The organism is Photobacterium sp. NCIMB 13483 (genome assembly GCF_003025475.1).
Classification (GTDB): Bacteria; Pseudomonadota; Gammaproteobacteria; order Enterobacterales; family Vibrionaceae; genus Photobacterium; species Photobacterium piscicola.
In genome coordinates this window covers 230,686-281,988 of sequence record NZ_PYLV01000003.1, presented here as the reverse complement: position 1 = coordinate 281,988, position 51,303 = coordinate 230,686, and the positions used below count along the sequence as shown (strand labels likewise).

The 51,303-nt window shown below is 40.3% G+C and carries 40 protein-coding genes (1 of these 40 only partly in view); 22 read left to right on the top strand and 18 right to left on the bottom strand.

Going from position 1 to position 51,303, the window contains the following annotated elements:
* A partial coding sequence (locus C9I86_RS04810) for a transposase domain-containing protein (protein WP_199190741.1) occupies nucleotides 1-385 on the bottom strand: 385 nt, incomplete at its 3' end.
* A 584-nt stretch (nucleotides 386-969) separates the two neighbouring features.
* Complete coding sequence (cspD, locus tag C9I86_RS04805) at nucleotides 970-1,191, bottom strand: cold shock domain-containing protein CspD (protein ID WP_080157901.1); 222 nt, start codon at nucleotides 1,189-1,191, stop codon at nucleotides 970-972.
* Between the two features lie 220 nt (nucleotides 1,192-1,411).
* Between cspD and clpS the strand changes: the two genes are divergently transcribed.
* Both clpS and clpA read left to right on the top strand, forming a co-directional pair.
* On the top strand, nucleotides 1,412-1,732 hold the full coding sequence (gene clpS / locus C9I86_RS04800) for an ATP-dependent Clp protease adapter ClpS (protein WP_080157900.1): 321 nt from the start codon (nucleotides 1,412-1,414) through the stop codon (nucleotides 1,730-1,732).
* A 47-nt stretch (nucleotides 1,733-1,779) separates the two neighbouring features.
* Complete coding sequence (clpA, locus tag C9I86_RS04795) at nucleotides 1,780-4,050, top strand: ATP-dependent Clp protease ATP-binding subunit ClpA (RefSeq protein ID WP_107275775.1); 2,271 nt, start codon at nucleotides 1,780-1,782, stop codon at nucleotides 4,048-4,050.
* Between the two features lie 160 nt (nucleotides 4,051-4,210).
* Here clpA and infA read toward each other — a convergent pair whose 3' ends face one another.
* From infA to trxB, 6 genes are all read right to left on the bottom strand, one after another.
* The gene (infA, locus tag C9I86_RS04790; protein WP_005368778.1) at nucleotides 4,211-4,429 is read right to left on the bottom strand and encodes a translation initiation factor IF-1; all 219 of its coding nucleotides are present in this window, start codon (nucleotides 4,427-4,429) and stop codon (nucleotides 4,211-4,213) included.
* A 208-nt stretch (nucleotides 4,430-4,637) separates the two neighbouring features.
* Nucleotides 4,638-5,339, bottom strand: a complete 702-nt coding sequence (locus C9I86_RS04785) for an arginyltransferase (protein WP_080157898.1) — start codon at nucleotides 5,337-5,339, stop codon at nucleotides 4,638-4,640.
* Nucleotides 5,340-5,350: 11 nt separating this feature from the next.
* On the bottom strand, nucleotides 5,351-6,055 hold the full coding sequence (gene aat, locus C9I86_RS04780; protein ID WP_080157897.1) for a leucyl/phenylalanyl-tRNA--protein transferase: 705 nt from the start codon (nucleotides 6,053-6,055) through the stop codon (nucleotides 5,351-5,353).
* A gap of 127 nt (nucleotides 6,056-6,182) precedes the next feature.
* On the bottom strand, nucleotides 6,183-7,907 hold the full coding sequence (gene cydC / locus C9I86_RS04775; RefSeq protein WP_080157896.1) for a cysteine/glutathione ABC transporter ATP-binding protein/permease CydC: 1,725 nt from the start codon (nucleotides 7,905-7,907) through the stop codon (nucleotides 6,183-6,185).
* Nucleotides 7,900-9,672, bottom strand: a complete 1,773-nt coding sequence (gene cydD, locus C9I86_RS04770; RefSeq protein ID WP_107275774.1) for a cysteine/glutathione ABC transporter permease/ATP-binding protein CydD — start codon at nucleotides 9,670-9,672, stop codon at nucleotides 7,900-7,902. The genes cydC and cydD overlap by 8 nt, the downstream gene beginning before the upstream one ends.
* A 110-nt stretch (nucleotides 9,673-9,782) precedes the next feature.
* Nucleotides 9,783-10,748, bottom strand: coding sequence for a thioredoxin-disulfide reductase (gene trxB, locus C9I86_RS04765; RefSeq protein ID WP_107275773.1), 966 nt, complete (start codon nucleotides 10,746-10,748; stop codon nucleotides 9,783-9,785).
* A gap of 646 nt (nucleotides 10,749-11,394) precedes the next feature.
* On the opposite strand from trxB, the gene lrp reads away from it, so the two are divergent.
* From lrp to C9I86_RS04730, 7 genes are all read left to right on the top strand, one after another.
* Entirely contained in the window at nucleotides 11,395-11,889 is a 495-nt protein-coding gene (lrp, locus tag C9I86_RS04760; protein ID WP_005368765.1) for a leucine-responsive transcriptional regulator Lrp, read from the top strand.
* 479 nt (nucleotides 11,890-12,368) lie between these two features.
* Nucleotides 12,369-15,359, top strand: coding sequence for a DNA translocase FtsK 4TM domain-containing protein (locus C9I86_RS04755; RefSeq protein ID WP_107275787.1), 2,991 nt, complete (start codon nucleotides 12,369-12,371; stop codon nucleotides 15,357-15,359).
* Between the two features lie 104 nt (nucleotides 15,360-15,463).
* Nucleotides 15,464-16,084: an outer membrane lipoprotein chaperone LolA gene (gene lolA / locus C9I86_RS04750; protein ID WP_107275772.1), complete on the top strand. Its 621-nt coding sequence runs from the start codon at nucleotides 15,464-15,466 to the stop codon at nucleotides 16,082-16,084.
* A gap of 67 nt (nucleotides 16,085-16,151) precedes the next feature.
* Nucleotides 16,152-17,498, top strand: coding sequence for a replication-associated recombination protein A (locus C9I86_RS04745; RefSeq protein ID WP_304589990.1), 1,347 nt, complete (start codon nucleotides 16,152-16,154; stop codon nucleotides 17,496-17,498).
* Nucleotides 17,499-17,624: 126 nt separating this feature from the next.
* Nucleotides 17,625-18,932 (top strand): serine--tRNA ligase, encoded by a 1,308-nt coding sequence (serS, locus tag C9I86_RS04740; RefSeq protein ID WP_080157891.1) that lies wholly within the window; start codon nucleotides 17,625-17,627, stop codon nucleotides 18,930-18,932.
* 474 nt (nucleotides 18,933-19,406) lie between these two features.
* Nucleotides 19,407-21,197, top strand: coding sequence for a bifunctional UDP-sugar hydrolase/5'-nucleotidase (locus tag C9I86_RS04735; RefSeq protein WP_107275771.1), 1,791 nt, complete (start codon nucleotides 19,407-19,409; stop codon nucleotides 21,195-21,197).
* 347 nt (nucleotides 21,198-21,544) lie between these two features.
* On the top strand, nucleotides 21,545-22,462 hold the full coding sequence (locus tag C9I86_RS04730; protein ID WP_107275770.1) for a DMT family transporter: 918 nt from the start codon (nucleotides 21,545-21,547) through the stop codon (nucleotides 22,460-22,462).
* A gap of 81 nt (nucleotides 22,463-22,543) precedes the next feature.
* Here C9I86_RS04730 and C9I86_RS04725 read toward each other — a convergent pair whose 3' ends face one another.
* The gene (locus tag C9I86_RS04725) at nucleotides 22,544-23,101 is read right to left on the bottom strand and encodes a sugar O-acetyltransferase (protein ID WP_080157888.1); all 558 of its coding nucleotides are present in this window, start codon (nucleotides 23,099-23,101) and stop codon (nucleotides 22,544-22,546) included.
* A 1,059-nt stretch (nucleotides 23,102-24,160) separates the two neighbouring features.
* Between C9I86_RS04725 and C9I86_RS04720 the strand changes: the two genes are divergently transcribed.
* The 3 genes from C9I86_RS04720 (at nucleotide 24,161) to C9I86_RS04710 (ending at nucleotide 25,588) form a co-directional block, all read left to right on the top strand.
* Nucleotides 24,161-24,472 (top strand): hypothetical protein, encoded by a 312-nt coding sequence (locus tag C9I86_RS04720; RefSeq protein WP_107275769.1) that lies wholly within the window; start codon nucleotides 24,161-24,163, stop codon nucleotides 24,470-24,472.
* A 290-nt stretch (nucleotides 24,473-24,762) separates the two neighbouring features.
* Nucleotides 24,763-24,960 (top strand): hypothetical protein, encoded by a 198-nt coding sequence (locus C9I86_RS04715; protein ID WP_107275768.1) that lies wholly within the window; start codon nucleotides 24,763-24,765, stop codon nucleotides 24,958-24,960.
* Between the two features lie 28 nt (nucleotides 24,961-24,988).
* Nucleotides 24,989-25,588, top strand: a complete 600-nt coding sequence (locus C9I86_RS04710) for a hypothetical protein (RefSeq protein WP_107275767.1) — start codon at nucleotides 24,989-24,991, stop codon at nucleotides 25,586-25,588.
* Nucleotides 25,589-25,803: 215 nt separating this feature from the next.
* On the opposite strand, the gene C9I86_RS04705 is transcribed toward C9I86_RS04710, so the two are convergent.
* The 4 genes from C9I86_RS04705 to metG form a co-directional block, all read right to left on the bottom strand.
* Nucleotides 25,804-27,123 (bottom strand): dicarboxylate/amino acid:cation symporter, encoded by a 1,320-nt coding sequence (locus C9I86_RS04705; RefSeq protein ID WP_080157885.1) that lies wholly within the window; start codon nucleotides 27,121-27,123, stop codon nucleotides 25,804-25,806.
* Between the two features lie 422 nt (nucleotides 27,124-27,545).
* Nucleotides 27,546-28,874 carry a CoA-disulfide reductase gene (locus tag C9I86_RS04700; RefSeq protein WP_080157884.1) on the bottom strand — a complete coding sequence of 443 codons (1,329 nt, stop codon included), beginning with the start codon at nucleotides 28,872-28,874 and terminating at the stop codon, nucleotides 27,546-27,548.
* 72 nt (nucleotides 28,875-28,946) lie between these two features.
* Nucleotides 28,947-30,347: an L-cystine transporter gene (locus C9I86_RS04695; protein WP_107250417.1), complete on the bottom strand. Its 1,401-nt coding sequence runs from the start codon at nucleotides 30,345-30,347 to the stop codon at nucleotides 28,947-28,949.
* A 348-nt stretch (nucleotides 30,348-30,695) separates the two neighbouring features.
* Nucleotides 30,696-32,738 (bottom strand): methionine--tRNA ligase, encoded by a 2,043-nt coding sequence (gene metG / locus C9I86_RS04690; protein WP_080157882.1) that lies wholly within the window; start codon nucleotides 32,736-32,738, stop codon nucleotides 30,696-30,698.
* A gap of 259 nt (nucleotides 32,739-32,997) precedes the next feature.
* On the opposite strand from metG, the gene apbC reads away from it, so the two are divergent.
* The 6 genes from apbC to C9I86_RS04660 all read left to right on the top strand — a co-directional run bounded on the left by apbC (nucleotide 32,998) and on the right by C9I86_RS04660 (nucleotide 40,905).
* Nucleotides 32,998-34,086: an iron-sulfur cluster carrier protein ApbC gene (gene apbC / locus C9I86_RS04685; protein ID WP_107275766.1), complete on the top strand. Its 1,089-nt coding sequence runs from the start codon at nucleotides 32,998-33,000 to the stop codon at nucleotides 34,084-34,086.
* Nucleotides 34,087-34,235: 149 nt separating this feature from the next.
* Nucleotides 34,236-34,880, top strand: coding sequence for a uridine kinase (gene udk, locus C9I86_RS04680; protein WP_080157880.1), 645 nt, complete (start codon nucleotides 34,236-34,238; stop codon nucleotides 34,878-34,880).
* 186 nt (nucleotides 34,881-35,066) lie between these two features.
* Entirely contained in the window at nucleotides 35,067-35,660 is a 594-nt protein-coding gene (gene dcd / locus C9I86_RS04675) for a dCTP deaminase (RefSeq protein ID WP_107275765.1), read from the top strand.
* Between the two features lie 209 nt (nucleotides 35,661-35,869).
* Complete coding sequence (locus tag C9I86_RS04670; protein ID WP_080157878.1) at nucleotides 35,870-37,981, top strand: AsmA family protein; 2,112 nt, start codon at nucleotides 35,870-35,872, stop codon at nucleotides 37,979-37,981.
* 246 nt (nucleotides 37,982-38,227) lie between these two features.
* On the top strand, nucleotides 38,228-39,169 hold the full coding sequence (gene yhjD / locus C9I86_RS04665; protein ID WP_241956847.1) for an inner membrane protein YhjD: 942 nt from the start codon (nucleotides 38,228-38,230) through the stop codon (nucleotides 39,167-39,169).
* Nucleotides 39,170-39,582: 413 nt separating this feature from the next.
* Nucleotides 39,583-40,905, top strand: a complete 1,323-nt coding sequence (locus tag C9I86_RS04660) for an anaerobic C4-dicarboxylate transporter (protein ID WP_080157876.1) — start codon at nucleotides 39,583-39,585, stop codon at nucleotides 40,903-40,905.
* Between the two features lie 106 nt (nucleotides 40,906-41,011).
* On the opposite strand, the gene C9I86_RS04655 is transcribed toward C9I86_RS04660, so the two are convergent.
* The 4 genes from C9I86_RS04655 to rne all read right to left on the bottom strand — a co-directional run bounded on the left by C9I86_RS04655 (nucleotide 41,012) and on the right by rne (nucleotide 47,431).
* Nucleotides 41,012-41,446, bottom strand: a complete 435-nt coding sequence (locus C9I86_RS04655) for a phosphate-starvation-inducible protein PsiE (RefSeq protein WP_080157875.1) — start codon at nucleotides 41,444-41,446, stop codon at nucleotides 41,012-41,014.
* Between the two features lie 155 nt (nucleotides 41,447-41,601).
* Nucleotides 41,602-42,207 (bottom strand): cob(I)yrinic acid a,c-diamide adenosyltransferase, encoded by a 606-nt coding sequence (gene cobO / locus C9I86_RS04650; protein ID WP_080157874.1) that lies wholly within the window; start codon nucleotides 42,205-42,207, stop codon nucleotides 41,602-41,604.
* A 122-nt stretch (nucleotides 42,208-42,329) separates the two neighbouring features.
* Nucleotides 42,330-43,886, bottom strand: a complete 1,557-nt coding sequence (locus C9I86_RS04645) for a SulP family inorganic anion transporter (protein WP_080157873.1) — start codon at nucleotides 43,884-43,886, stop codon at nucleotides 42,330-42,332.
* Between the two features lie 245 nt (nucleotides 43,887-44,131).
* The gene (gene rne, locus C9I86_RS04640) at nucleotides 44,132-47,431 is read right to left on the bottom strand and encodes a ribonuclease E (protein WP_107275763.1); all 3,300 of its coding nucleotides are present in this window, start codon (nucleotides 47,429-47,431) and stop codon (nucleotides 44,132-44,134) included.
* Between the two features lie 439 nt (nucleotides 47,432-47,870).
* Between rne and rluC the strand changes: the two genes are divergently transcribed.
* Complete coding sequence (gene rluC, locus C9I86_RS04635; RefSeq protein ID WP_080157871.1) at nucleotides 47,871-48,815, top strand: 23S rRNA pseudouridine(955/2504/2580) synthase RluC; 945 nt, start codon at nucleotides 47,871-47,873, stop codon at nucleotides 48,813-48,815.
* Nucleotides 48,816-49,028: 213 nt separating this feature from the next.
* Here the strand turns inward: rluC and C9I86_RS04630 are convergent, their stop codons facing one another.
* Nucleotides 49,029-49,610: a nucleoside triphosphate pyrophosphatase gene (locus C9I86_RS04630; RefSeq protein WP_080157870.1), complete on the bottom strand. Its 582-nt coding sequence runs from the start codon at nucleotides 49,608-49,610 to the stop codon at nucleotides 49,029-49,031.
* A 391-nt stretch (nucleotides 49,611-50,001) separates the two neighbouring features.
* Here C9I86_RS04630 and yceD point away from each other — a divergent pair, with 391 nt between their 5' ends.
* The 3 genes in view from yceD to plsX are tightly spaced (at most 20 nt apart) and all read left to right on the top strand, a layout consistent with a single transcriptional unit that may run on beyond the window.
* Nucleotides 50,002-50,520 (top strand): 23S rRNA accumulation protein YceD, encoded by a 519-nt coding sequence (gene yceD / locus C9I86_RS04625; protein ID WP_080157869.1) that lies wholly within the window; start codon nucleotides 50,002-50,004, stop codon nucleotides 50,518-50,520.
* A gap of 20 nt (nucleotides 50,521-50,540) precedes the next feature.
* Entirely contained in the window at nucleotides 50,541-50,711 is a 171-nt protein-coding gene (gene rpmF / locus C9I86_RS04620; protein WP_006231206.1) for a 50S ribosomal protein L32, read from the top strand.
* A 9-nt stretch (nucleotides 50,712-50,720) separates the two neighbouring features.
* A protein-coding gene (gene plsX / locus C9I86_RS04615) for a phosphate acyltransferase PlsX (protein WP_199190740.1) crosses the window boundary here: on the top strand, nucleotides 50,721-51,303 show its 5' portion. Its footprint extends 443 nt past the window's final position; the window shows 583 of its 1,026 coding nt (coding positions 1-583); it begins with the start codon at nucleotides 50,721-50,723; the stop codon falls past the right edge of the window.

Below are 51,303 nucleotides of genomic sequence, written 5' to 3'. Positions count from 1 at the left end.
CATGCAATGTGAGACCATGCCAATCCGGATGAGGTGTTTTCTCATGCCACAACTGTTGTGTTTTATTAAAGACAGCTTCTACTGGTTCATGCCCTAATTTCTTACGAGCATGAATCACAGCACTTGGGGCAACAAATGGCTTTTTCCCTGGTAATAGGATGTCTAATTGAGACACCACTTTGCTCATCGACAAATGTCGATAAAGTGACATACCAACGACACTCCAAACCATTAACTCCATTGGTAATCTTCGTTTTCGAATGGTTGTAACACCTGTATCTAGAAGGCATTGGTCAATAAGTGTTGGACAAAGTAAGTCTGATAAGCCGTTTAATTTATCAGCTGAGAAGGCATGTATCTGTTCAAGTGCTTGTCTTAAAAACATAAAAAAATCCAAGTGCATTAAATACACTTGGATTTTTACACATCTACAGGATCGTTCAACTGATCATTTTGGGCTTAACTGATCAGCATTACAGCATTGGCTGGGCTTTTTTTATGGCTGTTGCGTGTTGTTATCGGTGAGATGTATTAAGTGTTATACCGATAGACGATCAGTAACGAGATTACATATATCATACTCTCGTGCGCTAACTCTCAAACAGAGAATAAGGAAAGTCGGTCAGTATGGGCAGCTCATTAAAATTGGCATAGGATAGAAATGCAATAGGCTAGATGTGTATTATTTGTTAACTATTGTGATGTTTAAATCTTAATTTTAATACTTAAAGCAACGCTACGTTTTTATGCGTATTTTATTCAATTTATGAGTGTTCAATAAACAGTGAGTTCACATGGTTGTTGAATTTTTCAGCATAAAAACATATACGAAGGATTAATAACACCAGATGACTGTCGAAGTCGAAGTGTAATTGGTATATTGTACTAGATAGTAGAAATTTGGTTTCGAGTTAACGAATAAAAGGTGAGATAACTCACCTCTTAATGTGCAAGTAATACGGGATCCATTTATTTGGCTTCATCGCCTTGGGCGGGAATAATAGCGCTGGCATGGTAACCTTTAGGACCTGTTTGAACTTCATAGTTCACTTGCTGACCGGCTTTAAGTGTGCGGTAACCATCCATCTGAATTGTTGAATAGTGAGCAAAAATATCATCCTCACCTTCTTCTGGGCAGATGAAACCAAATCCTTTAGCGTTATTGAACCATTTCACTGTACCTGTTGCCATGCTATACATCCTTTTTGCATTCAAGTTCCATTTGACATTAGTTGCTTATCGAGTAATGTTTGATTGCATACTAATGCGATTTTGATGCAGATTATATCTACTATATTTTACAATGTAGTAAAATTAACTAGTCAGTCAAGTATTGTTTGTAACATTTTGATAAAATCTTTTGTTAACTTGGCTATAGCCAGCTCACGAATTAATGAACTAAGATAAAACTATGAGTAAGTTATACGAATGGATGAATCCTGAATCTGATGTCTTAGATAAAGAAGAAATCCAAGTTAAGCCGCCATCGATGTATAAAGTAGTGCTAAATAATGATGACTATACGCCGATGGATTTTGTGATTGATGTGTTACAAACATTTTTTTCCATGGATCTGGAGAAAGCTTCTCAGTTGATGCTTGCGGTACATTATGAAGGTAAAGCCATTTGTGGCACTTTCACTGCCGAAGTAGCTGAAACAAAAGTTGCACAAGTAATGATGTACGCGCGGGAAAATGAACACCCGTTGTTGTGTACGATGGAAAAAGCATAATCTTTTTCCGGCACGCCATATTGAGTGGTTTTTAGGGGAGGTGCCTTATGCTAAATAAAGAACTTGAAGCAAGCCTGAACGGTGCATTTGCACGAGCAAGGGAAAAGCGTCATGAATTTATGACGGTAGAACATTTATTGATGGCACTGTTAGACAATGTAGCCACACAAGAGGCGTTATTAGCATGTCGTGCTGATCTTGACCTGTTGCGTAAAGAGTTAGATTCTTTCATTGAACAAACAACACCCTTAATTCCAATGGATGATGAGAGCCGAGAAACCCAACCAACATTGAGTTTTCAACGGGTGTTACAACGTGCCGTGTTCCATGTCCAATCCTCTGGTCGCAGTGAAGTTACTGGTGCGAATGTATTGGTTGCTATTTTTAGTGAGCAAGAATCACACGCAGCATATTTGCTTAAGAAAAGTGATATTAGTCGTCTTGATGTGGTGAACTTTATTTCTCATGGCACTGTGAAAGGCAGTGATAATGATGATGTGAATCCGTCAGAGATTGGCAATAACGAAGAACAACGTACCGAACAAGCAAGCTCAGAAGACAAACTTGAGAATTTTGCTACCAACCTCAATCAACTTGCCAAATCGGGTGGTATTGATCCTCTAATTGGTCGAGATAAAGAACTTGAGCGTACGATTCAAGTGCTGTGCCGCCGTCGAAAAAACAACCCGTTATTAGTGGGTGAAGCAGGTGTGGGTAAAACCGCAATTGCTGAAGGTCTGGCATGGCGTATTGTTGAAGGTCAAGTGCCCGAAATTATTCAAGACTGTATTATTTACTCGCTCGATATTGGTTCTCTTTTAGCGGGCACAAAATACCGTGGTGACTTTGAAAAACGTTTCAAAGGTATTTTGAAGCAGCTTGAAAAAGAAGAACATGCGATTTTATTTATTGATGAAATCCATACCATCATTGGCGCAGGTGCTGCCTCTGGCGGCCAAGTTGATGCTGCTAACTTACTAAAACCATTATTGAGTAGTGGTAAGCTTCGCTGCATGGGGTCAACAACCTATCAAGAATACAGCAATATTTTTGAGAAAGAGCGTGCCTTATCGCGTCGTTTCCAAAAAATTGATGTGGTTGAACCTTCATTGGATGACACCACTAAAATCTTGATGGGGTTGAAATCTAAATATGAAGCGCACCATGAAGTTCGTTTTACCAATAAAGCTATTCGTGCTGCGGTTGAGTTATCAGCCAAATACATTAATGAACGTCACTTACCTGATAAAGCGATTGATGTGATTGATGAAGCGGGTGCGCGTTGTCGTTTAGCCCCAGCAAGCCGTCGTAAAAAAACGGTCAATGTCGGTGATATTGAATCGATGATCGCTCGTATGGCTCGTATTCCTGAAAAATCAATTTCAAGCAGTGATCGTGATGTACTTCAAAGCCTTGATCGCCGATTAAAAATGTTGGTCTTTGGTCAAGATAGTGCGATTGATGTATTAACGGAAGCTATCAAACTTAGCCGTGCAGGACTCAGTGCTGATAATAAGCCTGTTGGTTCATTCTTATTTGCCGGTCCTACTGGTGTCGGTAAAACGGAAGTAACAGTCCAGTTAGCACGTACAATGGGCATTGAGCTGCTACGTTTTGATATGTCTGAGTACATGGAACGTCATACAGTAAGCCGCTTAATTGGTGCACCTCCTGGTTATGTGGGTTATGACCAAGGTGGATTATTAACAGATGCCGTCATTAAAAATCCTCACTCCGTTGTTTTACTTGATGAAATTGAAAAAGCGCATCCTGATGTGTTCAATTTACTGTTACAAATAATGGATAACGGTACGCTTACCGACAATAACGGTCGTAAAGCGGATTTCCGTAATGTTATTTTTGTGATGACAACTAACGCCGGTGTGACGGAAACAGTACGTAAATCGATTGGTCTTATTCAGCAGGATCATAGCCATGATGCGATGGCTGAGATCAAACGCGTATTTACACCAGAATTCCGTAACCGTCTTGATAATATTATTTGGTTTAATCATCTTGAAAAAGACATTATTGGCCAAGTGGTTGATAAGTTTATTGTGGAATTACAAGCACAGCTAGATGCGCGTGGCGTATCAATGGAAGTCTCTGAACGTGCACGTGAGTGGATGTCAGATAAAGGCTATGACAAGGCGATGGGTGCTCGCCCAATGGCGCGTGTGATTCAAGAGAACCTTAAAAAGCCACTTGCGAATGAATTGTTGTTCGGTTCATTGGTTAATGGTGGTTCTGTTCGTGTTGACTACATAAATGGTGAACTTGATTTCCAATTCAGTAGTGAAATGGAAGCTGCCCACTAACAGAATCTTGTTAGGGTATGTTGCATAAACAAAAACGCCGTAGATAGTAACAACTATCTGCGGCGTTTTTATATTATGACTCTTGTTACCATCATTCGCTAAAATAAAACCCAGCAAATAGGCTGGGTTTTATTTGCAGCACTAATCTTTTAGAGAAAGATTAACGTGCGCGGAAGACGATGCGACCTTTAGTTAGATCGTAAGGAGTCAGTTCCACTGTTACTTTGTCACCAGTAAGGATACGGATGTAGTTTTTACGCATCTTACCAGAGATGTGAGCAGTAACAACGTGACCGTTTTCCAGCTCAACACGGAACATAGTATTTGGTAGTGTATCTAGTACAGTACCAGCCATTTCAATTACGTCTTCTTTTGCCATTGAATCCTCTTAGGCTACCAGCCATTCATCTTGATCGGGCTGGATAATGCCTTGAAACTGTTTGAGTGTAAAGTTTAGGACGTAATTTTACCCTCGCTAGCTGTTTTTGTCAGCTTTTGTTCGCGATTAATCCATTTTTTCTCAGCTAATTAACAAAAGCAGATGTAAAACAACGGTTGTTGCGGTTATTTTAACCGCTTTGTTTTTTTTATAATAACGAAGAAATCCATTCACCATTGATTAATTTCTGATGCGGCATGAAGCGAATTTTATAGTTCATCTCACGGCATTGGTCGATTTGATAACCGGGATAGAGCCATTGGCGTTGTGTTTGGTTGCAGACTTCAACTTGTAATAGGACACATAATGTTCCAAGTGAGAGTTTATGTTCAGGTTCAAAAAAACTGTAAACCGCACTGAGTGAATCAGGAAAAACATCCGTAACTGCGATAGCAATTAATTGATTATCTTGATAGAGATGTAAAAATGCCGTGTTCATCCACGAAGCACTAACAAAATCAAAAAATTGCTGTTTATTGGCAGGAAACATTGAGCCACTGGCATGACGAACATTAATATAACGCTCATAAAGCTCAAACCAATTAGGATCGAGTTGTTGTTTAAATTCCCATTGCAGCTTTTTGAGTTGGTTTTGCTGCCGTTTCTGGCTTTTTGATGGTGTAAATTCAGTGCAATTAATCCGCAACGGAGTACAAGCATTACAGTTTTTACACATTGGCTTATAAATAACACTACCGCTGCGACGATAACCAGAACTAATTAATAGATCATAACCATTAGGGTTTAACCACGGTTGATCCATTACAATACCAAGCTGATCACGTTGTTGTGGTAGGTAATTACAATCACTTTCAGGTGTTAAACCTAGTTGTAAGGATAATTCTTTCATCATTAATTCATTTATAACACTAAAGTTTGAGGGTGATAACAGGCCGTAGGTAATGCACTATCTCGTTGTTGATGTAATTGCGTTAGAAAAGCAGGGCGGTTTAATTCACAGGCACCTAAAGAGGCTAGATGGGGATTCATCATTTGGCAATCAATGAGAGTACCACCGTGGCTTGAAAAATGGTGACAGAAATACCATAACGCAATTTTTGAGGCATTATCAGCAAGGGAAAACATCGATTCTCCACAAAAAACACTTCCCACGGAAACCCCGTAAAAGCCACCGACTAATTGCTGATCTTGCCATACTTCTACCGAGTGACAGTCACCCTCATCATGTAATTTCTGATAAGCCGCGATCATTGCTTCAGTGATCCATGTGTGTTCAGGACCACGAGACTCTGCACAGTGGCGGATCACCGCATGGCAGGCATGATTTAAGGTGATGGTATAAGGGGCTTTTCGCATAAATTTGCGTACGCTTTTACTGGGTGTAAATTGTTGTGGAATAAAGATCCCACGAGGGGTTGGGCTCCACCATAAAATAGGTTCGCCTTGTGAATACCACGGAAAAATGCCGTGACGGTAAGCTTGACGTAAACGTTGTGGGCTAAGATCACCACCAAAAGCCAGTAGCCCATTAGGATCAGCAAGGGCTGTTGTTGGATCTGGAAATAGTAATGATGAAGGATCAATTTCAGGTATATAAATCGTCATTTATTATCAACAACATGCAAGTCAAAGGCTACTAATGGCAATATAACATTTAACGACGGATAAAAAAAACGCCAATAATCAGCGGGGATTATTGGCGTTAACTGCGTTTTAGAGGGTTAATGCTTGATTAAATTCGGTGACATAATTCAGCATAACGACCATTTTGAGCCAGCAATTGTTGATGCTGACCGCGTTCAATGATCTCACCTTCATCCATTAAGCAAATTTGATCCATGCTATCGAGCCCAACTAAACGGTGAGTAATAAATAACACTGTTTTGTCTTTGGCAAATTCAAGCAATAAACTTAATATTTGCTGCTCAGTTCGACGATCAAGCCCTTCGGTCGGTTCATCTAATAACAGAATTGGAGCATCATGAAGTAATGCGCGGGCAATACCGATTCGACGACGTTCACCACCGGAAATATGACGACCACCGTCACCAAGCCATGTATCTAAACCATTGTCATCAAGCAGACTGCTTAAACCGACTTTATTGAGTACATCCACAAATTGTTGCTCAGTCGCATTTGGTTTAGCTAAGACAAGGTTTTCACGTAGTGAGCCATTAAATATATCGACGCGTTGGCTAACAACCGTAATGGCATTACGTAATGCAGGTTCACTCCATGTTGGCAGTGGTACACCATCAATGGCAATCGATCCTTGTTGTGGATCCCAGCTGCGGGTGAGTAATTGTAATAAAGTTGATTTACCACAACCTGTACGGCCAAGTAAGGCTAATTTTTCACCTTGCTTAATATTCAGTGATAAGTGTTTAACAACGGGTTTATCACTGCCGTAATAGGTGTAGCTGATGTCATTAAAACAAATATCACCATGGGCTACTGCGTTATAACCTTGAGGATCAAACACAGTATCAGGCGTTGCTTCAATAATTTCATTAAGACGCTTTGCCGATGATAATGTTTGGCCTAAATACTGAAATGCACCCGCTACTGGCATCATCATTTCAAAACTTGCCATGGTAGTAAAAGCCACCATTGCGACAAAAGGATCGGGTGCATGACCTGCAATACCGTTGGCTGCAATCCACAGGATAATCACTAACGTCCAGCCTGTAGCCGCCATTAATAAGCCATTAGCAATGCCGGTTAACCCTGCCATTTTTCGCTGAGCATCAAGTAATTTATCTTGTTCTGCTTCTGCTTGTTGACGGTAACGTTCTTCTGCATTAAACAGCAATAATTCAGCGTGACCTTGAATCCAATCTAATAACGTAATGCGATAGTTTGCTTTAGCGTGAGTTAATGTTTCACCATTGCGCTTACCTAAACGATAAAAAACAATCGGTAAAATAATCATTAATGCTAATAAGATGCCACCAAGGGTAAAACCAATTGTGGGATCAAACCAAGCTAAAAAGCCCGTCACAATAACAATGCCTAGCACACCGATAATCAGTGGGCTAACTAAACGCAGATAGACGTGATCCATTGCATCAACATCTGCCACTAAGCGATTAAGTAAGTCGGCATCACGTAAATTTGCATGACGACCTGGAATCAATGGTGTCAGTTTTCGAAAAAAGAATAACCGTAAATCAGCGAGTAGTTTAAAGGTCGCGTTATGACTAACAACCCGTTCTGCCCACCGTCCTGCTGTACGTGCCATAGAAAAGCCACGTACACCAGCACCAGGTACCATGTAATTAAACGTTTGACTACTAATTAAGGTTAGACCTGCCACGGCAGAAGCGGCAATGAACCAACCGGATAACGTTAATAGGCTAATGGCTGATAATAGTGTCAATAATCCTAAAATCATGCCTAAGGTTAAACCAAACCAGTGTTTACGGTAGAGTTTAAGGTAAGGGATTAAATCACGCATCGAGATCCCTCTTATCTGTAGATGTAAGCATGTCAGCTAATAAACCTTGATGACTAATGGTATCAAAAGCCCCGTTTTGAACTAATTTACCGTTATCCATAACCAGAATGCGGTCCATAGCATGCAGTTGATCTAGACGGTGACTCACCATCAGTGTGGTGCGATCAGTAACTGCCATAGCTAAACTTTCTAGCACTAAGCGCTCACTGTTAGCATCAAGGCTTGCCGTGGGTTCATCAAGTAGCCAAAAAGCGCCGTTTTGTAACATTGCACGCGCTACGGCAATACGTTGTGCTTGGCCGACAGACAAACCACCTGAGCGATCACCTACATGGTGTTCATAGCCTTTTTCAAGACGTTGAATAAATTCATCAGCATAGGCTTGGCGAGTGACTTGTTCGATATCGTTATTCGTGGCACTTGGATTACCGAGCGTAATGTTATCGCGTACAGAACCATGGACTAATAATGGATTCTGACCGACCCAACTGATCGCTTGACGCCATTGATCATGCCTAAGTTGATTCAGTTCAACATCGTTTATTTTGATACTGCCACGGTAAGGTAAAAAGCCGAGTAGGGCATTGAGTAAACTGGTTTTACCCGCGCCACTTGGACCAATTAATGCCACATGTTCTTTGGTATTAATGGTAAAGCTTAGAGGACCTGCCAGTATTTTACCTTCAGGGCTTAGCACTTCAAGATCGGTTACTGTTATATGAATAGCATCTGGGGTGGGTAATGGTGTGTCACCGTTACTCATTTCATCTGCTTCAATGTTTAAAAATTCAACAATTGATTCAGCAGCACCGATGGCTTGCGCTTTAGCATGGTAGAAGGTACCAAGATCTCGCAGTGGTTGATAAAACTCAGGTGCGAGCACTAATACAAATAAACCTGTAAATAGCGAAAGAGGTACACCATAGTTACCAAAGTTCAGTTCGCCGATGAAAGCAAAACCAAAATACACTGCAACAATAGCAACAGAAATTGCTGAGAAGAATTCTAATACAGCTGATGATAAAAAGGCTAATCGCAGCACTTCCATGGTGCGTTTACGTAGGACGTGTGAAGCGGCATCTAAATTTTCAGCTTCAGCATCAACGCGATTAAATAATCGTAGGGTTGATAAACCTTGTAAACGGTCATAGAAGTGACCAGATAAACGTTGTAACGCTTTAAAGTTACGACGGTTAGCATCTGCTGCACCTAAACCGACTAATGCCATAAAAAATGGAACTAACGGTGCAGTAATAAGGAAGATTAAGCCTGCAGCCCAGTTAAGCGGGAATACCACGACTAAAATCACCACCGGAATTAATACCGCCAGTGACATTTGTGGTAAGTAGCGCGCAAAGAAATCTTGCATTTCTTCGACTTGCTCAAGCACTAAACTTGCCCATACGCCAGCCGGTTTACCCTTGATATAAGCAGGACCGAGATTTTGTAAGCGGTTGAGAATTAATTGGCGAATATGGAGTCGAATTTGTTCACCGCAACGGTAACCACAAACCTCTCGTCCCCAGCTACATAATGCACGTAAACCAACGATAACAATAAGACCAACAAACTGATTAATAAGTTGGTATTTATCGGTATGCTCCATGATCAATTGATGCAAAATATTGGCTAATAAAGCTGCTTGCCCGACAAGCAATAATCCCGAAATAAACCCTAAGCCAATACTGAACATCATCCAACGTTTGGCGAGTTTACTTTGGGATTTTAACCATTTGGTCAAATCGCGTTGTAATTGTTTATCCATATAAATAAGGTTTCATTACGGTATTTATGGTAAGTCGCTCTTACAACAACACAAATTGAAATTTATGCTGCTGTAAGGAAAAAAGCTGCTGTATAAACAGAGGCTTGATGTTACTTATTTTGATCTGCGAGAGCGTCTAAATAACGCTCAGCATCCAATGCGGCCATACAGCCTGTTCCAGCAGACGTGATAGCTTGGCGGTAGCTATGATCCATTACGTCACCCGCTGCAAAAATACCCTCAACACTGGTTTGAGTAGCATTACCGTGGATACCAGATTGGACTTTAATATAGCCATTTTCCATATCTAATTGACCATTGAAAATAGCGGTATTTGGCTGGTGGCCAATAGCAATAAACACACCCATTACATCAAGTTCTTCAGTTGCATCTGATTGGGTATCTTTAAGACGTAAACCTGTTACACCCATGTCATCCCCTAAGACTTCATCAAGGGTACGATCAGTGTGCAAAATGATATTGCCATTGGCGACTTTTTCCATCAGACGATTGATTAGAATTTTCTCAGAACGGAAGCTATCGCGACGGTGAACAAGGTGTACTTCTGCGGCAATATTTGACAGATATAACGCTTCTTCAACAGCGGTGTTACCACCACCGATAACGGCAACTTTTTGGTTACGGTAAAAGAAACCATCACAAGTCGCACAAGCAGATACGCCACGGCCTTTAAATGCTTCTTCTGAGTCTAAACCAATGTATTTTGCAGAAGCACCGGTTGAGATAATAAGCGCATCACAGGTGTATTCACTGTTTTCGCCTTTTAAGCGGAAAGGGCGCTGGCTGAAATCAGTTTCACTAATAAAGTCAGTGATAATTTCAGTTTCAAATTTCTCTGCATGGGCTTTCATGCGGTCCATAAGTGCTGGGCCTGTTAGCTCATCAGCATCGCCAGGCCAGTTTTCAATTTCAGTAGTAGTCGTAAGTTGACCACCTTGCTGCATACCTGTGATCATTACTGGTGAGAGGTTTGCACGTGCAGCATAGACAGCAGCAGTATAACCCGCTGGTCCAGAACCAAGGATGAGTAGTTCACAATGTTTTACGTTACTCATTTTTTCTCCAGGCTGAATAATATTATTATTATGGAAGACTGATTGTAGGTAAATTGCAGTCGTAAAGGAAGAGGATGTAAGACAATCAATTATTTGCTTGCCCTATTGAATTCGGGCGACAAACGTTTAATAGCGTCTCAACTTTAATAAAAAAAAGAAGCTAGATTGACGACAAAAATACCGTAGTAATAGGCTTTTTTGAAGAGTTAAATGTGAAAAGTCAGATCGTGTTTTTTTGATCTAGCACAAATTTCATTAAAAAAAATACATGATATTCGTTATTTTAATTTTTTGAATAATGATTGTATAACTATTGCTGTAATAGACAGATAGATGATTAAAACTCACAGTTGTTAAATTATGTTAATGTATTTGTGTTGATATGATTAATTTACTTTGATAATCCGTTTTGTTTTGGTACAACATAGTTAAATATTTGTTTTTGATGAGCAGCTGCTAGTAAAATCCTTCAGTATTTGAGGATGGTTATAGTCATAGGTAGAAATAAAATCCAACAATATCGTAACTAAATAGCATGATCGTCTGATATTTATCACGGATTGTTTGACTATTAGAGTATTTGATTCTAAAAATAGATAAGATGTAGTATATTTTTTTGCAAGGAAGTGAGAAGGTGGAATAAAAAATGGTAGATACCAAAAAGAAACCATCCAAGGAATTGGATCGCATAGACCGTAATATTTTGAATGAACTTCAAAAAGACGGTCGAATTTCAAACGTCGAGCTTTCTAAGCGTGTTGGCTTATCACCGACACCTTGTTTAGAGCGTGTACGTCGATTAGAGCGCCAAGGCTATATCAGCGGTTATACTGCACTATTAAACCCACAGTTTCTTGATGCATCACTACTTGTGTTTGTTGAGATCACTCTCAACCGTGGTGCGCCAGATGTTTTTGAGCAGTTTAATAAGTCGGTACAAGAGCTAGAAGATATTCAGGAATGTCATTTAGTTTCTGGTGATTTTGACTATTTGTTGAAAACACGTGTATCAGATATGTCGGCTTACCGTAAATTGCTTGGTGAAACTTTGCTACGTCTTCCTGGTGTTAACGATACTCGTACCTATGTTGTTATGGAAGAAGTTAAGCAAAGCAACAACTTGGTTATTAAAACACGCTAGATATTCGTGCTTTAAGCAATCGAAGATTGAGATATATATACACCCTGAATAACGTGATTGTTATTCAGGGTGTATTTGTTTATACGCTATAAAAATAATAATTGGTGATTAATCATCCAAACGGATCTACAAATTGACATAATGATGAATTTATTTGACGGCAGACCGTCTAAAATAAGTAACGACTAGCCGTTTGAGATAATTAGCTTTTATTGCTTACTATTTGAAAATAATTTTATTTTAAAGGGCAACGAACACAGACAATGTGGTCTTTTAGTATAGAATGATGGCATTAAAACATTTACTTTATATTTGTGAGTTTGCCAACAACGTGGCTGGGTATTGGATGTAGTGTTGTTATTAGCAGCAAAGGCGCCACTTTAGTCGCTGAAAATATCAGCTTGTTGGCAAAACATTTGAATTTGATAGAAACACCGGAGTTATTCTTGAGGAAGTTTAAAGGTAAAAAACTGCCCAAAATGCGTTTATCGGGTGGGCAACGCATTATTGAAGGTTTTTTGATCATCAGTATTTTAGTCGCCATTTATATGATGGTAGCGCTAGTCACATTTAATCCGGCAGACCCATCTTGGTCGCAGACTGCTTGGGAAGGTGTTGTTCAGAATAAAGCAGGCTCATTTGGCGCGTTAGTCGCAGATACTCTGTTCTTTATTTTTGGATCACTGGCTTACGTTATTCCGATTATTTTAGTGTCATTAGGCTGGTTTGTTTTTCAGCGTCGAACCAAAATGCTGTCATTGGATTATATGGTTTACGGCACTCGTTGGTTGGGATTGATTTTATTAATCTTAAGCAGTTGTGGTTTAGCCGATCTTAACTTTGATGATATTTGGTATTTCTCATCAGGCGGTGTTATTGGTGATGTTGTTGCCAACGTATCGTTACCATTACTCAATGTACTAGGTGCAACCTTACTCCTCATGTTTGCATGGGCGATTGGCTTTACGCTCTTTACGGGTGTTTCGTGGACAACCATTGTTGATCAATTGGGTGAAAAAACACTATCAAGCTTAACATGGATATTGAATAAGTTACGTTCAGATAAACATGAAATGATGCGTCCGTTTGCCACTGAAATTGCAGCCGAAGCAGATATGCCTTATGCCAAGCATCTGCATGATGTTAATGACGAGCATGATGATCCACTATTGTCGTCTTATGCGAATTCAGCTCATGAAGAAGCGTCTGCTGGTCACTCTTTTGAGCGTAAAGTCCCGGTTTATAACGCAGCACAGCAAACACCGATTATTCATTCAACCGCTGCTGTTGCCGCTGATCCATTAATGGATATCGCAGCACCACAAGTTGAACCTCAAGCTTATGTTGCGCCAGTAGAAGAGGCAGCACCATATGTTGAACCTCAAGCTTATGTTGCGCCAGTAGAAGAGGCAGCACCGTATGTTGAACCTCATGCCTATGTTGCGCCAGTAGAAGAGGCTGCACCATATGTTGAACCTCAAGCTTATGTTGCGCCAGTAGAACAGGCAGCACCATATGTTGAACCTCAAGCTTACGTTGCGCCAGTAGAACAGGCAGCACCACAAGTTGAACCTCAAGCTTATGTTGCGCCAGTAGAAGAGGTAGCACCGTATGTTGAACCTCAAGCCTATGTTGCACCAGTAGAACAAGTAGCACCGATACAAGGTTTATCTGTTTCAGCACTTGAGCGCGAGCTTGAAAAAGATGAAGATTTTACGGTTGCGGTTGATGAGCAAATGCAACATGTGATTAATACTGTTGTTAGTGAGCAACCTACTGCATCACAAGTCTATGCTGAACCTGTTGCGGCGTCTTTTGCACCGACAGCGGCTGTTGATACTTCAGAAGAAGGATTAACAGACGAGGAAATTTTCCTAAAACGTATTCGTGATAAACAAAAAGAACAAGCACACCTTGCAGGATTAGATAATCCATTCTTAATGCAAAGGGAGCCTGATCTTCCGGTTCCAACATCACCAATGCCAACATTAGATTTGCTACAGCCTGCACGTAAAACGGTTGAGAAAGCGTCTGATGAAGAATTACAAGCGATTGCAGCTCTGATTGAATCAAAACTTGCTGATTATAAAATCAAAGTGCAAGTTAAAGGTATTTATCCCGGGCCTGTTATTACACGTTACGAACTTGACCTTGCCCCTGGCGTAAAAGTGAGTCGTATTTCTGGGCTATCAAAAGACTTAGCGCGTGCATTATCAACCACATCAGTACGTGTGGTTGAAGTGATTCCGGGTAAACCTTACATTGGTTTAGAGCTACCGAATAAGAGCCGTGAAACGGTTTATATGTCGGAAGTGATTGCCAGTGAGCAATTCCAAAATGTTGGTGGCGCATTACCTATCGTACTTGGTAATGATATTGCGGGTGAAGCCGTTGTGGCTGATTTAAGCAAGATGCCCCACTTATTGGTTGCCGGTACCACAGGTTCTGGTAAATCAGTGGGTGTAAACGTGATGATTTTGAGTTTACTTTATAAATGTAAGCCAGAAGATTGTCGCTTTATTATGATTGACCCGAAAATGTTGGAATTATCGATTTATGAAGGTATTCCACATCTATTAACGGAAGTGGTTACGGACATGAAAGATGCCGGTAATGCACTACGTTGGTGTGTCGGTGAAATGGAACGCCGTTATAAAGTATTAGCCGCTTGTGGTGTACGTAGCCTTGCAGGTTATAACGCTAAACTAAAAGAAGCAGCAGAAGCGGGCCACCCAATCCACGATCCATTGTGGAAACCGGGTGATACCATGGATGAATACCCACCATTATTGGAGAAAATGCCAAGTATTGTGGTCATCGTCGATGAATTTGCTGACTTGATGATGGTTGTTGGTAAGAAAGTTGAAGAATTGATTGCACGTTTAGCACAAAAAGCACGTGCAGCTGGCATTCACTTAGTATTAGCTACCCAGCGTCCATCAGTTGATGTTATCACTGGTTTGATTAAAGCCAATATTCCAACGCGAATGGCATTTACGGTTTCAACCAAAACTGACTCACGCACTATTCTTGATCAAGGTGGTGCCGAAACATTGTTAGGTATGGGTGATATGCTGTACTTACCATCAGGCCAAAGTCATACCATTCGTGTTCATGGTGCGTTTGCTTCTGATGAAGATGTGCACAATGTGGTTAATGATTGGAAAGCGCGTAGTAAGCCCCAATATATAGATAGTATTCTAAATTCAGATCAAGGTGCCGATAGCTTACTACCAGGTGAAGCACCATCGGGTGATGATGATTTAGATCAGCTATTTGATGAAGTGGCTGCTTTTGTAGCAGAAACGCGTCGAGCATCTATTTCAGGTGTACAGCGTCGATTTAAAATCGGTTATAACCGTGCTGCACGTATTGTTGATCAATTACAAGCACATGGCATCGTGAGTGCTCCGGGGCATAATGCTAACCGTGAAGTATTAGCGCCGCCACCCGTACAGCATCACGATTAATATCTAGCGATAAATAGCCACGTATGCTGTAAGCACTAAAGTGTAAATAAAACCGCTGTGATAGAGATTATCACAGCGGTTTAATACTAAAGAGGTTAGCGAATATGATGAAGAAACTCGTAATGAGCATGTTAGTTGCCGCACCAATGTTGGTTGCGTCAAATGCATGGGCTGCAACACCGCAACAAGCACTAAGTAGCCGTCTTGATAAAGTGAATGCATTTAGCGCTAACTTTACTCAAAAAGTCACCAGCCCTGATGGTGAAGTTTTAGTAAATGGTACTGGCGATTTATCGATTAAACGCCCTAATTTATTTCGTTGGAAAACCGTGACACCTGATGAAAGTTTATTGGTTTCTGATGGTAAAACCGTATGGTATTACAGCCCGTTTGTTGAGCAAGTAACAGCAATGTGGCTTAAAGATGCGACAGAGCAAACGCCGTTTGTATTATTAACCCGTAATAGTGCAAGTGATTGGTCGAAGTATAATGTCGCTCAGTTAGTGGATACCTTTACCTTAACTCCAAAAGATAAAACATCATCAATGGATAAATTCGTGGTCACGGTATCAAAAGCAGGTGATGTACGTAATTTCTCAGTCATTGAAACTGATGGGCAACGTAGTCAGTATGTCTTGAGCGATTTTAAACGCACAACACCTGCAGCCAGTTTATTTACCTTTACACCGCCAAAAGGTGTGGAGTTAGATGACCAACGTAACTAATTGTTATTCTAATTAATTATTATGAGAAGGTGGCGAATGAGCCACCTTTTTCTGTCTTAGGGGAGTCATTATATTGAATAATTTCAGCCTAGATTTTTCCTCAGATTTTAGACCTTTGGCAGCAAGAATGCGGCCACGAACGGTAGAGGAATACATTGGTCAACAACATATTCTTGGTGAAGGAAAACCACTGCGTCGAGCATTAAAAGCGGGTCAATTGCACTCGATGATTTTGTGGGGACCACCAGGAACAGGTAAAACAACCTTAGCCGAAGTGGCTGCCAATTATGCCAATGCTGAAGTTGAACGCGTTTCTGCAGTTACCTCAGGCATTAAAGATATTCGCGCAGCAATAGATAAAGCGCGTGATAATAAAATGGCAGGCAGACGTACTATTTTATTTGTTGATGAAGTACATCGGTTCAATAAAAGCCAGCAAGATGCATTTTTGCCACATATCGAAGATGGCACCGTGACCTTTATTGGCGCGACCACTGAAAATCCTTCGTTTGAGCTTAATAACGCTCTGTTATCCCGTGCGCGGGTGTATAAATTAAAATCCCTTGAAGATGATGAAATTCTTGAAGTGATTGAACAAGCGTTAACAGATAAAGAACGTGGTATTAGCGAAACCAATTTTGAGTTTGTAGGTGAAGTAAAACAGCAATTGGCTGAATTTGTACGTGGTGATGCACGAATGTCACTTAATTATCTTGAACAGTTAATAGATATGGCTGAAGAAGATAAGCAGGGCATCAAACAAATCACGGTAGAGTTATTAGCTGAAGTAACCGGTGAAAAAGTCGCTCGGTTTGATAACAAAGGCGATCTTTGGTATGACATGATTTCTGCGGTACATAAATCTATTCGTGGTTCTAATGCCGATGGTGCGCTGTATTGGTTTGCGAGAATGCTGCAAGCAGGGTGTGATCCACTGTATGTTGCGCGTCGATTATTAGCCATTGCATCAGAAGATATTGGTAATGCTGATCCTCGTGCGATGCAAGTCGCTGTGTCGGCATGGGATTGTTATACCCGCGTTGGCGCTTATGAAGGTGAACGAGCGATAGCCCAAGCCATTGTCTATTTAGCCTGTGCTGCTAAAAGTAATGCGGTGTATGTTGCGTTCAACCTTGCTAAAGCCGATGCGCGTGAATTTCCTGATTTTGAAGTGCCGCCACATTTACGTAATGCACCAACCAAACTGATGAAAGAATTGGGCTATGGTGAAGGTTATCGTTATGCTCATGATGAACCAGGTGCTTATGCTCCTGGTGAAGTGTATTTACCGCGCGAAATTCGTGATCGAGTTTATTATCAGCCTTCAAAACGGGGCTTAGAGATAAAAATATCAGAAAAGTTGGATTATCTTGCTTCTTTAGATGCAAAAAGCCCGCTAAAGCGCTACCAATAATAAGGCTTTTTGGGTATCGTTAAGTGATTGGCAACAATTTGTTATGGTTGCCTCCCAACTACAACTATTTTAATAAGAAATGCCTAAATAACGCGCATTTCAGACTATTAAGAGCACAGGATTAGCATGCTAGATTCTAAATTACTTCGAACTGAGCTGGATGAAACAGCTGCAAAACTCGCGCGTCGTGGTTTTAACCTTGATGTAGAAACTTTACGCAACTTAGAAGAGCAACGTAAGTCTCTTCAAGTAAAAACAGAAGAGCTTCAAGCACAGCGTAACTCGCGATCGAAGTCGATTGGTCAGGCAAAAGCAAAAGGTGATCACGCTGAAGCTGAGCGTATTATGGCGGAAGTCGGCAACCTAGGTTCTGAGCTTGATGAAGCAAAAACAGCATTAGCTGAGCTTCAAACTCAACTTGATACTATCACTCAAATGCTACCAAACATCGCTGATGAGTCAGTACCAACAGGTAAAGATGAGTCAGAAAACGTTGAAGTTTCACGTTGGGGTCAGCCAAAAGCGTATGACTTCGAAGTGAAAGATCATGTTGATCTTGGTGAAATGGCTGGTGGTCTAGATTTCGCAAGTGCTGTAAAAATTACTGGCGCACGTTTCATCGTAATGAAAGGTCAATTTGCTCGTCTACACCGCGCAATTGCACAGTTCATGCTAGATCTTCACACTGAAGAGCATGGTTACACAGAAATGTACGTACCGTACCTAGTGAACGCTGACAGCCTATTTGGTACAGGTCAATTACCTAAATTTGGTGAAGATCTATTCCACACTCAACCGCTAACTGAAAAAGTGAATGATGAAGAGCCTCGCGTGCTTTCATTAATTCCAACAGCAGAAGTGCCTGTAACAAACATGATGCGTGACACCATTACTGATGAAGCAGATTTGCCAATCAAGATGACTGCACACACGCCATGTTTCCGTTCAGAAGCCGGTTCTTACGGTCGTGATACTCGTGGTCTTATCCGTATGCACCAGTTCGACAAAGTTGAGCTAGTTCAGATCACTCGCCCTGAAGATTCAATGGCAGCACTTGAAGAACTAACAGGTCATGCTGAGAAAGTGCTACAACTTCTAGAGCTACCTTACCGTAAAGTGGTACTTTGTACTGGCGATATGGGCTTTGGTTCTTGCAAAACTTACGACTTAGAAGTGTGGGTTCCTGCTCAAGAAACTTACCGTGAGATTTCTTCATGTTCAAACATGTGGGATTTCCAAGCACGTCGTATGCAAGCGCGTTTCCGTCGTAAAGGCGAGAAGAAGCCTGAGTTACTACACACACTAAACGGTTCTGGTCTTGCTGTTGGTCGTACTATGGTTGCTATTCTTGAAAATAACCAAGAAGCAGATGGCCGTATTATGATCCCTGAAGTACTACGTAAGTACATGCGTAACGCAACGCACATCGGTTAATCACTGATACTGCACTAAGCATGTAGCTTAAAAACCCAGTCGATAAGGCTGGGTTTTTTTATGAAAGAAAGGTAGAGAGGATTTTAGGGATGAGGTTTCTAGGTCGCGAGTATCGAGATAAAGTGCTTTACCTCGTGCCTTTATTTTAAACAGGATTCATTGTGAATGTATTGTTGGTATGTTTTTTTTCGTGCGGATAACGTTTGTTTTTAGCTTATTTAAAGCGACCTTTGTTATAGGTTTCGATATTTCGAGAAGGTGACTATCGAGATTAAAGACGATGCCGTTTATTGCTTTTCCCTCGGCCCTGATACCTCGTGCCTTGTATTATTCCTTGCGGTTTGTTGTCTTTCCTCATTTCTAAATATAAATCACATAATTGTTATGCATCTCAGGAATATTAATATGTTGATTGTGTATAATTGTGCTCTTATGCCATAGGTGGTTTAAATCAACGGATGAGTCATTCAAGTAATGAATAAGAACATTTATAAAACCGTATTATTTTCCCTTTTAGTTAGTTCACAATCTGTTTATGCAGAGCAAGTCGATATTACAATTTTAGGTACATCAGATCTTCATGGCCGATTTATACCTTGGGATTACACTACGGATAAACCTAATTTATCGGGTAGTTTGAGCCAAATAGCAACCAAGGTTGGCGAGCTAAGAAAGCAAGATCCTGAGATTATCTTAGTCGATGCGGGTGATGCGATTCAGGGTAATAATATCGAAACCTTTAAAAACGATCCTATCAGCCCGATGATGTTAGGCTTTAATCAATTAAAATATGATGCTTATGTATTGGGTAATCATGAATTTGATTTCGGTTTAAAGGTACTTAAAAATACCATTGCAACCTTTAATGGTACGCCACTCGCCGGTAATATTTTCCATAATGCAACCTCTCCTTTTTTACCGTCTTATAAAATCGTTGAACGTAAAGGCGTTAAAATTGGCATTATTGGTATGGATACACCAATGATCGCCGCTTTTGCTAATGGTAGTGATCGCTTGCAAGATCTGACCTTTAGTAACCCAAGTCTGGAAGTTAAAAAAGTTATTACCCAAATTAAAGATAAAACCGATGCCATCATTTTAGTGGCGCATATGGGTATCGATAACGAAAATAACATTGCTGATACTGGTGTGGGTGATATTGCACGTGCCAACCCAGAACTAGCCGCTATTGTTGCGGGCCATATGCACGTTAAAGTAGATAAGGCGATGATCAATGGAGTAATTATTACTGAACCGTATAAATATGGTCGCGCGTTATCTCGCATTGATTTAAATTTCAAAAAAGATGCGCAGGGTAAGTACACTCTGATTAATAAAGATAGCTTCACTTATAATATGAATAAATTACCATCAGACTCAGCGATGGAAACTATCTTTAAGCCTTATCACCATAAACTTCAGCAAGATGCGAATAAAGTTATTGGTCAATTAGATGGTCAAGATCTGGTGCCGCAAAATACCATTACAGGCATTCCTGAAAGCCAATTACATGACACAGGATTAACGTCTCTTTTCCAAGAAGTCGGTTTTTATTTTGCTCCACAAGCTAATGTTATTGCGGTTCACCTTGATAATATGAATCCATCGTTACCTGTGGGTGATATTAAGGTTAAAGATATTAATTTTAACTATGAATATGCTGGTGGTGAATACACAGTTTATGAAATGACGGGGAAAGATTTAAAAACCTACATGGAATGGTCAGCGGGGTATTTCAATAGTGTTAAGCCTACTGATCTTACTTACAGCTTTGATGCTAAACGTCGTTCATCAAAATACAGTACCCACGACATTTTCGGTGGCGTCACTTACCAAATTGATTTAACCAAAGCGGCAGGTCATCGTATTACCAACCTTAAAATGAACGGTAAACCGATTACGGATGCACAAACTATTAATTTAGGCATGAATAGCTACCGTATGGGACATTTAACGAAAAAAGGTGGGGTACTTGAAGGCCATAAATTTAAGGTGCTCTTTGATTCAAAAGCCCATTACGGCACTGAAGCTGGCACGGTTCGTCAATTAACCATGCGTTATATTCGTGATGTTAAAAAAGGCCATATTACAGGTAAAACTGAAAATGATTGGTCGGTTATTGGCTTATCAACCTCTAAAGCTGATCAACAACGTATCGCTAAACTGGTTAATAGCGGCAAGGTTGCATTACCAAGTATTGATAATGGTCGTTACACCAATACTGCGGCATTAACAGAAGCTGATTTAACCCGTAATACGCACTAATTTATCCATTGCGGTTGTTGGTTGTATTATATTAAGTACGCTATAAAAGGGCACATCATGTGCCCTTAATTTATTCTTTTTATGTTGCTGTCTTTCTTCTATAAGTCCCATAATTTCATCGATATTTAATACCGTCCAATAGACCTTATAAAGAATAATGTCTTTATTGTTTTTGATTTTTATGGAAAATATTTATAACTTATTTATCAAAAATAGAATAATTTTCTATAAATTGTTTTAGTTGTAGATGTAAATGAAATTTATTTCCCTGATTACATCCCTATACTGTAATGCATGATTATCGCGCTACAGATGATGATCTAAATTATTATTAATAAGGGAATATTATGAATTCAAAGCTACTTACTATTTTTCTTTTTATCTCTGTTTGTTTAATTTGGGGAACGACGTGGTTTGCGATGGAAGTTGCATTGAATTCTATTCCTCCTATTTTTGCCACCGCACTACGTTTTTTACTGGCGGCACCTCTACTGGTGGTGTTGACAAAGATCTTCAATCAACCATTGCTATTTCCAAAAGGTAAGCGTCGATGGTTGTTTATTGTCGCACTGATGTACTTCGCGATTCCGTTTACGTTGATGATCTTTGGTGAGCAATATATTTCATCTGGTTTAGCATCGATAATCTTTGCCAATATGCCCGTTGCGGTAATGCTGATGTCAGGTTTGTTCCTCAGTTTAAGACTGGCAAAGCACCAAATATTTGGGTTAATTGCAGCTGTTGTGAGTTTATGTTTAATTCTTGCAAATGAAATGCAGATGGGAAGCGATGATTATCTCGTTGGTACTGTTTGTTTAGGCGTTGCTGTTGCTATGCACGCAACTATGTATGTATTGGTGCAAAAATACTGTAAAGACATTGAAGTGCTGACCTATAACGCGCTACCAAGCTTCATTGCTGCTCTATTTTTATTTGCAGTTTCAGCTGTGACTGAAAATGTAAATGTTGCAGCCTTTAGTTGGGATTCAATTTCAGCGGTTGTTTATCTTGGTTTGGTGGCGAGTGTTGGCGGTATTGTTGCGTATTTCAAACTGGTGCAGGTATCAACTCCTTTTAAAGCGTCTATCTGTTTTCTAATTTTCCCTGTGGTTGCGCTGTTTATCTCTAGTTATATTAATGGTGAAGCACTGTCTCAACAATCATTGATAATGATGCTGCCTCTTCTTGCGGGTATTTTATTGACTAAAGTACCTAAGGGTGTTTTCAAGCAGCGTCGAGCTTTAAAAACAGTGAATAGTCATTAATATTGATTTTCTATTGCAGCCACCAAAGGGTGAAAAGCTTGTTATTGGCATAGACAGCTATTTGTTGTCTATGCCTCTTGATTATTGGTTTTCGTGAATAACTCTAATTAATTTTGCAGGTGTACCACCATAAAGAGAATCGGCGGGTACATCGCAATTAACCACAGAATTTGCGGCAATAACAGAGCGAGCACCAATAGTCACACCTTGGTTGATTACCACGTTGCCACCCACCCATACATCATCTTCAATCGTAATTGTATTCCAGATGGTTTTCCAATTACGACGATTACGATAATTTAAGTCATGACTAGCGCAGTAAAATTGTGTGTTTGGACCAATTAAGACATTATTACCAATAGTGATTTTAGCACCGTCTAACATAGTGACATTCATGTTGATGTAGGTGTTTTCTCCAATCGAAATTGTTTTACCAAATTCACAATAAAACGGTGAGCGCACAATACTGGATGGCGAAATATTCCCCATTAGCTGTTGAAACAGTTCATCACGCTGAGAGCTATCTATATTTTGGTTAATAGCCTGCAATAGATTTAATGCATTTTGACGAATATTTTCAATACAATCTGAGCCCGCATCAAAATCTTCGCCTGCAAGCATCTTTTCAAATTCAGTCATGTTGTCTCTCAACTTATTTTGTATGAGTTTATTTAACGATAATTCTATCACTGGTGATGTTATTTATTTATCACTCGATATTATAGATGAGACAGTGAGTCATATTTTTGTTATTGATTCGAAAAGAGTAGGAGTAAATGCCAAACCTAACCTCGTCACTCTCTATAGTAAATGCCAAGCCCAACCCTAAATGCCAAATCACTCCGTCATTCCCTACAGTGAATGCCCGCGAGGGCGATAGGGAATCTACTGTCCGCGCGTTGTAGAGTTAGTATTTTTCTTGGATTCTAGCGCATTTTTATTGGTGTCTTTAAGGCTCAATCACGCGGTGAGTCGATCCCTAATAGTCTCGTCTTTCAACTTTTGGGATGATGATAATGGGCTAAGTGAATGCCAAAACTAACATCATCATTCCTTATAATGAATGCCAAACCAACCCCCGTCATTCCCTACAGTGAATGCCCGCGAGGGCGATAGGGAATCTACTGTCCGCGCGTTGTAGAGTCAGTATTTTTCTTGGGTTCTAGCGCATTTTTATTGGTGTTTTTGAGGCTCAATCACGCGGTGAGTCGATCCCGAATAGTCTCGACCCTCAACTTTCGGGATGACGATAATGGGCTGAGTGAATACCAAGCCTAATCCCGTCACTCTCTATAGTAAATGCCAAGACCAACCTCGTCACTCTCTATAGTAAATGCCAAACCAACCCCGTCATTCCCTACAGTGAATGCCCGCGAGGGCGATAGGGAATCTACTACTCACGTGTTGTAGAGTTAATTTTATCTATTTTAGGGATTATGACTGTTAAGTATCGCCAATGAGGTGTTTTCATTGTTGTTAACATGAGTAACAAATTAAATACACTATGTTTAGGCTAATTATTTTGAAGAAAACGTATTAAAACAAGATCTAAGCGATACTTTTTATATGAATAGAGATCGTATAGTACGGATTAGATGGATACTGTTAAATAGGGCTGTTTTCGTAGAAAAGTCATACTTGGTGTTAAGCCTAATGGTATTTTAAGGTCACTCTAATAGTTATGGAGCAACAATTGGAATGAATAAGCGTGTATTTAATAAAGATAAAAACCAAGAAAATGAATCTAACTATTTAGACTGGATTAAGCAGTATAAGGATGGGTTTGTACTTAATACGTTAAGTAATGACTCGCTCACTTATAATGTTATTCATAGAGCACAGTGTTTATGCATATCATCAAAAGCTAAAAATGTACCATTTGGTGGTTTTACCCAACGAAGCTATAAAAAAATTTGTTGTGATCAACTAGATTCATTAATCAACAACCTCAAGTCAGAAGGGAAAGAACATAAATGTTGTCAAAAGTGCAATCCAGATAAAATTATTTAATTTTAGATATAACATTGTTTGAGTTAAAAAAGGTCGTCATTGACGGCCTTTGTTGTATCTGGACGTTTTTTTTGAAAAAAATTTAATCAAAAATAGCACTAAATTAACAATATTGTTATTCAGGCCATTTTTTAATAATTTCAACTTTATAAGTGATATTTTGCATTGTATTATAGTGCGATCTTTTCAGTATAAACCATTATGTATCATGCACTTAATGAAAATTACTTCTTGATAATAAATAGCTCAGAGATATACTAATTATATCGAAATAATTTAAGGTGTTTAGTATGGAACGTTCAGTTTTAGAGTTTTATTGTGAAAATTGTAAGGAAAAATACACTGGAATGATAAATGAGATCTGTCAGGTTGGTGTTAGATATAGAGCTTCATGTCCTTACTGTAATAACTCTAATAATTATAATTTGATGGGTGCTGCAATGAATATGTCTAATTGTATAAATGCAGTTGACGTATACAAGGATTAATAGATAAATTAAGAAAAAGGAAGTTGAAGTGTCATATAAAGAAATATTTGATGCGATTAATGTTGTTAATACTGTCAGTGTTGTTAGTGTATTTGTAGCTGTAATAAGCGCAGATCACGCCAGAAAAACTTATAAGTTAGCTAAAAACTTAGCGAAAAGATGTAATTTATTTTTTAGTGTACATCCGAATAACTTGATTATTACGGCAACTTCCACCACAGAGCGATTAATTGCCCATGAGATTTTGATTACTGTACGAAAAAATTTTTTCCAGAGAAAAACTTACTCTTTAACAAAATTATATAATTTAAACAGTCAGTTGCATAAAGGGTATGGTTATAATGATATTTTTTCAACACTATTTGAAAGAGGGTTAATTGCAGGAGAATCTTATGAATTTCCGATTACAGAGTTATTTAAATTAGCAACCAATAAAAGCATCTTACAAAAGAATTTTATTGGTTTAGATCTTAACTCATTAAGAATAGGAAAAAACGTTAAGATTACTTTTATGCTTAACGGTAATTCGTATCCGATTAATCTAAAGATGACTCAAAAATTATTAGATGAAATACTTAATGAGAACACTACATTTTCTAAATTTAGACTGAGAACATGTATAAGTTAATTAAATTTCACATGGAAGACAGTATATTTTTATTAGTACACATAAATCCCCATACTGTTAAATACCGCCTCAAAAGGCGGTATTTTTATATCAGAAGCGCAATCATCAATCAGAGAATAGCTGTTCCTCGTCCCTACAACCCTATATCCCAACTAAAAAAAAGGGCACGAAAAGTGCCCTTGAGTTATGTTGTGTTCGCAAGTTTTTACTCGCTGTTATGATTTCTGTGCTTGAGGATTCGAATGGAAACGAACCGCTTCATCTTCTGTAGCTGCGAGTGGATCATTGAAACGTTCCACATCCATTTCACCTTCTGATTTAGCAACAATACAGGTTACGACGCTATCACCTGTGATGTTAACGGCGGTGCGTACCATATCAAGCAGACGGTCAACACCCATAATCAGTGCGATACCTTCAACTGGTAGACCGACTTGGTTAAGTACCATTGCTAGCATAATGAGACCAACGCCTGGAACACCTGCCGTACCTACTGAGGCTAGTGTTGCGGTTAGAATAACCATGATGTAATCAGTCATTGTAAGGTCGATATTAAACGCTTGGGCAATAAATACTGTTGCCACACCTTGCATGATTGCGGTGCCGTCCATATTAATGGTTGCACCAAGTGGTACAGTAAATGAGGCAATTTTATTGTTAACGCCTAAACGCTTAGTCGCCGTTTCCATCGTTACAGGAATGGTGGCATTTGATGATGCGGTTGAGAACGCAAACATCACTGCATCTTCCATTTTCTTGAGGAAGGTAATTGGGCTTAAACCAGTAAATGCTTTTAGCATCACGCTGTAAGTGACCAATGCATGCAGTAATAGTGCAGCTACTAAAACAAGGAAGTAGTTAATTAAGCTATAGATAGCGTCAAGACCTAGTCCTGTGAACAATTTCGCCATTAAAAAGAACACACCGTATGGGGCAATGTTCATCAATAATGCTACCAGCTTCATGATCACTTCATTTAAATCAGCAAAGACTGCTGCCAGACGCTCGCCCGGTTTACCTGCGGCACTGATTGCAATACCAAATAAAACCGCAAAGACAATAATTTGAAGCGTGTTACCACTTGCCATTGCGCTAATAGGGTTAGTTGGGAACATACCCACAATAACGCTACCTAGTGATGGCGCTTCTTTTGATGCAAATGTTGTTGCTGCACTTAAATCAGCACCGGCACCTGGCTGGAAGATATTTGCCATGGTCAGTGCAAGGGTAATGGCTAAGGCTGTCGTGGTTAGATAAAACGCTAAGGTTTTTCCGCCTAAACGACCCAGTGTTGCTAAATCTTTTAATGAGCTAGTACCACAAACTAGCGATACAAATACCAGAGGCACGACTAACATTTTTAAGCTGGCAATAAAGATTTTACCACCGACATCAAACAGGCCATTTACGATATAGTCATGAATAAAAGCGACATCAGCAAAAAGGGAACGGATCATAAATCCTGTCAGAATACCTAAAATCATACCGAGGATCACTCGGCCAGTCAGTGACATTTTTTTCTTTTCTGTCGTCATTAGAAGTTATCCTTAATGTTTATTTCTCTCTGTCCATCGATTATCAGAGTGCGTTCGGAGAGTAGCAGTTATTCATCTGTTAACGCGAAGTAATAATTGTTATTAACCGCTAAAATTTGCGTTAAGTCACAAATTTTATACCGATTTAATGTTTATAAAATCTATTTTTAACTAATATTTAACGAAAATTGCGATTTGAATGTATATTTTTTAATAAAACGTTGTTTTTTCGAGGTGTATAGTCGGGATTTTCGAGGCGTAACGATTAGTGGTAAAAATGGCGAGTGACTCGTCAGTGAGTCTGGCGATCAAAAAAGGGTGATAAAAAGAGGAAAGAGAAGACAGTCACGTAGTGTTTGTTGGAGGATTTATCAAAAATACGTGACTGTGGGGCTACATGTTAATGCAATTAAAACTGGTAATTATTTCGCCACATTACCCGCGACATTCATAATATCCCAAGTACGGGAAAATGGCGGCGCATAGGCAAAATCCATCATACCTAATTGTTCAGTTGTTGCGCCAAGGCTGATGGCTACGGCAAGGGCATCAACACGGTGAACAGCACCTTTATTACCAATCATTTGTCCACCAAGTAATTTTTTATTATCAGAGCGGTAAACCAATTTAATATAAAGTGGTGATTGACCTTCACAGTAGTTGGTGTGGCATTTATCACTGATATATACGGTGCTGTAATCAATATTCGCTTGTTGAGCTTCACGCTCTGAGAGTCCGGTGCGAGCGGCTTCTAAGCCTAAAACTTTGACACAACTGGTGCCTAATGTGCCGTCATAACTGAGGTTTTTGCCAGCGATATTTTCACCGACTAAACGGCCCATTTTATTGGCGCCTGTTGCGAGTGGAATATAAACAGGTTGTTGTAACTGTGCATGCCAAATAGTGGCGCAATCGCCAGCCGCCCAAATATTATCTAATGATGTTTTCCCTTGTTGATCAATGATTATTGCGCCATTGGCTAAACGTTCAATGCCTGTTGCTGCAATAAAATCTGTATTGGGCTTCACACCAGTACAGCAGATCACTAGATCAGTCGCATAAATGTCTTTATCGGTTTTAATACTAGTAACACGATCATCACCAATAATCTCACTCACTGATTCTCTAAGGTGAATCTGTACGCCAGCTTGTTCAAGTTCAGGTTGAATATGTTGGCTGATTTCAGTATCAAAGGCATCGGGAATTAAGCAGGCGGCACGTTCAATTAAGCGTACTGTTTTACCTTGATGGATCATCGCTTCAGCCACTTCTAAGCCAATAAAACCAGAGCCAATAATCGTGACATGTTGGCATAGTGGATCGGCAAGGGCGGTTTTAATATCAAGGCCATCTTGCATACGACGTAGTGAATAAACCCCATGTTTTTCAAGGCCAGCTATTGGGGGTAATATTTCTTTGGCCCCTGTTGCAATCATTAAACGATCATAATGGGTAACGAGTGTTTCCCCTTGATGTTCAACGGTGAGTTGCTGCTGTTGTGGGTCGAGACCAATAACACGATGTTGAGTTAAGACCTGAATCCCTTTTTCTGCAAATTGTGCTGGGGTAAATTCCGCCATGAAATTAGCGTCAGAAAATTCATCACCAATATAATAAGGTAGGCCACAAGCGCCAAAAGAGATCACATTAGACGCTTCATAAACAACAATCTCAGCGGTTGGGTTAATGCGTTTTGCTTTTGCTGCTGCGCTCATGCCAGCGGCTTCACCACCAATAATGATAATTTTCATACTATTGTCTCTTCCTTAAAAAATGGAGAAGGGAGGCAATCAACCTCCCTTAAAACGAGTGTTAAATGTTGATTAAGCCGCTGATTCTTCGCCGTCTAAGTTAACAACGTCATCGCTATTAAAGATAGCCATATCTGTTTCGCCCATCACTTTACTGGTGATTGTGCCTGCGGTGATTGAACCTGAAACGTTAAGCGCAGTACGACCCATATCAATTAAAGGTTCAATTGAGATCAAAAGACCGGCAAGAGCCACTGGCATATCCATCGCTGATAGTACAATCAGTGCCGCAAATGTTGCACCGCCACCAATACCTGCAACACCAAAAGAGCTCACAGTGATAATCGCAACTAAAGTACATAGAAAGCCGATATCCATTGGGTTTATACCCACGGTTGGTGCAATCATTACTGCCAGCATGGCTGGGTAGATTCCTGCGCAACCATTTTGACCGATAGTTGAACCAAACGAAGCGGCAAAGTTAGCAATACCAGATGGAATACCAAGGCATTTTTCTTGGGTTTGCACGTTCATTGGAATTGAACCAGCACTGGTGCGAGATGTGAAAGCAAAAGCCAGTACTGGAATGATTTTTTTCAAGTGGCGTAGTGGGTTAATACCAACAAGCGCAACAAGTGCTAAGTGAATCATAAACATCAGAATTAATGCGGCATAAGAAGCAAAAACGAAGTTGGCAAGATTCACAATATCAGTGTAGTTTGAGCCTGAAATTACCTTGGTCATTAGTGCTAATACGCCAAATGGTGTTAGACGTAATACTAACGTTACCATACGCATAACAATCGCTTGGGCAACTTTAATGAAGCCTTCAAATTGTGCGAAAATTTCAGGTTTTTTCTTAGCAATACCTGTTGCTGATAAGCCAATGAAAATAGAGAAGATAACCACTGCGATAGTTGAAGTACGACGTGCACCTGTCATATCTAAGAATGGGTTGGCAGGAATAAACTCAATTATTAATTTAGCAAACGACATTGCTTCTACATTAGAAAGGGTTGATTCAAGACTTTTAGCACGTGCCATTTCAGCCGCACCTGATGTTAGTCCTTCTGCGGTAAGACCAAAAAGGTTAGCCATTAGAATACCGACACAAGCGGCAATCATGGTAGTAACAATCAGAACCCCAAGAGTCAGGCTACTGATTTTACCAAGTGAGGTGCCACCGTTAAGCTTTAAAATGGCGGAAATAATAGACACCATTACTAATGGAATAATGATCATTTGTAATAGACGCACATAGCCTACGCCGACAATGTCAAAATACTCAATCGATGTTTTGATGACCTCAGAGCCAGCACCATAAAAAACTTGTAGCGCAGCACCAAAAGCAATACCTAATCCTAAACCGGCAAACACACGTTTAGTAAAACTGTAGTGTTTATTTTGCATATGATATAGAAATGCTATCAAGCCAACAAATATGGCGAGGTTCGTTACAATACCTAAAGTCATCATGAATCCTTCATATCAAATAAAAAAGTAGGGTATTTTTATTGTTCCTATCTATTTAGGGTTAAATTTTGCTGGTTTTATAATTAATTACAAGCAAATTAACGCAATTAATGTAAGTGATATTGTCAGAAGGGAAAACGATCAAGATCGCTAATTATGAACGAGAGATGAATATTTGTTTATAAAATTAGAGTTCGCAGCGGAGCTAGATCAATATTCAACAACCTATTAACAATGACAAATAAGTTGATGTATTTGATGCGATATAAGAAGGAAAATGTATAAAAAAAAGACAAAAAAATACCGACAACTGAGTTATCGGTATTCAGTATTAAAATGTAGTGTAAATTACATTACACGCATACCTGGTTGAGCACCTTCATGGGGTTCTAAAATCCAAAGATCTTTACCACCAGGGCCAGCTGCAAGGATCATACCTTCAGACATACCAAATTTCATTTTACGCGGTTTTAGGTTAGCAACCATTACTGTTAGTTTGCCAACAAGTTCTTCTGGTGTGTAAGCTGATTTAATACCAGAGAATACTTGACGCATTTCACCACCGATATCCAATTGGAATTTCAATAGTTTGTCTGCTTTTGGCACGGCTTCACAAGAAACAATCTTCGCAATACGCATATCAATCTTAGCGAAATCATCAAATTCGATTTCAGCTTCAATTGGCTCTTCTGTTAATGGGCTTTTTGGTTGAGCAGCTTCAAGTGCGGCTTTATCAGCTGCTGCTTCTTCTTTTGATGCTTCAACCATTGCTGCAACATGTACAGGATCGATACGATTAAACAATGCCTTGAACTTAGTGACTTCATGGTTTGTTAGTGGTGTTTCGATGCCTTCCCACGTTAATGTTTCGTTTAGGAAGCCTTCAGTACGCTCTGCAAGTTTTGGCATTACAGGTTTTAGGTAAGCCATTAACACGCGGAATAGGTTGATACCAACAGTACAGATTTCCTGTAGCTCTTGATCTTTACCTTCTTGCTTAGCAACAACCCAAGGTGCTTTTTCGTCAACATACTGGTTAGCTTTGTCAGCTAGCGCGGTGATTTCACGAATTGCGCGGCTGTATTCACGGCTCTCATAAAGATCACCAATGCGTGCTGCTGCTGCAACGAACTCAGCATAAAGCTCTGGTTCTGCAAATTTCTCAGATAACATGCCGTCAAAACGCTTAGCAATAAAGCCTGCGTTACGTGATGCTAGGTTAACAATCTTGTTTACAACATCGCTGTTTACGCGTTGAGTGAAATCTTCAAGATTAAGGTCGAGATCATCAATACGGTTGTTTAGTTTTGCTGCGTAGTAGTAACGTAGGCATTCAGGATCAAGGTGGTTTAAGTAAGTACCTGCCTTAATGAATGTGCCTTTAGATTTTGACATCTTCGCGCCATTCACGGTTACGTAACCATGTACGAACACGTTATTTGGCTTACGGAAACCTGCGCCATCTAGCATTGCAGGCCAGAATAGGCTGTGGAAGTAAACAATGTCTTTACCGATGAAGTGGTAAAGCTCAGTTGAACTGTCTTTATTCCAGAATTCGTCAAAATCAAGATCATCACGCTTGTCACAAAGGTTTTTAAATGAACCCATGTAGCCGATTGGTGCATCTAGCCATACGTAGAAGTATTTGCCAGGTTCGCCAGGGATCTCAAAACCGAAGTAAGGTGCATCACGAGAGATATCCCACTGTTGTAGGCCTGACTCGAACCACTCTTGCATCTTGTTTGATGTTTCATCTTGAAGTGCGCCAGATTTAGTCCATGCTTTTAGCATGTCTTCAAACTGTGGCAGATCAAAGAAGAAGTGCTCTGAGTCTTTCATGATTGGTGTAGCACCAGACACAGCTGATTTTGGATTGATCAGATCTGTCGGGCTGTAAGTTTCACCACAGTTGTCACAGTTATCACCGTATTGATCTTCAGCTTTACACTTAGGGCAAGTGCCTTTTACAAAGCGATCAGGTAAGAACATTTCTTTCTCGGGGTCAAATAACTGAGAAATAGTGCGGCTAGTAATAAAGCCTTTATCTTTTAACTGGGTGTAAACAAAAGAAGCAAGCTCACGGTTTTCAGGTGAGTGCGTGCTGTGGTAGTTACTAAAGTCAATATCGAAACCGGCGAAGTCAGCTTGGTGCTCTTTGCTCACTTCTGCAATCATTTGCTCAGGTTCCATACCCATCTGCTGGGCCTTAAGCATGATTGGAGTACCGTGTGCGTCATCTGCACAGATAAAATGAACTTCGTTGCCGCGAAGGCGCTGGTAGCGCACCCAAATATCCGCTTGAACATGCTCTAGCATGTGACCTAAGTGGATAGAACCGTTAGCGTACGGCAGGGCGCAGGTCACCAGAATTTTTCTTGGATTAGCAGCCATAATTACTTCTTTCGCTCATGATGGGTAGAAAAACATAGCCATAAATACTACCTGATGGACAGCATATTGACTAGCATCGGATACTGATTTATCTGTTTTAGGACGGGGGAAATCGGGCAGAAAGGGTACTTTGGTGGTAGCATTAGGAAAAAGGGGAGAATATTATCCCGCAGCATCAACGTTACTGGTTGTTTTCTATACTAATACTGTGACGTAGATGTTGCTAATAAGCTATGACATTTATGTGGAGTGCTAATTTATGGCAATAGAAACAAACCATTTCGATAGCGTTGGTGATATCAGTCAATGGCTAAATCAATTTGAACATCCACTTTTGAGTGCGGAATGGGCTGATGTGCCACACTTTGTCTCGGTATCGGCCGAGGGTGTTATCGTTATCACGATTCCATTTGCCGCCAACGAATTAGCGCAACAATTGCGTCAATGGATTGCAGAGCAACAGCAACAAGGAATTGTAAATGCTGCGCTAAATTTTGACGTTCGCTGTCGAGTGGCAACGTTAGCTGTTGCAGAAAAGCAGCCTCTTAAAGGTGTTAAAAACATCATTGTTGTGAGTTCTGCAAAAGGCGGTGTGGGTAAATCAACAACGTCGGTTAATTTAGCGTTAGGTTTACAGCTGCAAGGCGCAAAAGTGGGGTTACTTGATGCTGACATTTATGGTCCTTCAGTACCTATGATGTTAGGCACAATGGATGCTAAGCCACAATCGCCTGATGGCAAAATGATGTTACCGATTGAGGCTCATGGTTTATACACCAACTCTGTCGGTTATTTAGTACCAGCAGAAAGTGCCACTATCTGGCGTGGTCCTATGGCATCAAAAGCACTGGCGCAAATTATCAGTGAAACATGGTGGCCAGATCTGGATTACCTTGTGATTGATATGCCACCAGGTACGGGTGATATTCAGTTAACGCTATCACAGCAAATTCCTGTAACAGGAGCGATTGTCGTAACTACGCCACAAGATCTTGCTTTAGCTGATGCGATTAAAGGTATCAGCATGTTTAATAAAGTTGATGTGCCTGTGCTGGGTATTGTTGAAAATATGAGTTATCACATTTGTAGCAATTGTGGTCATCAAGAGCATATTTTTGGTACGGGTGGTGCAGCTAAAATGGCACAAGACTATGCGGTGCCATTATTGGCGCAATTACCACTAGATATCAAAATTCGTGAAGATATTGATAACGGTAAGCCAACGGTTATTGCTGCTCCTGAGTCAGAACAAGCAGGCGCATACATTATATTAGCTGCAAATATAGCCAGCCGATTATATTGGCAAGGTGAAACTGTGGCTGAGCAGATTACTATTCGTACAATGTAGTTGTTTGGTAATCAAAAAACGCCGAGATTATAATCAGATATGACAGAGGCCTCATTTTTGCTGGTATCTGTCATTGCAACTGCTTATAATCGGAGGGTTTAATTTATCCATATTCGCCTTGCTACGTGGTCTAATAGGTACTTTCTGATATGTCTGAAACTTCACACCAATGCGTTATTATCGGTATTGCAGGCGCTTCTGCTTCCGGTAAAAGTCTGATTGCCAGTACAGTTTACAAAGAGTTAAAAGAAAAAGTCGGCGATCATCAGATCGGTGTAATCACGGAAGATTGTTACTATAACGATCAAAGTCACCTGACTATGGATGAGCGAGTTAAAACTAACTACGATCATCCAAGCGCGCTAGATCACAATTTATTATGTGATCATTTAGAGCAGTTAATGAAAGGTGAAGCAGTAGAAGTACCACAATATAGCTACAGCGAGCATACTCGTTTACAAGAAAGTACCACGATGACACCGAAAAAAGTGATTATCTTAGAAGGTATTTTATTGTTAACTGATCCTCGTTTGCGTGACATTATGCACGCTAGTATCTTTATGGATACACCACTGGATATCTGTTTGCTACGCCGTCTGCAACGTGATGTTGCTGAACGTGGTCGTACAATGGAGTCAGTGCTGGTGCAATACCAAAAAACGGTACGTCCAATGTTCATGCAGTTTATCGAGCCTTCAAAACAATATGCGGATATTATTGTCCCTCGTGGTGGTAAGAACCGTATTGCAATCGATGTGTTAAAAGCACACATTGCTAAATTGCTGCGTTCGTAATGATTTAAAATGAATAAGGCTGACAATATGTCAGCCTTATTTTTATGGCTATGATTGTTGGGTATAACCCTATTACCCTTTGCTGACCCATCAACGACACTGAGTCTTATTGATGTGTTTTGGTATACCACTCGCATGTGTTGAGCATGACAGGATAGAGTGTGTATTATGCAGGAGAGAGTTTAAATGAGACTTTGTGATAGAGATATCAGGGCTTACCTTGATGAAGGTAAAATCAGCATTGAGCCTCGACCATCAGATGATTGTATTAGTGGTTTAACGATTGATGTAAGTCTTGGAAATAATTTCCGCGTCTTTAATGATCACGGTGCGCCATTTATTGATCTATCGGGTAAAAAAGAAGATGTAGCCGCTCAGCTTGATAAAGTGATGAGTGATGAGATTGTGGTTGCGGAAGAAGATGCATTTTTTCTTCACCCTGGTCAATTGGCTTTAGCCGTGACCCATGAGTCTGTTACGCTTCCCGATAATATTGTTGGTTGGTTAGATGGTCGTTCATCATTAGCCCGTTTAGGCTTAATGGTGCATGTGACTGCACATCGTATTGATCCCGGTTGGTCAGGACGTATTGTGCTTGAATTTTATAATTCAGGTCGCCTACCATTAGCACTACGTCCCCACATGCCAATTGGTGCGCTAAGTTTTGAGACCTTATCTGGTCCTGCGGAAAAACCGTATAACAAGCGTATTGATGCGAAATATAAAAATCAGCAAGGTGCAGTGGCAAGTCGTATCAATGAAGATGACAAACAAAGTTAATCTGTTTAGATGCTAATTGTTATTGCCATCATTCAATAAATTATTAAAGGCAGCCCTCGGGTTGCCTTTTGTTTAGCTATTCTATTTATGATGAACTAATCTTGGGGTTGGTGGTCTTAATGACATTGATTTATAGGGTTAATTCTCAACCAATTATTTTTGTATAGCACACGATTTATTGTGACGCTATATGCATATCCGAGGGCGTAATGAAAAAAATACTGTATATATTACTCGGGCTGATTTTATTAGTCGTGATTGGTATTGGCGCACTAGTTACCTTTGTTAACCCTAATCAGTTTAAGCCGTTGCTGACTGAGCAAGTTAAGAAAATGACAGGCCGTGATTTAGTTATTAATGGTGATATTAGCTGGCGATTCTTTCCAACATTAGGATTAAGTGTTGGTGATACTGAATTTCGAAATCCGGCAGGGTTTGCTGAACCTAATTTGATTCAATTTAAGCAAGCTGATTTATCCGTGTCGGTTTTACCATTGCTATCTCAACATCTTGATATTGGTGAAATGCGGTTAGATGGCGCACATGTTTTTATTCAAACTTTAAATAATGGTGCGACCAACCTTGATGGTTTAACAGATAAGACCGCTGTTGCTGAAACAACAACGGGTAATACCGTGACACATGGTGAGAAAAATACGCATTGGAATGTTTCTGTCGCAGGCATTAAATTAGTAAATGCCAGTGCAGAAGTACGCAATGATAAAACCAAGATGGTCGCGCAACTTAATCACATTAATTTTACACTTGATAGCTTTCAGCCCCAAACATGGACCAAAGCCACTTTTGATGTGCAGGGTAATGTCAACGCATTAACCTTTAGTGCTCAAGGTAGTACTGAGATTAATCTTGCTGCTGATTATAAGAATGTGCGATTGAAAGCATTATCAGCAACAATGAACATGACCGACGGCAAAACTGAGATCAAAAATGCACAATTAGGACTGGATCAATTTAACCTTGGTCAATGGTCAAATATGACTTTCTCCGTTAATGGTAAAGTACCTAATCTAAATTTTGATACTCATGGCACAGCTAAAGTAAAATTATCAACAGATCATAATGTTATTACTGTTCAAGGACTAAAAGTAACTAATGATTTAGTGGGTAAAACATTACCACGACCAACGATAAACTTAGTGGTTGATGCGGATGCAACGTATGATATTAGCCAAAAATTAACCTTAGTAAGTCAGCTTTCCATTAATGCTGATGGTACTCAGGCTTCGGGTTCTGGTTCATATTTAGCCACTGCTATTCCTGATATTCGTTTTGCTTTATCAAGTGATAATATTAATCTTGATAGCTGGTTACCAGCAAAAACAGCCGTAGCTAATACTAACAATAGTACGACTGCCGCAGGCGCTGCCGCGATGAATGCACCAGTCGCTACTGAAAATAATGCGAAGACTTCAACCGCAGAACCTGATCTGAGTGCCTTAAAAAATATCAACCTTGCGGGTATGATCGCGATTAAGCAATTAACCGTTGATCACGCTAATGTGACAAATGTTAAAGTGGTAACATCGATTAAGCAGGGGGTGGCGACCATTAATCGGTTTGAAGCTAATCTATATGGCGGTAAGGTCACAGGCAGTGCGGCTATTGATGTAAATAGTGCATTACCAAGTTATCGTTTGAAAAATACTATTTCTAACGTAGATCTTTTACCGTTACTAAAAGCGGTTGCGAATAATAATTTGCTTGCAGGTAAAGCTAATATTACGACAGATCTAAGAGGTCAGGGGCTATCTGAAGCGAATATTCGTCATAACATTACTGGTTCAATTAAGGTCAATGTGTCTGATGGCGCAGTGTATGGCGTGAATATTCCTGATCTATTGCGTAATGCGAAAGCTAAATTCAAAGGTCAGGCCGATACGGGTACTGATACGGCGAAGAAAACTGACTTTTCAGCCTTAACAACAACGTTAAAGTTACATAATGGCACTGCATCAACAGATAATTTTAAGTTGGCATCACCATTAGTGGCAATCACAGGTCAAGGTAATACCAGCCTTGTTAATGAAAGTATTGATCTGATGATTAATTCTGAAATTGTGGCGAGTGGTAAAGGGCTGGATGAAATTAAAGGTATTGCTGTGCCTATTCATGTAAGTGGTACTTGGCAACAACCTAAATATAATTTAAATATTAAAGACTTATTTAAAAATAATGCAGCACTAGAAAGTAAAGCCAAGAAAGAAATTAATCGTGGTTTAGAGAAATTGCTTGGCGATAAAGCGAAAGATGAAAACATTAAAAATGTCGCAGATAAGCTTTTGAAAGGGTTATTTAATTAATCCGCCATTAGTGAAGTGGTATAGTTAATGTAAATTATGGTCGAAAAGGTTTGCCGTTATTGGCAAGCCTTTATTTTTTAATTATATAATCAATTGCGTAACAGGCAGTGAATGACTTGTTATTATTAGATTGGGTTTGTTTTTATCCATTGCTAATATTGTTGAGTATTTTTTTATGACACACCCAATCAAATTATGACTAATAAAACAATATCTTCTGAAAAATCGACATTACTCTCTAAAATTATGGGAGTGTTTACTCTTATTGGCAATGCGATTAAAGCATTACCTCCGATTGATCATTTCATTCGCGCAGCGGATCGTTTTAATGATCGTCTAGGCAGTCAGTTCGGTGCAGCAATTACCTATTTTTCTTTTTTATCATTGATACCCATTTTAATGGTGCTGTTTGCTGCAGCTGGTTTTGTGTTAGCGTCCAACCAAGTGTTGCTGACCAATATTATTGATAAAATTGTTGCCGGTGTAACGGATCCCAATTTAGCTAATACGCTTAAGCAAATGGTACAAACGGCGATTAACCAACGTACAACTGTGGGTTTGAGTGGTTTGGCGATTGCGCTTTATTCGGGCATTAGTTGGATGGGCAACTTACGTGAAGCGGTTCGCGCACAGACTCGTGATGTGTGGGAACGTAAACCGGAAGACAAAGAACATATTCTTCTACAATACTGTAAAGATCTTATTGGTTTAACAGGGTTAGTTGCTGCGTTGATTTTTACTGTGGTGTTAACCTCTGTTGCCGGTTCAGCACAAGCGACAATTGTTGATGCGCTAGGGTTAGGTGGAATCAGTTGGTTACGCCCAGTACTTACCACTATCGCACTGACTATTTCTATCCTAGCGAACTATTTGATGTTCTTATGGATATTTTGGATGTTGCCTCGTCGCCGTTTTAACCGTAAAACATTAATGCAGGGAACATTACTCGCTGCCATTGGTTTTGAAGCGATTAAGTTTGCCATGACGTTCTTACTACCTAAATTGGCAAGTTCACCCTCAGGTGCTGCGTTTGGCTCTATCATTGGTTTAATGGCTTTCTTCTATTTCTTTGCGCGCTTAACGTTGTTCTGTGCTGCTTGGATAGCAACCGCAAAAGAAAACCGTCCAGGTTATGGTGTTACAGAAACTTCTGTTACTGCAGATGGTGATAGTGAAGAAGAGTTGTAGCAATAATAATAAACTAAGTTTATAAATCAAAGGACAGCGTTGGTGCTGTCCTTTTTTTACACTTTCGTTACGAATAATACGTATTAATACTGTTTATATGCGGATGTTGAATGCAAGTTGATGAGTATTGCTGTCGCTGTATAAATAATCGCAGTGATTCATTTGTCATCGCTAGCAAGGCGGTAGTTACTTTATAGTGATGTATTTGTAATTATATGTAACCACTTTAGTGATAAAGTTGTTTTTCTGTGGCGACAGTTATTTGTGATAGTTCTCATAAGTGAAATTTAGCGTCTATTGCTATTAAGTAGTTTGATATTTATCAATATGGCTGATGAGTAGAAGAGGCATTTTGCTCCTAATAATCGGTACTTTGGTTAACAGAGTATCAATGATATATAGGGAGATAAGTCATGTTGTATTTGGAATTTTTATTCCTGTTGTTAGTGTTATATGCAGGTAGTCGCTTTGGCGGTATTGGACTTGGGGTTGTTTCAGGATTAGGTTTGCTGGTGGAAGTGTTTATCTTCCGTATGCCACCGACGTCACCACCGATTACCGTGATGTTGATTATCCTTGCCGTTGTGACATGTGCGTCAATTCTGGAAGCGGCGGGCGGCTTAAAATACATGCTGCAAATAGCAGAACGTATTTTGCGGAGTAATCCTAAGCGCGTCACTATTGTCGGTCCGTTAGTGACTTACGTGATGACATTTATGTTGGGTACCGGCCATGCGGTGTATTCAATTATGCCAATCATTGGTGATGTTGCCCTTAAAAATGGTATTCGTCCAGAGCGCCCAATGGCGGCTTCCTCTGTTGCCTCTCAACTTGCGATTACCGCTAGTCCTATTTCTGCTGCTGTTGTTTATTACCTTGCTCAACTGTCTACGATCACTGACTCTATTCATTTATTATCCATTTTGATGGTGACAGTTCCTGCAACATTAGGCGGTACATTATTATTATCATTGTACAGTTTACGTCGTGGTAAAGAGCTGGCTGATGATCCTGAATATCAACGTCGACTACAAGATCCTGTCTGGCGAGATCAAATTCTTCATACCACTAAAACCTCACTTAATGAGCAATTACCACGCTCTGCTATGCATGCCGTATTGTTGTTTGTGTTGGCGTTAGTAACGATTGTGATTGTGGCGATGGTGCCAGAAATTCGTACCATTGGTGATGCTAAACCTATTTCGATGTCATTAATTATTCAAATGATGATGCTAGGTTTTGGTGGCTTAATTCTTTTAGTGACACGCACTAATGTGCAGAAAGTCCCTGAAGGGGTAGTGTTTAAATCGGGTATGGTTGCTGCGATTGCTATTTTTGGTATTGCTTGGATGAGTGACACCTATTTCCAATATGCAATGCCATCGTTTAAATCGGGCATCACAGCCATGGTACAAGATTACCCGTGGACCTTTGCATTGGCGCTATTTACTGTTTCTGTGGTAGTTAATTCACAAGCAGCAACCGCGCGAATGATGCTACCTGTTGGTTTGGCTATGGGATTAAACCCTGCGTTGTTAATTGGCTTAATGCCAGCGACATACGGTTATTTTTTCATTCCTAATTATCCGTCAGATATTGCAACGGTTAACTTTGATGTTACGGGGACCACTAAAATTGGTAAGTGGTACTTCAATCATAGTTTTATGATGCCAGGTTTAATCGGGGTTATCTCTGCCTGTTGTATTGGTTACGTGCTCGCTCAAATGATCATTTAAGCCGTAATTTGTATCACTTTGTTGTGAATAGTTTTTAAATAATAAAGGGCGAATCATTAGATTCGCCCTATTAAATTTAATGTGTGGTGTATTTTAAATCTGACAATTAATCGTCAGATTGTTTCTTACCTGGCTCTTCTGGTTCTTCGTAAGGCCAATAGTGATGACCAATTCGAATTAAAACAGTCGCCGCGGCAAGAATAAATGCTGCCAGTGATAACCAAATAATAAATGTACCATCGAGCTCTTTCATACCAAGAGTGATATAACGGGCAATGGCCATTATGGCGATATACAGTGGATATCGTACTGGAATCTTACCGTGAGCCACAAATTGTTGCACCATGGCGAGGATTTCAAGATAGATAAACATTAATAATATGTCGGTTAATTGAATATTACGGTTAACAAACACATGGATAAATTCATTCACCATTGCAACAACGGTTGCTAGGGTGATAGCTATTAATAATATGGCTTCTAAAATATGAAAGACTTTTAGAAATGGTTTACTAAATGAGCGGGGTAAATGAGACGGCATATTTTCTCCAGCTATTACGCTGTTTATAATTTTAATAGGCATTTTTGTATTATAAAATGTAACGCTTATTCTAATAGTAAAATATCATTCAATGTAAATGAGTGTTAGTTTATTGTTCACATTGCTTTTTTTTAGAACGCTTGAAGCTGTTATCTTTACCAATCAACACCTTTGCGGGCTTTTATTCCTTGTTCAAAAGCATGTTTGACATTACGCACTTCAGAAACTGTATCTGCAATATCAATCAAACGGCGGTGAGCTGCACGTCCTGTAATAATAACGGTTTGGTGTGACGGTCTGGCGTTGATTGCGTTAATAATTTCATCTAAATCGACGTAGTCATAAGTCACCATGTAAGTGAGCTCATCTAGCAATACCACATCTAATGTACTATCCGCTAACATCGCTTTACAATCAGACCATGTCGCTTGAGCGGCAAGGGTATCTGCTGCTTTATTTTGGGTTTCCCATGTAAAGCCTGTCGCCATGACTGAAAATATTACGCCATGTTGTTGTAGCAAGTTACGCTCGCCACAATCCCACGTGCCTTTGATAAATTGACCAACACCACATTGTTGACCATGACCAACGGCGCGCGCAATCATGCCAAAACCTGAGGTTGATTTTCCTTTACCGTTCCCCGTAATAACCAGCACTAAACCTCGTTCTTGTTGGGCAGCATTAATTTTATTATCAACCTGTTCTTTTAAACGTTGTTGACGGGCTTGGTGACGTTCATCCTTGGTGGTTGAATCAACCATAATTTCCTCTTTGGTAACATTGCTGTATTTATCATAAATACAATCATAACGCATTGGTGATTATAAACGAAAGCCCGCGTAGTCACAGGACTACACGGGCTTTATTTTGATATTAACAATGATTAACCTAGAACATCAGTCGCAACTTTGTAGGTTGGATCTTCAATCATATCGACCTCTACTAAGTTACCTGCTTTTTGTAGTAATCGACGACATTCAGGACTTAAATGTCGAATATGAAGGTTTTTGTTACGATTTGCATAACGTTCTGCAAGGGTATCAATCGCTTCAATCGCAGAGTGATCGGCTACACGTGAATGGGCAAAATCAATAATCACTGTTTGTGGATCGTTAGGCGCATCAAATAGCTCTAGGAAATGAGACGCTGAGCCAAAAAACAATGGACCATTCACTTGGTAAACTTTGGCTCCATTGTTATCAATGTGCGAACTCGCATAAATTTGCTTGGCATGATTCCATGCAAACACAAGTGCTGAGTAAATAACACCAACGAACACCGCAACAGCCAGATCCGCGGCTACCGTTACACAGGTAACCAGAATAATGGTGAAGAAGTCATGTTTTGGTACTTTACGCATCATACGTAAACTTGCCCATTCAAAGGTACCAATCACCACCATAAACATTACACCAACCAATGCAGCCAGTGGGATCATTTCAATAAAGGCTGATCCAAATAGAATAAACACCAGTAGACCAATAGCAGCAGTAATACCTGATAAACGGCCACGACCACCAGAGTTAATGTTGATCATTGATTGACCAATCATCGCACAACCACCCATAGCACCAAAAACAGAACAGGTGATGTTTGCCATACCTTGACCGACACATTCACGGTTACCGTGACCACGGGTATTGGTCATTTCATCAATAACAGTTAGTGTCAGTAATGATTCGATTAAACCTACCGCGGCTAAAATCAAAGAATAAGGCAGAATGATTTTAAGGGTTGCTAGATTAAAGCCAACATCGGGTAGGGCAAAAGTGGGTAGTGAGCCTGCCAATGTTGCATTAGCGTCACCACTCATTGTACGCACAAAATCCACAACAGTACGTGAATCTAGACCTAATACATGCACCAGTGCTGTTACGGTTAAAATGGCAACTAACGAAGAAGGGACCGCTTTGGTGAGTTTAGGTAAGAAGTAAATGATAGCCATGGTTAACAACACTAAGCCCAGCATAATGTAAAGCTGAGTACCTTGCATCCATTCTAAGCCACCTGTTGTAGAAGGAACTTTAAACTGACCAAGTTGTGCTAAGAAGATAACTATCGCAAGACCATTCACGAAACCAATCATGACGGGATGCGGGACCATACGAATAAATTTACCGAGGCGGAATACGCCAGCCAGTATTTGAAATACACCCGCTAACATTACTGCGGCAAACAGGTATTGAATACCGTGTTGAGCAACAAGGCTAACCATGACAACAGCCATTGCGCCTGTTGCACCAGAGATCATGCCAGGACGACCACCAAAGATGGCTGTAATTAAACCAACAATAAATGCGGCGTACAGACCAACCATAGGATCGACACCAGCAACAAACGCAAAAGCAACCGCTTCTGGTACTAGAGCAAGTGCTACAGTTAATCCAGAAAGGATATCATTTTTGACTGATTGTTGTGAGACTTGAGGAAATTCAGGCATATATTAGGCGTTCTTCTCTTCGCTAAAATGAATGGATTATTTAAATGTATTGAGTAACAGAATGTTACCGAAAGATTTACAACGCTTCAACTTACGACGTTAAATGATGTAAAGATATGCTTTTTTACCATGTTAATGAAGTCAAACCCACTGATTGTTAAAAAAGATGGTTATTTTTGACTCAAAAGTGGAGTAATAAAAAAGCCATGCAGATGCATGGCTTTTTATTGGCAGTTTACACTAACTTAGTCAAAAGATGGCTTAGTCATTGGTGCTGCTGCTGAGTTGGTTGCTGTTTGGCTACCCGCAGAGCGTGTTGTTGCAAGCTCTCGTAGTGGTGCCGCTTCAACATGCACTTTTACTGTTGTTTCAACAGGTGCTGGCGCTTTAGTCATTGCTGCTACCGCATGGAAACCACGTGGAGATGTTGCCGTAACCGCGACAGCTTCAGTAACGATTTTCGTCATTGGTGCTGATGCTGTGTTAACAACAGGTGCTTCAACAACTGGCGCTTCAACGACAGGTGCTTCAACAACTGGCGCTTCAACAACAGGTGCTTCAACAACAGGCGTTTCAACAACTGGCGCTTCAACAACAGGTGCTTCAACAACAGGTGCTTCAACAACTGGTGCTTCAACGACAGGTGCTTCAACAACAGGCGTTTCAACAACTGACGCTGCACGTAATGGGAATGCTTTACCCATTGCAAGTTCAGGCATCGCAACACCGCCTAAAGCAGGTTTTGACTCAACTTCAGGTAATGCTTTCGCGATTGCTGAATGATTAGCAATGATAAGATCATCGTTAGTTTCAACAACAGTTTCAACCGCAGCTACAGGAGCTTCAATTGTTGGCTTAATGCGAGACCATACTTTGCCCATTGCCATTTCTGGTGTTGCTACACCTGATGTTTGGCGGGGTGCTTTTGGTTTCTCAACAATAGAAACAACATTTACCATATCGCTGATAGTGTCTGTTGCTTCAACAACGGCGTGTTCAACTGCATCAGCAACGTTGTAACAGCTTGGATCTTCATGCTGCTCGTAATCTTGTTTTTCACTACGTGTATCACGAATACGACGACGGCGTTGACCGCTAGCGCGTAGATGACGTGGTGAACGACGGTTACGACGTTGATTGTTGTCTTGCTCATTTGTTTCTGATTGCTCATCAACAATAGCGTGATCTTGAGTCGACGTTGTTTGCGCTTCTTTAGCAATCGTTGTACCCATTTCCATTAATGGTGATGGGGCAGTGATCGCTGCAGTTTCAACAATAGCTTGTTCTTCAACAACCGGTGCTGCTTTGTCAGTAATACGAATTTTCTTCTGTAACTGACGACGTTGACGACGCTGTTTTACCTTAACAACATTTTTGTCTTCGGCTTCAACTTGCTCTTCAACGACAACGTTTTGAGTCGCTTTTGCTTTAACTTCGTTTGCCTGTTGGCGTTGTTGCTTCTGCGCTTGAATCTCTTCTTTACGAGACTGGCGTTGCTGCTCTTTCGCTTCTTCAGAACGAGGTTGACGCGGTTGCTTAACTGGACGCTCGGCTTGAGGTTGACGGTTTTTGTCCGTGCGCTCATTGCGACGACGAGATTGACGCTGCTCGTTGTTGCGATCTTGTTGTTCAGCTTTGTTGTCTTGATCACTCTCTTGATTGCCATTACGGCGAGTGTTGTCACGGTTACCTTGACGGTCATTACGACGGTTATCAGGACGACGGTTATTGTTGTTGCGACGATTATTATTTGTTTGTTCTTTTGCTGGTGCTTCTACTTCTTGCTTAATCTCGGCTTTCTGCTCAGTACCGTTATTGAAGAATGAAGAAATTGCAGCAAAAATGCGGCTAAAGATACTAGGCGCTTGAGCAATAATCGTTTGTGGTTTAGTTGCCGGTTGTGCTTCTGGTGTCGCTACCACTGGCGCTGGTTGTTTTGGTGCTGCAAAGCCGTGTAGAACAGGTTCTTCACGTTTTCTTGTACTGCGCTCTTGTTGAGGAGCTTCAGTCGCTTCTGCTTCTTTCAGTGCATCAATCGCATTAGGAAGATGGTATGAAAGTGTCTCTTGCTCTTCACCTTCACGAATACGTAACACTTCAAAGTGTGGCGTTTCCATGTTGGCGTTTGGCACGATAACAACATGCACATTGTGATATTTCTCAATGTGCTGTACCGCAGGACGCTTTTCGTTCAATAGGTAAGAAGCAACAGGCACAGGTACAATTGCAAGTACTTGTGAGCTGTTATCTTTTAATGCTTCTTCTTCGATTAAACGCAAGATAGAAAGTGATAGTGACTCATTATCACGAACAACACCCGTACCTGTACAACGTGGACAAACGTGATGGCTTGCTTCAGCTAAAGATGGGCTTAAACGTTGGCGTGACATTTCTAGCAAACCAAAGCGAGATATACGACCAATTTGTACACGCGCTCGGTCAACACGAACAGCTTCACGTAAACGGTTTTCTACTTCACGTTGGTGACGAACTGGCGTCATATCAATGAAGTCGATAACCACAAGACCACCAAGATCGCGTAGACGTAATTGACGAGCAATTTCATCAGCGGCTTCTAGGTTAGTTTGTAATGCTGTTTCTTCGATATCGCCGCCTTTTGTTGCACGAGCGGAGTTGATATCAATAGATGTTAGTGCTTCTGTTGGGTCAATAACAACTGAGCCACCTGAAGGTAAACGAACTTCACGCTGGAACGCAGAGTCAATTTGGCTTTCAATTTGGTAGTGACTAAATAGTGGAACTTCACCTTCATAACGCTTAATACGCGATAAGAAATCAGGGCGAATTAATTTAATATGATCGCGTGCACGTTCAAAAATTTGTGGGCTATCGATAAGAATTTCACCGATATCACGACGTAGATAATCTCGAATAGCACGAGCAATAACATTACTTTCTTGGTGGATCAAGAATGGAGCAGCTTGAGATTCAGCGGCTTCTTTCACTGCATTCCAGTGATTAAGAAGAACATTTAAATCCCACTCAAGCTCTTCACCTGATTTACCTACACCTGCAGTACGAACAATTAGACCCATACCGTGAGGCAGTTCTAATGTGCTTAATGCAGCTTTAAGTTGTGTACGCTCTTCACCTTCGATACGACGAGAAATACCGCCAGCACGAGGGTTATTAGGCATTAACACCAAGTAACTACCCGCTAATGAGATAAAGGTTGTAAGTGCGGCACCTTTGTTGCCACGCTCTTCTTTATCAACTTGAACGATAACTTCTTGGCCTTCTTTCAAGACTTCCTTAATGTTAGGACGACCTTGGTAAGAATAGTTTGATGGGAAGTAATCTTTAGCGACTTCTTTTAAAGGGAGGAAGCCATGGCGTTCTGCACCGTAATCAACGAACGCAGCTTCCAGGCTTGGTTCGATACGTGTGATGCGGCCTTTGTAGATATTTGCTTTTTTAGATTCGTGACCAGGGCTTTCGATATCAAGATCAAATAGCTTTTGGCCATCAACTAATGCGACGCGCAACTCTTCCTTCTGAGTTGCGTTAATCAACATTCTTTTCATTATATTGTACTCATTATTGTCGTTGTGTATTAGCGCCGCTAATTACATCAATTTTTTGATGGTGCCTGACTCCAAGTCTGATGTACGGGTGCAACCTCACGGTTGGAATGCAGGAGTGCTCTATGGCCACACGTATTAGCCAACTGTGTCGAGATGGTTAGATCTGAAACACACAGCTGGTATCACCACATCGAGGTGTGGTTGTATCTGTTACATCAAAAAAATCTGTAATCTGACGCGCTAAAAAAAACTCCGGTAACCATAACGTCTTACGCCACGTGCTGCGTTTATCACCTGAGTTGTATATAAAATAGCCGAAATGGTGAGAGCATGCTCACCTTGTCAGTAAAATAAGCAAAAAAACTTATTCTAGAATGCAATCATAGCAGGCTCACTTTTTTGCGGCAATCTGCTTTATTTGCATGGTACAATCAAACTTATGACAGAAGATAAACCTAAAGTGCAATTCATCGATATTACTGATGATTTTGCTGGCCAACGGATCGATAATTTTCTCCGTGCTAGGCTTAAAAATGTACCAAAAAGTATGATTTACCGTATTTTGCGTAAAGGCGAGGTGCGAGTAAACAAAAAACGTATTAAACCTGAATATAAATTGCAGGATGGTGATCTCGTACGCGTCCCACCGGTTTTTGTTCCTGAGAAAGACGAACAAGCACCGATTAGTACCAAATTGAATAAAGTGGCCGAACTTGAATCATGCATTATCTATGAAGATGATCATGTATTGATTTTGAATAAGCCATCAGGCACAGCTGTTCATGGCGGTAGTGGCTTGAAGTTTGGTGCGATTGAAGCGTTACGTGCATTACGACCTGATGCTCGATACCTTGAGTTAGTACACCGTATTGACCGAGATACTTCTGGCATTTTGTTGGTAGCGAAGAAACGTTCTGCGTTACGTAAACTACAAGAACAATTTAGAGAAAAAACGGTTCAGAAATATTATTTTGCCTTAGTGATGGGGGAATGGAAGGCAAACTGTAAGAGAGTAAATGCACCGTTATTGAAAAATGAAGTTAACAGCATTGTACGTGTTAATCCGCAAGGTAAAGCTTCAGATACTCGCTTTAAAGTATTAGAACGTTTTTCTCAAGCGACACTGGTACAAGCAAGTCCAGTGACCGGGCGTACTCACCAAATTCGTGTACATTGTCAATATGAGGGCCATCCTATTGCTTGGGATGATCGTTATGGCGACCCACGTTTTGATGCTTACACTAAGAAAACAGGATTAGGACGCTTATTTTTGCATGCGGCGAACATTAAATTTACCCATCCACATACTGATGAGTTAATGGATATTAGTGCGCCAATGGAGCCAGTGTTAGAACGCTGTCTTGCCAAACTTCGCACCTTTTAATGATGTTAAAAAATCGTAAGGCGAGCATTGTGCTCGCCTTTTTTATTTTTATGATTTTTTATTTTTGTAATACCAATCCCATAAATTAAGAGGTCATCTTTATACAGTATTTGATTCCTTATCTCCCTCGTGAACCTTTATGGTTGGAAATGACACAAGAGCCTAGGAAACGAGAATGACACTTATTGTAATGGGGATAATACCGCAGCTGGCTTATAAAACCGCCAGGTGCTCATTGGCAAGCATTTCTCGTAAGGCAATTAGCGGTAATCCAACCAGTGTATTTGGATCTCGTCCTTCTAATCGATCAAATAATGCAATGCCCAATCCTTCACTTTTAAAACTGCCTGCGCAATAAAGGGGTTGTTCCTGAGCGACATAATGTGCAATTTCATTATCGGTTAAGGTTCTGAAGTGGACATGGAACGGTTCACAAATCACTTGTGTCGTTTGTGTGCGTGAATTATATAAGCATAAGCCAGTATAGAAGGTGATGACTTTGCCACTGGCTGCACGTAGCTGAGCACAAGCATTCGCTTCAGTATGCGGTTTTCCTAAAATTTCCCCGTCAATGACACATACTTGGTCAGAACCTATAATAAGATGGCTAGGGTGAGATTCTGCACAAGCGAGCGCTTTAGCTTGTGCTAATCGCATCACTAAAGCTGTAGCTGACTCATTGTCTAACATGGCTTCATTTACATTGGGGTTAGCTGTTGTAAAAGGAAGCTGTAGTTTTTCAAGCAAACTTTTACGGAATGGTGAAGTAGATGCAAGAACAAGTGACTGGTTCATAGGCTATTTTAGTTATCTAAATGAAGTAATCTCCTGAGTGTACTCATCGCTGTGATTCAAAGCCAGTGAGCTTTATTTATTGATTGTTTTGATTTCAATGCAGACAGACGATGTTATCGTTACAGCACAATGCTATTATAAGGCGCAATTATTGATTTAAATTCCACTAAAGCCAGTATTGGCTAGCATTTAAACAATGATTGAGTGATCTTTCGTCATTTTATCAGCAATCGTCAAGTGATTGAGTGATGAAGAAATAAAAACTTTTTAATGAGGAGGGGGAATGAATGTTGAACGAATTTTCATGGCAGCACGAGAATTGTTCAAAAGCTGTTAATTCCGGCACATTTCCTTTGACTCAACCAGACTATAAGGCTAATATTCGCGCCCTATGCAAAAGGTAAAATTGCCGATAAAGGTAGATCCAGTACGCACTGCACAGAAAAGACTCGACTATGATGGCATCATCAAAGCTGATCTTCTGTCTCGTTTAGCTGGCTCAACCCAGAGCGTAATAAGTGATGCAAACGTCAACTTGTCTTTTGACCTTGACCAACGTCGTATTCCTTTCATGCGCGGAAACGCAAGTGTAGATGTGATGTTGACCTGTCAGAGATGTCAGGAAGAATTTCCACACACAATTAGTGTTGAATTCTGTTATAGTCCGGTTCGTGATGAAGAGGCTATTGATAAGTTACCGGAAGCCTATGAGCCGACAATTGTCGATGAAAATGGCGAGATTAACCTAATTGAACTCATCGAAGATGAATTGATGTTAGAATTACCACAAGTCGCAAGACATGATGATGACGATTGTAAGATCGGCACACATAACTTGTCTTTTGGTGAGATCCCCGTTGCTGATGAGCGTCCGAATCCGTTTGCAGTATTGAAAAATCTTAAAAGTTAAATTTAACAGGAGTAGGGTTAATGGCCGTACAAAAGAGCAAAAAATCACGTGCAGCACGTGGTATGCGTCGTTCACATGATGCGCTAACTACAGCAGCAGTATCTGTAGATTCAGCATCAGGTGAAACTCACCTACGTCACCACGTGACAGCTGACGGTTTCTACCGTGGCCGTAAGGTTATCAACAAGTAAGGTTGAACCTTGATGGGTCTTACCGTTGCACTTGATGCAATGGGCGGGGATTTCGGTCCTCAAGTAACAGTGCCTGCCGCCGTGCAGGCACTGTTGCATTCGCCTGAGCTCAAACTCATTCTATTTGGTGATATTAGTGCTATCACTGCCCAGCTAACTCTTCTTAATAAGCTCAATCATCCTCGATTGTCTATCGTGCATTGCGATAACGTTATAGCCAATGAAACACGTCCATCACAAGCATTACGCCATAGTAAAGGCTCTTCAATGCGCATGGCTCTAGATGCTGTTGCCGCAGGTGATGCAGATGCCTGTGTAAGTGCGGGCAATACGGGGGCATTAATGGCTTTGTCCCGTTATGTGCTCAAACAACTCCCAGGTGTTGAACGTCCCGCTTTAATTTCAGAAATTCCTAATCGTCACGCTAACCACACTTGGTTATTAGATCTCGGTGCCAATGTTTCCTGCGATGCAGATACTTTGTTCCAATTTGCCGTTATGGGATCTGTGGTCGCGGAACAAACATTAGGTTCACCACCTCGCGTGGCATTACTTAATATTGGCGAAGAAGCCATTAAAGGGAATGATCTGG

Bases quoted from the DNA above. Each gene is read 5' to 3' on its own strand.
- cspD (WP_080157901.1), bottom strand. From the start codon at position 1,191: ATGGCAACAGGTACAGTGAAATGGTTCAATAACGCTAAAGGATTTGGT.
- clpS (WP_080157900.1), top strand. From the start codon at position 1,412: ATGAGTAAGTTATACGAATGGATGAATCCTGAATCTGATGTCTTAGAT.
- clpA (WP_107275775.1), top strand. From the start codon at position 1,780: ATGCTAAATAAAGAACTTGAAGCAAGCCTGAACGGTGCATTTGCACGA.
- infA (WP_005368778.1), bottom strand. From the start codon at position 4,429: ATGGCAAAAGAAGACGTAATTGAAATGGCTGGTACTGTACTAGATACA.
- C9I86_RS04785 (WP_080157898.1), bottom strand. From the start codon at position 5,339: ATGAAAGAATTATCCTTACAACTAGGTTTAACACCTGAAAGTGATTGT.
- aat (WP_080157897.1), bottom strand. From the start codon at position 6,055: ATGACGATTTATATACCTGAAATTGATCCTTCATCATTACTATTTCCA.
- cydC (WP_080157896.1), bottom strand. From the start codon at position 7,907: ATGCGTGATTTAATCCCTTACCTTAAACTCTACCGTAAACACTGGTTT.
- cydD (WP_107275774.1), bottom strand. From the start codon at position 9,672: ATGGATAAACAATTACAACGCGATTTGACCAAATGGTTAAAATCCCAA.
- trxB (WP_107275773.1), bottom strand. From the start codon at position 10,748: ATGAGTAACGTAAAACATTGTGAACTACTCATCCTTGGTTCTGGACCA.
- lrp (WP_005368765.1), top strand. From the start codon at position 11,395: ATGGTAGATACCAAAAAGAAACCATCCAAGGAATTGGATCGCATAGAC.
- C9I86_RS04755 (WP_107275787.1), top strand. From the start codon at position 12,369: ATGCGTTTATCGGGTGGGCAACGCATTATTGAAGGTTTTTTGATCATC.
- lolA (WP_107275772.1), top strand. From the start codon at position 15,464: ATGATGAAGAAACTCGTAATGAGCATGTTAGTTGCCGCACCAATGTTG.
- serS (WP_080157891.1), top strand. From the start codon at position 17,625: ATGCTAGATTCTAAATTACTTCGAACTGAGCTGGATGAAACAGCTGCA.
- C9I86_RS04735 (WP_107275771.1), top strand. From the start codon at position 19,407: ATGAATAAGAACATTTATAAAACCGTATTATTTTCCCTTTTAGTTAGT.
- C9I86_RS04730 (WP_107275770.1), top strand. From the start codon at position 21,545: ATGAATTCAAAGCTACTTACTATTTTTCTTTTTATCTCTGTTTGTTTA.
- C9I86_RS04725 (WP_080157888.1), bottom strand. From the start codon at position 23,101: ATGACTGAATTTGAAAAGATGCTTGCAGGCGAAGATTTTGATGCGGGC.
- C9I86_RS04720 (WP_107275769.1), top strand. From the start codon at position 24,161: ATGAATAAGCGTGTATTTAATAAAGATAAAAACCAAGAAAATGAATCT.
- C9I86_RS04715 (WP_107275768.1), top strand. From the start codon at position 24,763: ATGGAACGTTCAGTTTTAGAGTTTTATTGTGAAAATTGTAAGGAAAAA.
- C9I86_RS04705 (WP_080157885.1), bottom strand. From the start codon at position 27,123: ATGACGACAGAAAAGAAAAAAATGTCACTGACTGGCCGAGTGATCCTC.
- C9I86_RS04700 (WP_080157884.1), bottom strand. From the start codon at position 28,874: ATGAAAATTATCATTATTGGTGGTGAAGCCGCTGGCATGAGCGCAGCA.
- C9I86_RS04695 (WP_107250417.1), bottom strand. From the start codon at position 30,347: ATGACTTTAGGTATTGTAACGAACCTCGCCATATTTGTTGGCTTGATA.
- metG (WP_080157882.1), bottom strand. From the start codon at position 32,738: ATGGCTGCTAATCCAAGAAAAATTCTGGTGACCTGCGCCCTGCCGTAC.
- apbC (WP_107275766.1), top strand. From the start codon at position 32,998: ATGGCAATAGAAACAAACCATTTCGATAGCGTTGGTGATATCAGTCAA.
- udk (WP_080157880.1), top strand. From the start codon at position 34,236: ATGTCTGAAACTTCACACCAATGCGTTATTATCGGTATTGCAGGCGCT.
- dcd (WP_107275765.1), top strand. From the start codon at position 35,067: ATGAGACTTTGTGATAGAGATATCAGGGCTTACCTTGATGAAGGTAAA.
- C9I86_RS04670 (WP_080157878.1), top strand. From the start codon at position 35,870: ATGAAAAAAATACTGTATATATTACTCGGGCTGATTTTATTAGTCGTG.
- yhjD (WP_241956847.1), top strand. From the start codon at position 38,228: ATGGGAGTGTTTACTCTTATTGGCAATGCGATTAAAGCATTACCTCCG.
- C9I86_RS04660 (WP_080157876.1), top strand. From the start codon at position 39,583: ATGTTGTATTTGGAATTTTTATTCCTGTTGTTAGTGTTATATGCAGGT.
- C9I86_RS04655 (WP_080157875.1), bottom strand. From the start codon at position 41,446: ATGCCGTCTCATTTACCCCGCTCATTTAGTAAACCATTTCTAAAAGTC.
- cobO (WP_080157874.1), bottom strand. From the start codon at position 42,207: ATGGTTGATTCAACCACCAAGGATGAACGTCACCAAGCCCGTCAACAA.
- C9I86_RS04645 (WP_080157873.1), bottom strand. From the start codon at position 43,886: ATGCCTGAATTTCCTCAAGTCTCACAACAATCAGTCAAAAATGATATC.
- rne (WP_107275763.1), bottom strand. From the start codon at position 47,431: ATGAAAAGAATGTTGATTAACGCAACTCAGAAGGAAGAGTTGCGCGTC.
- rluC (WP_080157871.1), top strand. From the start codon at position 47,871: ATGACAGAAGATAAACCTAAAGTGCAATTCATCGATATTACTGATGAT.
- C9I86_RS04630 (WP_080157870.1), bottom strand. From the start codon at position 49,610: ATGAACCAGTCACTTGTTCTTGCATCTACTTCACCATTCCGTAAAAGT.
- yceD (WP_080157869.1), top strand. From the start codon at position 50,002: ATGCAAAAGGTAAAATTGCCGATAAAGGTAGATCCAGTACGCACTGCA.
- rpmF (WP_006231206.1), top strand. From the start codon at position 50,541: ATGGCCGTACAAAAGAGCAAAAAATCACGTGCAGCACGTGGTATGCGT.